This is a genomic window from Achromobacter sp. (assembly GCF_032102605.1).
GTDB lineage: Bacteria > Pseudomonadota > Gammaproteobacteria > Burkholderiales > Burkholderiaceae_B > Achromobacter.
The window spans coordinates 56,381-114,051 of sequence record NZ_DAMDGT010000016.1 but is presented as its reverse complement, the minus strand read 5'-3'; the positions used below and the strand labels follow the sequence as shown (position 1 = coordinate 114,051).

Sequence of the window (57,671 nt, the reverse complement as noted above, 5' to 3'; positions counted from 1 at the left end):
GCGCGGTCGCGGGTTTGGAGGTTGTGGCCATAATGCGGCGCTCCTTCTCTGGCTGTTGGAAAAATTGTCCTGCGGCCGGAGCATAACGTGTCTCTACAGTAAAGACAAAGGCATTTATCCTCTGTAGCAACTAAAATGCACGGACCGTCCCCTCTATCACGTCATTCTGTAACGTCCTATGTACGCACGATCTCCGTTGGAATCGATTCGGCTTTTTCATGACGAATTGACGGCGCTGCGGCGCGATTTGCACGCTCACCCTGAACTCGGTTTCGAAGAGGTCCGCACGTCGGGCATCGTCGCGGGCGCCTTGGAAGCGTTGGGAATTGAGGTCCACCGCGGGGTCGGCAAGACGGGCGTGGTGGGCGTGATCCGCGGCAAGCGGTGCGACAGCGGCCGAATGATCGGGTTGCGCGCCGACATGGACGCGCTGCCCATGACGGAAGACAACACGTTCGGGCACAAGTCGACCAAGCCGGGATTGATGCATGGATGCGGGCATGACGGCCACACGGCCGTGCTGATCGGCGCGGCAAAATACCTGGCGCAGACGCGCAATTTCGACGGCACCGCAGTGCTGATTTTCCAGCCTGCCGAAGAGGGCCGAGGCGGTGCGCGCGCGATGCTCGAGGACGGTCTGTTTGATACCTATCCTTGCGATGCCATCTACGCGCTTCACAATTGGCCTGGGCTGAAACCCGGTACGATCGGCATCAACCCCGGGCCGATGATGGCTGCCGCGGATCGCTTCGAGATCCAGATCACCGGTCGTGGAGGGCATGGCGCGCATCCCTATCAGACCATCGATCCCGTGACGATCGCCGGCCATATCATTACCGCATTGCAGACCATCGTCTCGCGCAATGTGAATCCGCTGGATTCCGCGGTGTTGTCGATCGGTTCGGTCCAGGCCGGACACCCGGGCGCAATGAGCGTGATCCCGCGCGAAGCGCGTATGGTCGGGACGGTGCGCACGTTCCGCAAGTCCGTGCAGGAAATGGTCGAGACCCGCATGCGGGAACTGGTGAGCGCGATTGCGGGCGCGTTCGGCGGCACCGCCGAAGTCATTTACGAGCGCATCTATCCGGCTACCTTAAACACGCCGCATCACGCCAATCTGGTGGCCGACATCGCAACGGAAATGATCGGCAAGGAGAACGTGGTGCGCGACCTGGTGCCATCGATGGGCTCCGAGGATTTTTCTTTCATGCTGCAGGCGAAGCCCGGCGCGTATTTCCGCCTGGGTCAGGGCGGGGCGGATTCCGGCTGCCTGCTGCACAACCCGCGTTTTGATTTCAACGATGCGGTCATCCCCCTGGGTAGCGCCATGTTCTGCGCGCTGGCTGAGCGGGGCATGCCGCTGGCAGATTAAGAGCCTTCCCATGTCTACTCAAAGCACCACTCAACTCACCATTACCCGTCCTGACGACTGGCACCTGCACCTGCGCGATGGCGCAGCATTGGAGGCAGTGGTCGCAGACACCGCGCGTCAGTTCGCCCGCGCGATCATCATGCCCAACCTGAAGCCGCCGGTCACGACCACGGAACAGGCGCTGGCCTATCGCGGTCGCATTCTCGAAGCGTTGGGCAAGGCCGGCGTCAACCCGGCTACGTTCACGCCTTTGATGACGCTTTACCTGACCGACAACACGTCCGCCGAGGAAATCGTGCGCGCGCATGAATCGGGCCAGGTCTATGCGGTGAAGCTGTACCCGGCCGGCGCCACGACCAATTCGGACGCGGGCGTCACCGATCTGCTTGGCAAATGCACGAAGGCGCTGGAAGCCTTGCAGAAATGCGGGATGCCTCTGCTTGTGCACGGCGAAGTGACCGACCCGTCGATCGACGTGTTCGACCGCGAAGCCATCTTCGTGGAGCGCGTCATGAAACCCTTGCGCAAGGCATTCCCGGCGCTGAAGGTCGTGTTCGAGCACATCACGACGAAAGAGGGCGCCGAATATGTGCGCGATGCAGAAGGGCCGATCGCCGCGACCATCACGCCGCAGCACATGCTGTACAACCGCAACGCGATCTTCCAGGGCGGCGTGCGGCCTCATTGGTACTGCCTGCCTATCCTGAAACGCGAAACGCACCGCCTGGCGCTGGTCGAAGCTGCAACCAGTGGCAGTCCGCGCTTTTTCCTGGGTACCGATAGCGCGCCGCACGCGCGCGGACTGAAAGAACATGCCTGCGGCTGTGCGGGCTGCTATACCGCCCTGCACGCCATGGAGCTGTACGCCACGGCCTTTGAGGCGGCGGGCAAGCTGGACAAGCTGGAGGGCTTCGCCAGCTTTTACGGTCCGCACTTCTACGGTCTGCCCCGCAACACGGGCACGTTGACCTTGTCGCGCGAGACTTATCAAGTTCCCGAAGAGGTGGCGTTCGGCAACACGACGCTGGTGCCGCTGGCCGCCGGCGAATCGCTGGGCTGGCGCGCCCACGCGTAGGGCAAAAGACCGGCGGCTCCTGCCGCCGACCAAAAAAAAGGGTGATCGGCCAGGCCGGTCACCCTTTTTTGTCTGGTGTGCGCCTCTATGTATATATAGAGGGGCCTTGTCAGAGTGTGCCGTCGCGCCGGGCTTCCAGCAGCTCCCAGCGCGCGAACTTCTCTTCGAGTTCCGTTTCGAGCTTGGCCAATTCACCGTTGATGCGTTCGACTTCGTCCGGCGCGTCACGGTAGAGGCTGCCGTCGGCGAGCTTGCCTGCCAGGTCTGCCTGCTGCGCTTCGAGCGCGGCAATGGCGTCTGGCAGGCCTTCGAGCTCGCGCAGGTCCCAGGCGTTGATCTTGCCGGCCTTGGCCGGTTTGGGCCGAGCAGCCTTCGCGCGCGCCGCGCTGTCGTCCGCGGGTTTTGCCGCCTTGTCGGCGTCGGGCTGCTGCGCGGCGGGAACGGGGCGCTGGGCGACCCATTCGTCGTAGCCGCCCACGTAGTCGTGCCAATGGCCGTTGCCTTCGTATGCAATGGTCTGGGTCACGACGTTATTCAGGAACGCGCGATCGTGGCTGACCAGCAGCACGGTGCCGGCGTATTCCTGCAGCAGCTCTTCCAGCAGTTCCAGCGTTTCGATGTCCAGGTCGTTGGTGGGTTCATCAAGGACCAGCACGTTTGCGGGCCGGGCGAATAGCCGCGCAAGAAGAAGGCGGGCGCGTTCGCCGCCCGACAGGCTGCGCACAGGAGACCCCGCGCGCGCGGGTGAGAACAGGAAATCGCCGAGATATGTCATCACGTGCTTGCGCACGCCGCCGATTTCAACCCATTCGCTGCCCGGACTGATGATGTCGACGAGCGAGGCATTTTCGTCAAGCTGCGCGCGCATCTGGTCGAAGTATGCGACTGCCACATTGGTGCCCAGGCGAGTCGCTCCGGTGTCCGGCTGCATCTCACCCAGGATGAGCTTGAGCAACGTGGTCTTGCCGGCGCCGTTGGGGCCGATGATGCCGATGCGGTCGCCGCGCAGGATGGTGGTGGAGTAATCATCCACGACGATCTTGTCGCCGAAGCGCTTGCTGACGTGGTCAAGTTCAGCAACCAGCTTGCCCGATCGCTGTCCTTCGGCCAGCGCCAGCGACACGTTCCCGACGCGTTCGCGGCGCTCGGCGCACTGGACGCGCAAGCTTTCCAGGCGCCGCACTCGGCCTTCGTTCCGCGTGCGGCGGGCTTCGACACCCTTGCGGATCCAGACTTCCTCTTGCGCCAGCAGCTTGTCGAAGCGCGCTTGTTCCAGCCGCTCGGACTCGAGCCATTGCGCCTTGCGCTCCTGCCATTGCGAGAAATTGCCGGGAAAGCTCAGGAGCCGGCCGCGGTCGAGTTCGACGATGCGGGTGGTCACGGCGTCCAGGAAGCGGCGGTCGTGGGTAATGATGACCGCGGCGCCCTTCCAGGCGCGCAGCATGTCTTCCAGCCAGGCGATGCCTTCGAAGTCCAGATGGTTGGTGGGTTCGTCCAGCAACAGGAGATCAGGTTCGTCGATCAGGGCGCGTGCGAGGGCGACGCGCTTGCGCGTCCCGCCCGACAGGCCGGCGATCTGGACGTCCGCGGGCAGGCCGAGCTTTTCCAGCACGGCGCGCGCGCGGGATGGCCGCTGCCAGTCTTCATGGTCGCCTTCCGCACCGCACACTACGTCGAACACCGTGGCGTTGTCATCGAGCTCGGGTTCCTGTTCGACCGTGGCAACCCGCAGGCCTGAACTGCGCGCGATCGCGCCGTCGTCGGGTTGGGTCCGGCCGTCGAGCAGCCTGAGGAGCGACGATTTGCCCGCGCCATTGCGACCGATGAGGCCGATGCGCTCGCCGGACTGGATGGCAAAGTCGGCATGGTCGAGCAGCGGGTGATGACCGTACGCAAGCTGGATGTCGGTCAGGGTGATAAGAGTTTCGAGGGCCATGTAGTAAGCGTGTCTGCGGCGTCTAAGCGGAACAACGCGTATTGTCGCAGGAACCCGGCAGGCCGTATCGACGGTCCCTCGCGCTCGCGTGACCGGGGACGGAGTCGGCGCCTGTAATAGAATACGGACTGCAAGACGGATCGGACGATCGCGGTGGGTGCAAGCCCATCGAGGAAGGTCCGGACTCCACAGGGCAGGGTAACGGCTAACGGCCGTCCGGCCGCGCCTTCGGGCGGGGCTGAGGAATAGGACCACAGAGACGAGACTGCGGCGCGGGCGCGCTTGGCGCGCACTGATACGGCCATCTCCGTATTGCGGCCCCCGGCAACGGGCGTCGGCATCGCAGGGTGAAACGCGGCAACCTCTATCCGGAGCAACATCAAATAGGCATGCGTGCGGCCTCACGGCCGTGACGGGCGGCTCCGTCCGAGTATGCGGGTAGATGGCTACAGCGGCTCAGCAATGATCCGCGCAGAGGAATGATCGTCCGCCAGGGCAACCTGGTGTACAGAATCCGGCCTATAGATCCGTCTTGCATTGAATTCCCGCAGCGCGCGCGTGGCTGGCCGAGGCCGCGCGGGCGCTCGGCGCCCACCGCGCCAATTTATTTGCACTTCCAGGGTCGCCTGTCCGGCGGGAAGCCTCGCCATCCGTAGGAATCGACCGAGCGCAAAACAATGCGTAGCCATTGTTAGCCGCTACTTCTGAAGTAGGACTTTTAGAGTATGTCGCAACCTCCTGATTTCATGGGAGGTTTTTCTTTTTGCGAATTTACAACTTGATCTAAGTCCTTGTTGTGATTGAAAAAATTGCAACCCCGCGCTTGACCGCCCCTTTCCCATACCGTAGAGTGGGAAATAGTAGGAAATTGTGCAATTAAGTGGGGTAAAAGTGGTGTTTCAGGGAAGCAGCGCGCTCACGCTGGATGCCAAGGGTCGGATCTCGATTCCGACTCGGCATCGTGACGCGCTCGTGTCGCAGGCCGAAGGCCGCCTGACCCTGACCCGCCACCCCGACGGCTGCCTGCTGGTATATCCGCGGCCAGAGTGGGAAAAGAAGCGCGAGCAGATCGCGGCATTTCCCATGACGGCACGCGCGCTGCAGCGGCTGTTGCTGGGCAACGCTCAGGACGTGGAACTGGACGGCTCCGGCCGGGTCCTGATCGCTCCTGAACTGCGCAACGCTTCCGGTATGACGCGCGATGTGATGCTGCTCGGTCTGGGCTCTCACTTCGAGCTGTGGGACGCCGCTACCCTGGCCAGCCGCGAGGCTGAGGATTTGGCCAAGGGTATGCCGGATGTGTTGAACCAGTTTTCGTTCTGAAAGAGTTATGGAATTCGAACATCGGCCCGTTCTGCTGGCGCCGACGGTGGACGCGCTATTGCTGCCCGGCTTCGGCGGCAAGGGCGCGGCACGGTCGCAGCCGCAGGGCGAGTTGGACATGCCCACGCGGATCGAAAGCGGCGTTTTTGTGGACGGCACTTTCGGGCGCGGCGGCCACAGCCGCGAATTGCTTGGCCGATTGGGCAAGCAGGCACGGCTGGTCGTGTTCGATAAGGACCCCCAGGCAATCGCCGTCGCCAACGCGCTGGCGGCGCAGGACCCTCGGGTCACGGTCGTTCATGGGGGCTTTGCCACCATGGCGGAAGAATTGGAGCAACTCGGCATCGGCAAGGTCGATGGCGTGATGCTGGATCTGGGCGTTTCGTCGCCTCAGATCGACGATGCCGAGCGCGGCTTCTCGTTCATGCGAGATGGCCCGCTCGATATGCGGATGGACACCACTCGTGGTCCCACGGTGGCGGATTGGCTGGCGCAAGCCAGTGTGGATGAGATGCGGGAGGTCATAGCGGATTATGGCGAAGAACGGTTTGCTTTTCAGGTTGCAAAGGCGATTGCTGCTCGCCGCGCAACAAGGCCGCTGCGCACCACGCTCGAGCTTGCCGAGTGCGTCGCCAGCGCCGTCCGCACGCGCGAAAAGGGGCAACATCCGGCCACACGCACCTTTCAAGCTTTACGGATTTACATCAATCGGGAACTCGAAGAGCTCGCGCGCACCCTCGCGGCAGCTCTAGACCTGCTTGCCCCGGGGGGGAGGTTGGCGGTGATCAGCTTTCATTCGCTTGAAGACCGCATGGTCAAGCAATGCATCGCGGCGGCGGCTCGGCCGGCTGCCGCGCATGCACGCCTGCCTCTGCGCGAAAGCGAAATGCCTCAGCCGGTTCTGCGTTCACTTGGCAAGGTCGTGGCCGAAGACGAAGAAGTCTCGGCCAACGCCCGTGCCCGCTCTGCCATCCTGCGTGTCGCCGAGCGCACCGAAACGCCGTTGTCTGCGGAGGGCGGCTTCGCCTTCGTGAAGATCGGTTCGCTGCCGGGCAGCGACCTGGCCCCGCCGCCTCGGCGCGGCGGCAAGGGAGGGCGCCGCTAATGGGTCGCGTCAACCTGATCGTTGCGGCTTTGCTGATGCTGTCGGCCATCTCTTTGGTCACCAGCCGGTATCAGTCGCGCCAGCTCTTCGTGGAGCTGGGCCGCGATCAGGCGCACGCGCGCGACCTGGAAACCAATTGGCGGCGCCTGCAGCTCGAGCGTGCCGAGTTCGCCCGTAATGCTCGGGTGGACGCCATCGCGCGCGATGGCTTGAAGATGATTCCCATCGTGCCCGACCGTACGCTGTATATCAATCAGGCGTCCGTGCCCGCCGCCGGGGGGGCGCAATGAAGCGCGTTCCATTCTTCGACAATCCCGTGCTGCGGGGGCAGTTGCCCACGTGGCGTGCGCGCTTGGTGCTGATCCTGCTGTTCGGCGGATTCACCGTGCTGGCCGGGCGTGCGCTGTTCCTGCAAGGCTTGTCGACGGAATTCCTGCAACAGCAGGGCGAACGCCGCTACGAGCGCACGCTGACGCTGGCCGCTACACGCGGGAAGATCATGGACCGCAACGGCGCGGTGCTCGCGTCGAGCGTGCCGGCCCGCGCGATCTGGGCCATTCCCGAAGACGTGAAGCAGGCATCGCCGGCGCAGATCGATTCATTGGCGAAGTTGCTGGACACGCCGGCGGCCGACCTGCGCCGCCGCCTGGTGGACGAGGACAAGAACTTCGTTTATCTGAAGCGCCAGGTCTCGATGGACGTGGCTGACAAGATCAAGCAGCTGAACCTGCCGGGGGTGCACCAGCAGCCCGAGACGCGTCGCTACTATCCGGACGGCGATGTGATGGCTCACGTGGTGGGTTTCAACAGCGTCGAGGATCAGGGCCAGGAAGGCGTCGAACTGACCTTCAATCAGCAGCTTTCCGGCCGCCCGGGAAGCCGGCGCGTCATCAAGGACCGTCTGGGCCGCGTGATCGAAGACGTGCAGGCCGTCACGCTGCCGGTTGATGGCCGCGACCTGCGCCTGTCCATCGACACCCGCCTTCAGTACCTGGTGTTCAAGGAACTGAAGGACGCCATGGACAAGCACCAGGCCAAGGGCGCCACCGCCGTGGTCGTGGACGTGCATACCGGCGAAATCCTGGCGTTGGCCAATGTGCCGACCTTCGATCCCAATCGGCGCGAGACCTTCCATGGCTCGAAGCTGCGCAACCAGGCCATCACTGATACGTTCGAGCCCGGCTCCATCATGAAGCCGTTCACGGCCGCGCTGGCGTTGGACCTGGGGCGTATCACCACGTCGACGCTGTTCGAAACGGGCAATGGCCGCTTTACCTATCAGGGCAGCACCATCAGCGACGTGAGCCGCAACGGCACGCTGGATGTTGCTGGCGTGCTGCGCAAGTCCAGCAACATCGGCATGACGATGATCTCCGAGAAGCTTGAATCCCGCGAAATGTGGGATCGTTTCACGGAATTGGGGCTGGGGCAGGCCCCGCAAGTGGGATTCCCCGGCGCCGCGCCGGGCCGGCTGCGTCCGTGGGACCGCTGGCGCCTGATCGAAAAGGCCACGATGGCCTATGGCTACGGCCTTTCCGTGTCGCTGCTGCAGGTGGCGCGCGCCTATACCGTTTTCGCCCGCAACGGCGACATGGTGTCGCTGACGCTGGTCAAGCGCGACAGCGACCCGACCAGCGTCAAGATCTATACGCCCAAGACGACCGGAATGGTGCGCGCCATGCTGGAAGCCGCCACCGGCCCGGACGGCACGAAGGCCGCGCAGGTGCAGGGCTACCGCGTTGCCGGCAAGAGCGGCACCGCGCGCAAGATCGTGGACGGCAAGTACAGCACGCAGCGTTACCGCAGTTCGTACGTGGGCTTTGCGCCGGTTTCGGATCCCAAGATCGTGGTGGCGGTGTCTATCGACGAACCGACGATTGGCGGTTATTACGGCGGCGCGATTGCCGCGCCCGTGTTCTCCCATATTGTGGGGGGGAGCCTGCGGCTGATGGGGGTGCGACCCGACGCCCCATTTGAATCCACGATTGTTGCTGGTATCAAGGAGCCAGGCAGATGAGCGCCAACGGCTTCCTCTCTTCCCCTGTCGCCACGGTTGCTGAAATCGTGGCGTGGTTGCATGCGCGCGTCTCGTTGACCGCGCATCTCAAGCTGGACTCGCGCGACATCGAGCCGGGTGACGTGTTCGTCGCGTGCCCGGGCCTGTCGAGCGACGGCCGTCTCTATATAGATAAGGCGTTGGCGCTGGGCGCCAGCGCCGTGCTGTTCGAAGCGCCCGCCACCGATGCGATGCGTGCGGCTGCCGCGGACACGCCTCTGCTGGCCGTGACCGGCCTGCGTTCGCTGCTGGGTGAACTTGGCGACACCTGGTACGGCCGTCCGTCCGCCGCGCTGGCGGTGGTGGCTGTCACCGGCACCAATGGCAAGACCTCGTCGGTTCAATGGATTGCGCATGCGCTGAGCCGCAACGACAAGGCCTGCGGCACCATCGGCACGTTGGGCGCGGTGCTGCCCGACGGACGCCCCCTGGGCGGCGACCTGACCACGCCCGACGTTCTGACCGTGCATCGCACGCTGGCCGCGATGCGCGATGCCGGCGCGAAGGCGGTAGCCATGGAGGCATCCTCCATCGGCATCGAGCAAGGCCGCATGGACGGTGTGCGGGTTGCGCTGGCGGCCTTTACCAACCTTACGCGCGACCATCTCGACTATCACGGCACGATGGAGCGCTATGAAGAAGCCAAGGCGCGCCTGTTCCGCTGGCCGGGCCTGACCTCCGCCGTGATCAACGCCGACGATGAGGCTGGACGACGCCTTATCGCCAGCCTGCCCGACAGCGTATCGTCGATGGGCTACAGCCTGGTCGAAGACCCCGAAATTCCCGCCGCGATGCGCGCGCGCGATTTGCAGGCGACTTCCCAAGGCCAGATCTTCACGTTGGTCTCGCCGCATGGCGAAGCGCAGATCGTGACGCGCCTCCTGGGCGCGCACAACGTGTCCAACCTGCTTCTCGTGGCGGGCGTGCTGTACAAGCTCGGCTTGCCCTTTGCGCAGATCGCTCGCGAACTGGCCGCGACCGATCCCGTCGATGGTCGGCTGCAAACCGTGGTGCCGCTGGCTGTGGACGCGCCGGCCAGCACCGGCCGCGGGCCGCTCGTCGTTGTCGATTACGCGCACACCCCCGACGCGCTGTCCCGCGCGCTGGCGGCTCTGCGTGCCGTCGCCGTGGCGCGATCCGGCCGACTGATCTGCGTTTTTGGCTGCGGCGGCGAGCGCGATCCCGGCAAGCGCCCGGTGATGGGCGCCATCGCCGCCGAACTGGCCGACCACGTGGTGGTGTCCAGCGACAATCCGCGCACCGAATCACCCGAGGCCATCGTTGAACAGATTCTTGTCGGCATTCCCGAAGGGGTGCAGGCCGAGGTCCAGGTCGACCGCGCTCGCGCGATCATGCAGACCGTCTGGGCAGCTTTGCCGGAAGACGTGGTGCTGCTTGCGGGCAAGGGGCACGAGACGTATCAGGACATCGGGGGCGAAAAGCTGCCCTTCGACGATCGCGAATGGGCGCGTCTGGCGCTGCTGCTGCCGCAGGTGAATGGCGTGTCGACCGATACGCGTCGCATTGGCGAAGGTGAACTGTTTGTCGCGCTGGTCGGCGAAAACTTCGACGCGCACGATTACCTGGACCAAGCCGAATCGCGTGGCGCGTGCGCTGCCGTCGTGGCGCATCGCGTGGCGGATGCCGAACTGCCGCAACTGATCCTGGGCGACACCCGCGTGGCGTTGACCCGCATTGGTGCAGCCTGGCGCGCGCGGTTCACGCTGCCCGTCGTGGCGGTGACCGGCAGCAACGGCAAGACGACCACCAAGGAAATGGTTTCCGCCATGCTCGCCGAATGGCGCGGCGTAGCGGGCCGCCTGGCCACGGCCGGCAATCTGAATAACGATATCGGCGTGCCGCTGACGCTGTTGCGGTTGCGCGCGGAGCATCGGGCGGCCGTGTTCGAGCTGGGCATGAATCACCCCGGCGAGATCGCGCAGCTGGCGGCCATCGCGGCGCCGACCGTGACGCTGGTCACCAACGCCCAGCGCGAGCACCAGGAATTCATGCACACCGTCGAGGCGGTTGCGTACGAAAACGGCGCCGCCATTACGGCCTTGCCGCCGGACGGCGTGGCCGTCTATCCGGGCGACGAACCCTATTCGGCGATCTGGGATGCGCTGGCCGCGCCGCGCCGCGTGTTGCGCTTTGGCCTGCAACCCGGCCTGGACGTCTACGCAGAACAAATCATCGCGGATGTGGATGCGACGCGCTGCCGCGTGGTGACGCCGGTCGGCACCGCTGACCTGACCCTGCCCGTGTCGGGCTTGCATAACCTGCGCAATGCGCTGGCGGCGATCGCCAGTGCGATCGCCGCGGGGGCGCCGCTCGACGTCGCGGTGCGAGCGCTGGCGGGCTTCAGCCCGGTAGCGGGGCGCATGCAGCAGAAGCGAATGAGTGACGGAACGCTGCTCATCGACGACACCTACAATGCCAACCCCGATTCGGTTCGCGCGGCCATCGACGTGCTGGCGCGAATTGCCGGCAAGCGCGCCCTGGTGCTGGGCGACATGGGCGAAGTCGGGGACAACGGCCCCGCCATGCATGCCGAGGTGGGCACTTACGCGCGCGAGCAGGGGCTCGACGCATTCATCACGCTAGGCGAAGCCAGCCGGGCGGCAGCCGCCGCATTCGGGCCTGGCGCGCACGCCTGCGCATCGGTAGACGAAGTCGTTGCCGCCTTGCGCGGCTTGCGCCCGTCCTGCGTATTGGTAAAAGGATCGCGCTTTATGCGCATGGAGCGGGTAGTGACGGCTTTTTCCACGAACGAAAACACGGCAGCCTCGGGGCAGGGAGAGCAGCATGCTGCTTGAGATCGCCCGGCTGCTTTCCGATGATGTGCGCGCCCTGGGCGTGTTCGAATACATCACGTTGCGCGCCGTACTGGCTTGCGCAACGGCGCTGCTGATCGGGCTGGTGGCGGGACCGCGCGTGATCCGCAAGCTGACCGAAATGAAGATCGGCCAGGCTGTGCGCACCTATGGTCCCGAGTCGCATCTGGTCAAGACCGGCACGCCCACCATGGGCGGCGTGCTGATCCTGATTTCCATCGCGATCAGCACCTTGCTGTGGGCAGATTGGACCAACCGCTTCGTGTGGGTCGTGCTGCTGGTCACCTTCGGCTTTGGCTGGATCGGCTGGCGCGATGACTACCGCAAGGTCGTCTATCGCGATCCCGAGGGCATGCCGGCCCGACAGAAATTTTTCTGGCAAGCCACCATTGGTATGGTGGCCGCGGTGTATCTGGCGTTCGCCGTGTCCGCACCCGCCAATACGGAACTCTGGCCGCTGTTCAAGGCCTGGGTCGGCAGCGGCTTCACGATGTCCCTTCCGACGCGTGCCGACCTGATCGTGCCGTTCTTCAAGACCGTCAGCTATCCGCTGGGCGTGCTCGGCTTCGTCGCGCTGACCTGGGCGGTGATCGTCGGCACCAGCAACGCCGTGAACCTTACCGACGGCCTGGACGGCCTGGCCATCATGCCCACCGTCATGGTCGGCAGCGCGCTCGGCATCTTCGCTTATGTCGTCGGCCGTGTGGACTATTCGAAGTACCTGCTGTTCCCGTATATCCCGGGCGCATCCGAATTGATGGTGCTTTGTGCGGCGATCGGCGGCGCGGGACTGGCATTTTTATGGTTCAACGCGTATCCGGCGCAGGTCTTCATGGGCGACGTCGGCGCGCTTGCGCTGGGCGGCGCGCTGGGCACGATCGCGGTCATCGTGCGCCAGGAAATCGTGCTGTTCATCATGGGCGGCGTGTTCGTGGTCGAGACCCTCTCGGTGATGATCCAGGTGACCTGGTTCAAGTACACGAAGCGACGTTATGGAACAGGTCGACGCATTTTCCGAATGGCGCCGTTGCATCATCACTTTGAAGTGGGCGGCTGGAAGGAAACCCAGGTGGTCGTGCGTTTCTGGATCATCAGCATGATGCTGGTGCTGATTGGCCTCTCAACCCTGAAGTTGCGATGAATATGATGGAAACCTCCCGCGCTGACGCGCCGCTCGTCTTGATCCTCGGATTGGGCGAGACGGGTGTCGCCGCCGCACGCTGGTGCGCCCGTCAGGGCGCCCGCTTGCGCGTGGCCGACACACGCGCTGAGCCGGGCGGGATCGCCGCGTTGCGCGAAGCGCTGGCGCAAAGCGAAGTGGAATATCGCTTGGGCTGCGGTGACGCTTTTGGCGCCGACCTTCTGGACGGCGTCGATCAGGTCGTGCTCAGCCCCGGGCTGGCGCCCACGCAGGCGCCTGCCGCGGACGTGCTGCGCGAGGCCGAGGCCCGCGGCATCGAGGTCGTCGGCGAGATCGAGCTCTTTGCGCGGGCTCTTGCGGATCTGGCGCAGACGCGCGAGTACCGGCCGCGGCTGCTTGCCGTGACTGGCACGAACGGAAAGACCACCGTCACCGCGCTTACCCGCCAGCTGATCGAAGCCAGCGGCTTGACGGTCATCGCAGCGGGCAACATCAGCCCGGCCGCGCTGTCCGCGCTGATGGATGCGTTGGACACCGACGCGCTGCCGCAGGTGTGGGTGCTGGAACTGTCCAGCTTCCAGCTGGAAACCACGCGCAGCCTGATGGCGGACGCGGCCGTCGTGTTGAACGTGACCCAGGATCATCTGGACTGGCACGGCGGCATGCAGGCCTATGCCCAAGCCAAGGCGCGCCTCCTGAAAATGGCGCGCATCGCCATCGTCAACCGCGACGACCCGCTCACCGTGGACATGGTTTCCGCGCTGAACGCCATTAACGTTCGCAGCTTTGGCCGCGACGTGCCGGAACTGGTCGGCGACATGGGCCTGGAACTTGGGCAGGGCGTGGCTTGGCTGACGGCTTGCGAACCCAACGATTTCGATGAGCCCGCGCCGCCTGTGCGGCGCAAGAAGGACGCTCCCGAGCCGGTGCGCGCCAAGGGCCGCATGAGCCGCCTTATGCCCGTGGACGCGCTGCGCATCCGCGGCATTCACAACGCCTTGAACGCGCTGGCCGCCCTGCAACTGGCCCGCTGCCTGGATCTGGGGTGGGGCGCCATGCTGCGCGCGCTGCGCGAATACGCAGGCGAACCGCATCGCGCCGCGTTCGTGCGCACCATTGGCGGCGTCGACTACATCAACGACAGCAAGGGCACCAACGTGGGCGCCACGGTGGCTGCGCTGGAAGGCCTGGGACAGCCGGTCGTGCTGATCGCAGGCGGCCAGGGCAAGGGCCAGGACTTTTCTCCGCTGATTCCCGTGGTGTCGCGCCATGCGCGCGCAGTCATGCTGATCGGCGTGGACGGTCCCGAGATCGGCCGTGTGCTGGCTGCCACCGACGTCAATTGCGTCGAGGTCGATTCCCTGCGCGCCGCCGTGCGCGGCGCGGCGGATCTGGCGCAACCGGGCGATGCCGTACTGCTTTCGCCGGCCTGCGCCAGCCTGGACATGTTCCGCAATTACCCGCATCGCGGGCAGGTGTTCGTGGAAGAGGTCGAAGATCTGGCCCGCGACCGTGGAGAGGTGGCATGAGCCGCAACGCCACTCCTGACGTGAAATCCACCGCGCGTGGCGCCGAGGCCATGCAATGAGCCTGATCGCCGATCTCACCGCGAGCGTCAATGCCGTACGGCCCGGCCGTACCCGCATGCGCAACTTCGACATGCCGCTGGTCATTGCGGCATCGACGTTGCTGCTGCTTGGCTTGCTGATGGTGTATTCGGCGTCGATCGCGCTGGCCGACGGCCCGCGCTACGCGTCCTATGGCCGCTATTACTTCGTGATCCGCCATGGCCTGTTCGTCAGTGCAGGCCTGGTCGGCGCAGCAATTGTGCTGTCGATTCCCATCCGGGTCTGGCAGCGCCTGGCCGTGCCGTTGTTCGTGGTGGCGATGACCCTGCTGGTCGCGGTGCTGATTCCCGGAATCGGCCGCGAGGTCAACGGCGCCCATCGCTGGATCCCGCTGGGTCCGCTGAATTTCCAGCCGTCCGAACTGATGAAGCTGGCCGCCTTGCTGTACGCGGCCGACTACACGGTGCGCAAGCAGGAACACATGCAGGCGTTCGCCCGCGGCTTCCTGCCGATGGCCTTCGCCCTGGCCGGGGTGGGCATGCTGTTGCTGCTCGAACCCGACCTGGGCGCGTTCATGGTGATCGTGGCCATCGCCATCGGCATCCTGTTCCTGGGCGGCATCAACGGCAAGTACTTCAGCAGCCTGCTGGCCGTGCTGGTGGGCACCTTCCTGATGCTGATCTGGCTGTCGCCGTGGCGCCGCGCGCGCCTGTTCGCCTACCTGGATCCCTGGAACGAAGACAACGCCTACGGCAGCGCCTACCAGTTGTCGCACTCGCTGATCGCGCTGGGTCGTGGTGAGTGGCTGGGTGTGGGCTTGGGCGCAAGCGTGGAAAAGCTGCATTACCTGCCCGAAGCGCATACCGACTTCCTGATGGCGGTGGTGGGCGAAGAACTGGGTTTTGCCGGCGTCATGCTGGTGATCTCGCTGTTCGCCATCATCGTCTACCGCGGTTTCGACATCGGCCGCCAGGCCATCGCCATGGAACGCACTTTCGCCGGGCTGGTCGCGCACGGCGTGGCGATGTGGTTTGGCGTGCAGTCGTTCATCAATATGGGCGTCTGCCTGGGACTGCTGCCCACGAAGGGACTGACCTTGCCTCTGATGAGCTACGGTGGTTCGGGCGTAGTGATGAATCTGTGCGCGTTGGCAATGCTGATCCGGGTGGACGTCGAGAACCGAATCATGATGCGTGGAGGACGGGTATGACCGCCGCTCGCACCATCCTGATCATGGCCGGCGGCACCGGCGGGCACATCATGCCGGGTCTTGCGGTGGCCGACGTGCTGCGCGACCGCGGCTGGCGCGTGCTGTGGCTGGGCAACCCGGAAAAGATGGAAGGACGGCTGGTGCCGCCCCGTGGCATCGAACTCGTGCCGCTGCGTTTCCAGGGCGTGCGCGGCAAGGGCGCGGCGGCGTTGCTGAAGCTGCCTTTCCTGTTGTTGCGCGCTTTCGCGCAAGCCTGGTCGCGTCTGTCGGACGTGCGTCCGGACGTGGTGCTGGGCATGGGCGGTTATGTGGCGTTCCCCGGCGGCGTAATCGCGGCGCTGCGTGGCACGCCGCTGGTCGTGCATGAGCAGAATGCCGTCGCCGGCACGGCCAACAAGTGCCTGGCGAAAATGTCGCGCCGCGTGCTGAGCGGTTTTCCCGGTGTGCTGCCCAAGGGCGAAGCCATGGGCAACCCGGTGCGCGCAGACCTTTGCGCCTTGCCCGATCCGGCCGAGCGCTATGCGGGCCGCGTCGGCCCGTTGCGCGTGCTGGTCGTGGGCGGAAGCCTGGGGGCGCAGGCCTTGAACACCACCTTGCCGCAGGCGCTCGCGCGGCTGCCCCAGGGCAACCGGCCCATCGTCGTCCATCAGGCCGGCGAACAACATTTGCCGGCGCTGCAGCAGGCCTACGCCCAGGCGGGCGTGCAGGCCGATTGCCGCGCCTTCATCGACGACATGGCGGGCGCCATGGCCGACGCCGATCTGCTGATCTGCCGCGCGGGCGCCATGACGGTGTCCGAAGTGGCGGCGGCCGGCGTCGCGGCCCTGTTCGTGCCGTTCCCGCATGCCATCGATGATCATCAAACCGCCAACGCGCGCTTCCTGAGCGACGCAGAGGCCGCCTGGCTGCAGCCGCAGACCGCCCTGACGCCCGAATGGCTGGCGGACTGGCTGGGCCAGCGCACCCGACAAGAACTCCAGGCAGTTGCCGTCAGGGCCCGCGCGCATGCGCAGCCTGATGCGGCCGCCCATATCGCCGACGTCTGTGAACAAGCAGCGGGGCGTTCATCATGAAACACAGAATTCAACACATCCATTTCGTAGGCATTGGCGGCTCGGGCATGAGCGGCATTGCCGAAGTGCTGCTCAACCTGGGCTACGACATCAGCGGCTCCGACCTGAACGAGTCGGCCGTGACGCGTCGTCTGGCCGGGCTGGGCGTGAAGATCGCGATCGGCCATGCGGCCAGCAATGTCACGGGCGCCAGCGCCATCGTCACGTCCACCGCTGTCGCGGGCGACAACCCCGAGGTGATCGCCGCGCGTTCGGCGCGCATTCCGGTGGTGCCGCGCGCCATCATGCTGGCCGAACTGATGCGGCTGAAGCGCGGAATCGCCGTTGCCGGCACGCACGGCAAGACCACCACGACCAGCCTGGTGGCCAGCATCCTTGCGGCCGGAGACCTGGATCCCACCTTCGTGATCGGCGGCCGGCTCAATTCTGCCGGCGCCAATGCTCGGCTTGGGCAGGGCGACTACATCGTGGTCGAGGCCGACGAGTCGGATGCGTCGTTCCTGAACCTGCTGCCGGTGATGGCCATCGTGACCAACATCGACGCCGATCACATGGACACCTACGGGCACGACGTCGCGCGCCTGAAGAGCGCATTCATCGAATTCACGCAGCGCCTGCCGTTCTATGGCAGCGCGGTGCTGTGCTCGGATGATGCCAACGTGCGTGAGATCATGCCGTTCGTGTCGCGTCCCATCACGACCTACGGTTTGAACCCGGAGGCGCAGGTGCGTGCTTATGAAGTGCAGCCAGAGGGCACGCGCATGCGCTTCAATGTGCAGCGCACGCATGGCGACACGCTGCTGCCGCCGCTGCAGGTGGAATTGAACCTGCCCGGCCTGCACAACGTGCGCAACGCGCTGGCCGCTATCGCGGTGGCGACCGAACTGGGCGTTTCCGACGCCGCGATCTGCGAGGCGCTGGGCGCCTTCAAGGGCGTTGGCCGCCGGTTCACGCAGACGGGTGAATTTCCGGTTCCGGCCAGCCATGGCGGCGGCACCTTCACGGTTATCGACGATTACGGCCATCACCCCGTGGAGATGGCCGCGACGCTGGCTGCCGCGCGTGGCGCGTGGCCCGACCGCCGCATTGTGCTGGCCTTCCAGCCGCACCGCTACACGCGGACGCGGGATTGCTTTGAGGACTTCGTGCGTGTGCTGGGCACCGCGGATGCCGTGCTCTTGACCGAGGTCTATGCCGCCGGCGAGCCGCCGCTGGTTGCGGCCGACGGGCGCGCCCTGTCGCGCGCGCTGCGCGTGGCGGGCAAGGTGGAGCCGGTGTTCGTGGAAGACGTGGCCGACCTGCCACAGGCGGTCGTGGATTTCGTGCGCAACGGCGACGTCGTCGTTGTGATGGGAGCGGGTTCGATCAGCAAGGTCCCCGCCCTCGTGGGAGAGCTGGCATGAGCAAGCAATTCGGCAAGGTAGGCGTGTTGTATGGCGGCCAGTCCGCCGAGCGCGAAGTGTCCCTGATGTCGGGAAAGGGCGTGCAGCAGGCGCTGATCAGCGCCGGCGTGGACGCGCACCTTTTCGACACGGGCGAGCGCAGCCTGGCCGAACTGGCGGGCGAAGGCTTTGACCGCGTTTTCATCGCGCTGCATGGCCGCTATGGCGAAGACGGCACGATCCAGGGCGCCCTCGAGCTGCTGGGCATTCCCTACACCGGCAGCGGCCCGATGGCCTCGGCTCTGGCCATGGACAAGACCATGACCAAGCGCATCTGGCTGCAGCACGGCCTGCCTACGCCGGATTTCGAAGTCCTGGACGCGGACACCGAGCTGCGCCTGGTGCCCGACCGCCTGAGCCTGCCGCTGATCATCAAGCCGCCGCACGAAGGTTCGACCGTGGGCATCACCAAGGTCGTGGGTTACTCCGACATGAAGGAAGCCTACGCCGCCGCGGCGCGCTTCGACAGCGAGGTCCTGGCCGAGCAATTCATCACGGGGCGCGAACTGACGGTGGCGGTGCTCGGTTCGGGCAAGGCCGCCCGCGCGCTTCCGGTAATCGAGATCGCCGCGCCCGGCGGCAACTACGACTACGAGCACAAATACTTCTCGGACGACACTCAGTATTTCTGCCCGGCTGCCTTGTCGCCGGACGTTGCTGAAGAAGTCGCCCGAATTGCCGTAAAGGCCTATCAGACACTGGGCTGCGAAGGATGGGGTCGCGCCGACTTCATCCTGGACCGCGACAACCGGCCCTGGCTGCTTGAAATGAACACTTCGCCCGGCATGACCGGCCATTCCCTGGTTCCCATGGCGGCGAAAGCCGTGGGCATCAGCTATGCCGATTTGTGCGTGGCGATCCTCTCCGAGGCTTCGTGCAAGGTGCACAGCCCCGCTCGCAACGCTTGACCTGGATTTTCCGTGTGGAACGACGCTCGTACTACCAACCTGATCGCCAACACGCTAGCCGTGCTGGCGGTTTGCGCCTTGCTCATCGCGGGCGTGGTGTGGGTGGCGCAGCGTCCGTTCTTCACGTTGTCGGCCATCGAACTGGAATCGATGCCGGACACCGAGCTGCACTATGTGTCGACGGGCGCCGTCCGGTCGGCGATCGCGGGCCGGGTGACGGGGAACTTCTTCACCGTGGACCTGGACGACGCGCGGGAGATCTTCGAATCGGTTCCGTGGGTCCGGCATGCCACCGTGCGGCGGATCTGGCCCAATGTGCTGCGAGTTCGCATCGAAGAGCAGCAGCCGCTGGCGCTGTGGAACGAAAACCAGATGATCAACACCTGGGGCGAGGCTTTCACGGCCAACACGGGCGAGGTGGACGACGAAACGGTGCTGCCGCAGTTCTCCGGGCCCGATGGCACGGAGTCGCTGGTGGTGCAGCGCTATGCCGAACTGGCGCGATGGTTCGCGCCGCTGGACATGCATGTGGAGCAGTTGGATCTGAGCCCGCGCTACGCCTGGCGCGTCGTGCTTTCCAACGGCATGTCGCTGGACCTGGGCCGCGATCCTGGCGCCGATGCGCCGGACCCGCATGGCTTGCCCGGCGCATTGCCGTTCGCGGCTCGTATTCAACGCTTTGTGCAGGCGTGGCCCGCCGTGTCGGGGCGCCTGGAAGGGCGCACGGTCACGCAGGCCGACTTGCGCTATCCCAATGGTTTCGCCCTGGCGCTGGCTCCGTTGCCCGCGTCGGAAACCAAATCCAAATCCACACCGAAACCTCCCAAGAAACGCTAACGCCATGACCCGTGACATCAAGGACCTTATCGTCGCCCTCGATATCGGCACCAGCAAGGTGGTGGCTGTGGTGGCTGAAATCCTGCCTGAAGGCCGTTTTGAAGTGCTCGGCCTCGGCCAGCATGAATCGCGCGGCATGCGCAAGGGCGTGGTCGTCAACATCGAGACCACTGTGAATTCCATTCAGCGCGCGCTTGAAGAAGCCGAGCTGATGGCAGATTGCAAGATTCGCGACGTCTACACCGGCATCGCCGGCAGCCATATCCGCAGCTTCAACTCCAGCGGCATGGTCGCCGTGAAAGACAAGGAAGTCACCGCCACCGACGTCGCCCGCGTCATCGAGACCGCCAAGGCGGTGAACATCCCGACCGATCAGCAGGTGCTGCACGTGTTGACCCAGGAGTTCATCGTCGACGGCCAGGAAGACATCCGCGAGCCGATCGGCATGAGCGGCCTGCGCCTGGAAGTGCGCGTCCATATCGTGACGGGCGCGGTCAGCGCCGCCCAGAACATCGTGAAGTGCGTGCGCCGCTGCGGCCTGGAAGTCCAGGACCTGATCCTGCAGCCGCTGGCCTCCAGCCTGGCCGTGCTGACGGCCGACGAGAAAGAGCTGGGCGTCGTGCTGGTCGACATCGGCGGCGGCACCACCGACGTGGCGATTTTCACCGGCGGCGCGATCCGGCACACCGCCGTGCTGCCCATCGCCGGCGACCAGATCACCAACGACATCGCAGCGATGCTGCGCACGCCCACGCCCGACGCAGAGGAAATCAAGCTGCGCTACGGCGTCGCCAAGCAGGTGCTGGCCAGCCCGGACGAGTCCGTGGAAGTGCCCGGCCTGGGCGACCGCGGCCCGCGCCAGGTCAAGCGCCAGGCGCTGGGCGCCGTCATCGAACCGCGCGTCGAGGAACTCTTCACGCTTGTGCAGCAGGTCGTGCGCGATTCCGGCTACGAAGACCTGCTGGCGTCCGGCGTGGTGCTGACCGGTGGGTCGGCGCAGCTGCCCGGCATGATCGAACTGGCCGAGGACGTGTTCCTCAAGCCGGTTCGCGTGGCGGTGCCCGAGTACGAAGGCAGCCTGGCCGACGTGATGCGCAATCCGCGCTTCTCGACGGTGATGGGCTTGCTGCAGGAAGCGCGCATGCAGCGTGTGCGTGGTCGCAAGGTGGCCGCGCAGACGGGCAACTTCAAGAGCCTGCTGGCGCGCATGAAGGAGTGGTTCATGAATTAAAGGTGCAGGTTGGGGCCTGCTCCTTGGTGAAAACCGCGGCGGTACTGGCGGGGATCACCAGAAAGAGGAGGCGTCTCAAACCCGTGGCGGGCCTATGTAGCCGGCGTCGGCTTTGAGGCGATTCACAAAATATAGGTTGTCGGGGAATTTTTGTGATTTGCAAAATCGGACTTGTGAGGGAGTCATCATGATGAACTTTGAGATGCTTGAGAACAACACCAAAGGGACCGTAATCAAGGTCGTTGGTGTGGGCGGTGCGGGCGGCAATGCCGTGGCGCACATGATTCGCAGCGGCGTGCACGGCGTGGATTTCATCTGCGCCAACACCGATGCGCAAGCGCTGGCGGCTACCAATGCGCCGGTGCAGATTCGCCTGGGCCGCACCGGCCTGGGCGCGGGCGCCAAGCCCGAGCAGGGACGCGCGTCGGCTGAAACCGCGCGTGAGGAAATCCGTGCCGCGCTGAACGGCGCGCACATGGTCTTCATCACCGCAGGCATGGGCGGCGGCACCGGCACCGGTGCTGGCCCGGTCGTGGCCGAGGTGGCGAAGGAGCTGGGCATCCTGACCGTCGGCGTGGTCACGAAGCCGTTCTCCTTTGAAGGCAACAAGCGCCTGAAGATGGCCGAGGACGGTATCTCCGAACTCGCCAAGCACGTGCATTCGCTCATCGTGGTGCTCAACGAGAACCTCTATGAACTGATGGACGAGGACGCGACGCAGGAAGACTGCTTCCGTTCGGCCGACGACATCCTGCACAACGCTTGCGCGGGTATCGCCGAAATCATCAACGTCGAAGGCAACGTCAACGTCGACTTCGAAGACGTGAAGACGATCATGGGCGAGCAGGGCCAGGCCATGATGGGCACGGCGTCGGCATCGGGCGCGGACCGCGCACGCGTTGCCGCCGAGCACGCCATTGCTTGCCCGCTGCTGGAAGGCGTGGATCTAAACGGCGCGCGCGGCGTGCTGGTCAACATCACCGCCAGCCGCTCGCTGAAGATGCGCGAAACGCGCGAAATCATGGAAACGATCCGCAGCTACGCTTCGGACGACGCGACCGTGATCTTCGGCACCGCCTACGACGAATCCATGGGTGAAAACCTGCGCGTCACGGTGGTTGCAACCGGCCTGGGCCGCGCGCAAGCCCGTCCGCAACTGGTGCAAACCACCGCCGAAGTGCTGCGCACCGGCACCGACAACATGCCCATGGGCACGATGCCGGCCGGTCAGGGCGGCGACTACCGCAACCTGGACATGCCGTCTGTCATGCGCAATCCGCGCAGCCAGGCGTCCGCCCAGGTCCGCGCGCTGGAAAGCTCGGGCATGGATCACTTCGACATCCCGGCGTTCCTGCGCAAGCAGGCGGATTGAACCTTAGGGCCGGCCAACGGCTCTAATTGCACTCCCTCATCTCCGGCTCGCCTGTCCCCTCGGGCGAGCCGGAGGCAGAGCGGTCCGTGTTTCTCCCGCACGTTAAACCGGGGACGGAGGTATAGGTCGGTCCGGCCGCTTAGATGGCGACATGGATCGGACAGAGTTACAATAGATCGGTTACGCCGGCAAATCGTTAGCTATCTTGCCGGCTTCCTGATTCAAAATTCCCAATTCCCATGTTCCGACAGCGCAGCATTCAGAATCTCGTCCGCACGACAGGCGTCGGCGTCCACTCAGGACGGCGGGTGGAGCTCACCCTGCGCCCGGCACAGCCGAATACCGGTATTGTCTTTCACCGCGTCGACCTGCCGCAGGTTGTGGACCTGCCCGCCCAGGCCACCGGCGTGGGCGACACGCGCATGGCGTCCGTGCTGCAGCAGGGCAATGTCCGCGTGTCCACGGTGGAACACCTCATGTCGGCGCTGGCCGGCCTGGGTATCGACAATCTGCACGTCGACCTTACTGCCGAAGAAGTCCCCATCATGGACGGCAGCGCGGCGACGTTCGTTTACCTTTTGCGTTCGGCGGGTATCGTCGAACAGAACGCGCCCAAGCAGTTCATCCGCGTCTTGAAGCCGGTGGAAGTGCGCGAAGGCGAAGGCCGCAACGAGAAATGGGCCCGGCTGGAACCCCACGAAGGGTACTCGCTGGCATTCTCGATCGACTTCCGTCATCCCGCCATCGACTCGACGGCCAATTTTGCTGAAATCGATTTCGCCACGCATTCGTACGTGCGCGAGATCGCGCGGGCGCGCACCTTCGGTTTTGTGAATGAAGTCGAGGCGCTGCGTTCGATGGGCCTGGCCCGCGGCGGCAGCCTGGACAACGCCATCGTCATGGACGAATTCCGTGTGCTCAACAGCGACGGTCTGCGCTATGACGATGAATTCGTGAAGCACAAGATCCTGGACGCCATCGGCGACCTCTATCTTTTGGGCAAGCCGCTGGTGGCGCGCTACGTGGCGTGCAAGTCGGGCCACGGCCTGAACAATCAGCTGGCTCGCGCGCTGCTCGAGCAACGCGACGCCTGGGAATTGATCACCTATGAATCGCAGGCTGAAGCGCCGCAGGCGTTTCGCCACGAATGGAAGCTGGCCTGAGGGCAGGCTTTCAATTTGAGCCCGCGCAAGGGACGGTCCACGTTCAACGCCCCGGGTTCCTGCTTAAGGATGGCGCTGGCCGCCATCCGATAGCGCAATAGTCGCAAACCGGTAGCAGACCATCCGGCCATCGGCCCGAAAAGTTGGTTTCGCTACGTTTCCGACCCGCCGGCTTGCCGGACAAAAGCAGAGTTGCTCAGCTACTCTTGTGATGCCGCAAGAGCTTGGCGACCGCATCGGCCAAGGGGCCGGGCCGCAGATTTCCATGCAGCGTTTCAAAGGCTCCGAGGGCCTTGTCGCCCAAGGGCAGCGCCTCTGGCGCAGGACGCGGCTGACGGCTGCCGGGCTTCGGTAAACCCGCTTGTACCTTGATGGCAATTTCGTTAAGGTTCCAGCCTTGGTCCGCCAGCGACCGCGCCACGCGCGGAGCCAATTGACGCATCTTGGCCGCGTGGGCGGCAGTGGGCACCACCAGGTGCAGGCACTGGTTTTCCAGCTTGCCCACCTGGCACACGGCGCCCAGCGGGGCGGGCAGCACCGCCGCCACCGCGTACTGAATTTGCAGGTGCTTGCGAGCGGTCGCCAACACGCCGGCGCCGCGCATGTCATGACCCAGCCATCCCAGGGCGGTATTTTCACGCCGGCTGGAACCACTGGAACGTTGACGGTATGAAGCGGGTCTACTCATGCCGGCTTTAAGAGAATTAGGAAGCACACCTTGAAAATCGTGATTATGCACGCCCGCGACGGGCAGGACGGGCATCTCACCCTGGGCGGCAAGCGCCTGGCGGTGCTGCTGGGGGGCGCCCTGATCACCGCGGCCATCTTTGGCGCCGCGCTTCAACGATACATCACTCCCATCCTGCCTGCCGTCCACACCATGGGCTGGCCGCTGTCCGAGCAGCCGGGGCGTGACGCCGATTTCCTGCGCGAGAACATGAACCTGCTGGCCGCGAAGGTGGGATCTCTGCAGGCCAAGCTGGTCAGCATAGACGGCCTGGGTCAGCGGGTGGCCAAGGTGGCCGGCGTGGCGTATACCGACCCCGAACTGGCCAAGCAGTTGGCGACGGCGGCGCCCGAGGCCCCGGCCGCGCCCGAGGCCACGCAGGTCATGGACGACCTCTTCACCGATCATCCGCCGCCTAGCGCAGCCTCGGCCGAAGCCCTGGGTCGCCAACTCGACGAAATCCAGGCCCGGCTGTCGCAGCAGACGGACAACCTGAAGCTGCTCGACGCAGCACTGACCAAGCGTTCGGCGGACCAGGCGCGCATGCCCACCGCCATGCCGATCACCGACTATCCCTATCTCTCCTCTTCGTATGGCTGGCGCCGCAACCCCGTGACGGGCCGCTCCGCCATGCACGAAGGGCTGGATTTCGCCGCGCCCTCGGGCACGCCCATCCTGGCCGCTTCAGGCGGGGTTGTCCTTGAGGCCAAGTGGCAGGCCGGCTTCGGCAACATGGTCGAAATCGACCACGGCGACGGCCTCATCACCCGCTACGCCCATGCTTCGTCGCTGATGGTCAAGCAGGGGCAACTGGTCGAACGTGGCCAGCAGGTGGCCCGCGTGGGCAGCTCGGGAAGATCGACCGGCCCGCACCTGCATTTCGAGGTTCGCCTTGCCGGACAACCGCTGGATCCCCGCCTGTTCCTGGGGCCGCAGCACCAGCATGCGCCGCCCGCGGTGGCCCAGGCAGCCGTCCCGTGAACCCTGGGCGTGATGACCGGTCAAATCGGTCAACAGTGCTACCCTGGTCATAGGTCCAGGCTATTACGCGCCAGGTGCGTTAAACTGGTTCGTTTCCCGGCGGACCCCCGCTCAACCAATAACATCAAGTCACGGGTGAAGCCCCGCGCGCTTTCCGGCGCGGCGTAGCTCGTGCGGCCGACATACGCATGGTTTCTCTGCTCAAAAAACTCATAGGCAGCCGCAACGACCGGCTGCTTAAGCAGTATCGCAAGCTGGTAACCCAGATCAACGGGCTCGAACCCAAGATCTCCGCGCTCTCCGACACGGAGTTGGCGGCCAAAACCGAGGAATTCCGTTCCCGCCACGCCCAGGGCACGTCCCTGGACGACCTGCTTCCCGAAGCCTTCGCCGTCGTGCGCGAAGCGGGCAAGCGGGTGTTCGGCATGCGCCACTTCGATGTGCAGATGCTGGGCGGTATCGCCCTGCACAGCGGCAAGATCGCCGAAATGCGCACCGGCGAAGGCAAGACGCTCATGGCCACGCTGCCCGTCTACCTGAACGCCATCGCCGGCAAGGGCGTGCACGTGGTCACGGTGAACGATTACCTGGCTCGCCGCGACGCCGAATGGATGGGGCGCCTGTACCACTTCCTGGGCCTGAGCACCGGCGTGGTCGTGCCGCAGCAGCCGAACGAAGAGAAGAAGGCCGCGTACGCCGCCGACATCACTTACGGCACCAACAACGAATTCGGTTTCGACTACCTGCGCGACAACATGGAATACCGTGTTGAGGACCGCCGCCAGCGCGCGCTGTTCTACGCCATCGTCGACGAAGTGGACTCGATCCTGATCGACGAAGCCCGCACGCCGCTGATCATCTCCGGCCAGGCCGAAGACCACACCGAGCTCTACGTCCGCATGAACGCGGTGCCGCCGCTGCTCAAGCGCATGGCCAGCGAGCCGAAGCCGCAGGAGCCGGAACCCGAAGGCGACTACTGGGTCGACGAAAAGAGCCAGCAGGTCTACCTGTCGGAAGCCGGTCACGAAAACGCCGAAGGCATCCTGGGCCGTCTGGGCATCCTGCCGGAAGGCGAATCCCTGTACGACCCGCGCCATATCGCGCTGATGCACCACCTGATGGTGGCCCTGCGCGCCAACACCCTGTTCTTCCGCGACCAGCAGTACGTCGTGCAGGAAGGCGAAGTGGTGATCGTGGACGAATTCACGGGCCGCCTCATGGTGGGCCGCCGCTGGTCCGACGGCCTGCACCAGGCCGTCGAAGCCAAGGAAGGCGTGAAGATCCAGCACGAAAACCAGACGCTGGCGTCGATCACGTTCCAGAACTACTTCCGCATGTACGAAAAGCTGTCCGGCATGACCGGCACGGCCGACACGGAAGCATACGAGTTCCAGGAAATCTACGGGCTCGAGACGGTCATCATCCCGACCAACAAGCCGATGGTCCGCAAGGACCAGAACGACCAGGTCTTCAAGACCGATGGCGAGAAGTACAACGCCATCCTGGAAGACATCCGTGATTGCCACGAGCGCGGCCAGCCCGTGCTGGTGGGCACCACCAGCATCGAAAACTCCGAGCTGCTGTCCGGCCTGCTGAAGAAAGCCAAGCTGCCGCACGAAGTGCTGAACGCCAAGCAGCACGCCCGCGAAGCTGAAATCGTGGCCGAAGCCGGCAAGCCGGGCCACATCACCATCGCCACCAACATGGCGGGTCGCGGCACCGACATCGTGCTGGGCGGCAGCGTCGACAAGCAGGTCGACCTGATCCGCGCGGACGAGTCGCTGACCGAAGCGGAGAAGGCCGCTCGCATCGAAAAGGTGCGCGCGGAATGGAAGCCGCTGAACGAACAGGTCAAGGCCGCCGGCGGCCTGCGCATCATCGGCACCGAACGCCACGAATCGCGCCGCATCGACAACCAGCTGCGTGGCCGTGCTGGCCGCCAGGGCGATCCGGGCTCGTCCCGCTTCTACCTGTCGCTGGAAGATTCGCTGATGCGCATCTTCGCGGGCGACCGCGTGCGCGCCATCATGGAACGCCTGAAGCTGCCCGAGGGCGAGCCCATCGAGGCCGGCATGGTGACGCGTTCGATCGAGACCGCGCAGCGCAAGGTGGAAGGCCGCAACTTCGACATCCGCAAGCAACTGCTGGAATACGACGACGTCTCCAACGACCAGCGCAAGGTGCTGTATTCGCAGCGCAATGACGTGCTGGAAGCCGCCAGCGTCGGCGCCACCGTGCAGAACCTGCGCGATGCCGCCGTGACCGAGATGTTCAACACCTACGTGCCGCCGGAATCGGTGGAAGAACAGTGGGACATCCCGGCCCTGCAAAAGGCGCTGGAAGCCGACTGGCACCTGCATCTGCCCCTGACCGAGATGCTGGAAAAGGAACCCAACCTGAACGACGAAGAACTGCGCGAACGCGTGGTGGCCGCGGCGCGCGAGGCGTACCAGGCCAAGGTCGACCAGGTCGGCGTCGAATCGTGGTCGCAATTCGAACGTTCGATCATGTTGCAGGCGATCGATACGCACTGGCGTGAACACCTGTCGGCGCTGGACTATCTGCGCCAGGGCATTCATCTGCGCGGTTATGCGCAGAAGAATCCCAAGCAGGAATACAAGCGCGAGGCCTTCGAACTGTTCTCGGGCATGCTGGATCGCGTCCGCGACGACGTCGTTCGCGTGCTGATGACGGTGCGCGTGCAGTCGTCGGAGCAGGTCGAACAGGCCGAGGCCGAAGCGGCGCAGTCGCATGTGCAGAACGTGCAGTACCACCACTCCGACTACGACGAGGCGCTGGCTTCCAATGCGCAGGAAACGGGCGCGCAGCCGGCGCGCAACGCCCTGCCCAAGGTCGGTCGCAACGATCCGTGCCCGTGCGGCAGCGGCAAGAAGTACAAGCAGTGCCACGGCAAGCTGGTCTGATTGGTCTGATAAAAGAGGTTAGCCATGCTGCATTCCGTCGGCCGCACTGAATTCGACCACGCCGTCGTCATGGTGCGCGACCGCTTGGATGCGCTGGCGCCTCGTTACGAGCGCCAGGGTTTCCACCTGAGCGACAAGGCCGTGCACAACCTGGGGTCGTGCAATCGCCTGATCGTGCTGGAAGGCACGTATGTCGAATTGCTGGGTTGGCCCCCGGGCGCGCCGCCCGCGCGCAAGGAAATCGCCGATTCGCCGTTCGGACTGGAAGCGCTGGTGTTCCGCACCTACGACGCCGAAGCCACCTACACGCGGCTGCGCGACGCGGGCTTTGCCGTGAATCCCGTGCAAGAGCTCACCCGTCCCGCCATGCTGGACGGGCAGGAAGTCCAGGCCCGTTTTCATACCGTGCGCTTTGCCGAGCAACCGCTGCCCGGCATCCGCATGTACTTTTGCCGTCACCTGACGCCCGAGTGCGTCTGGTCTCCGGAACTGATGGCGCACCCCAACGGCGCTCGCAGCCTGCATCGCATCGATGCGCGCGCGGCCGACGCTCGCGGGGTTGCCGAACGTCTGGCGCTGGTGGCGGGCGTCGCCGCCGAAGCCGACAGCGGCGGCTGGGACGTTCCCCTGGCGAACCTGCGCATCCACGTGCAACCGAACGCTGCCGCCCAGACGCCCGTGCTTTCCTCGCTGACGCTGGAAAACCGTGACGGCGCCCACTACACGCTCGACACCGGCCTGTAATCGGCGCTTGGCGCATGCATCCCGGCCGGCCGTCAAAAGGCCGGCTTTTTTTCGCTCGTTTCCTGCGGCGCCGCGCGACGCGCATGGGAGCGCCTGCGGGCAAACCCGAGTTGCCGTTCAAAGTGTATGCACTTTAGTATGCACTTCACTTACAGGTGGAAACGATCCCAGGCGATCCCGCATGACGCTTTTGCAAACTGCAATCCGACCCGTAGCCCGCGCGGCCCGCACGTCGGCAGGGCAGGCCGAGCTTTACGGCGCGGTCAAGGCGATGGCCGTGCGTTTTGAATTCAAGCCGGGCGAACGCATCAACGAGGTCGAACTTGCGCGCCGGCTCAACGTCAGCCGCACGCCGCTGCGCGAAGTTCTCAACCAGCTCATGGTCGAGGGCTTCTTGACTCGCGCCGTCAATCGCGGATTCATCGCTCGCCTGCTGGACGCCAAGCAGATCCACAGTCTTTACGAATACCGCGCCGTGCTGGAAGCCGGCATCGTGCGCGCCGCCTGCGAGCGCGCCACGGACGAAGAACTGGCCAGCCTGCGCGCGTTCGTCGAGCACTCGCGCGACGAGCCGGAAGACAGCGACGCCGCGCGGCTCCTGGAACTGGACGAAGCTTTTCACCTGGCGCTTGCACGCTATTCCCGCAACGACGAATTCGTGCGCGCCTTGGAAAGCGTCAATGCGCGCATCCACTTCGTGCGCTGGATCGACATGCAGCAGGGCCGGCGCGGTCATACGCAAGGCGAACACCTGCGCATCGTGCAGGCGCTGGAGCGCCGCGACATCGACGCCTTGCCCGCCCTGATCAGCGCCCATATCGGCCGTCGGCTGGATCAGATCACCGACGTGATACGCACGGGCTATTCAACGATTTACATGCGGGACCAGGCCGAACCCGTCACCGCAACACCGGCCAACACCACAACAGCAGGGGAAATCAGATGAACCACACGATCAAGCGGGTACTGGCAGCGGTTTGCACGCTGGCTGCGGCAGGCGGCGCCTTCGTCGCCGCGCCGGCCGTCGCCGAGGAACGGCCGCTGGTGCTTGTCGTGCCCTACCCGCCGGGCGGCAGTACCGACATCCTGGCGCGCATTCTGCAGCCGCGCCTGTCGCAGCAGATGGGTGGCCGCCCGGTAGTGGTCGAGAACCGCCCGGGCGCCGCCAGCCAGATCGCCACGGCTTTCGTGGCGCGCGCGGAGCCTGACGGCAATACGCTGCTGGTCAGCTTCGACAACCACGGCATCAATCCCGCGGTGAAGCCGAAGCTGCCCTACGACACCTTCAAGGACTTCGTCGCCATCGGCCAGACGGTGCGGTTCCCGCTGGTGATCGGCGCGAACCCGGGCGTGCCTGGGGACAACCTGAAGGAGTTCCTGGCCGCTGCCGCCAAGCAGCCAGCCAACAAGTTCAACTATGCATCGACCGGCGTAGGTTCGTTGAACCACCTGGCGCCGGAAGAGCTGAAGCGGCTCTCCAAGGTTGAGCTGCTGCACGTGCCGTATGGCGGCGGTGGCCCGGCCATCCAGGCCGTGGTGGGCGGGCAGGCCAACATGACGTGGCTGAGCTTCGCGGCGCTGCGCGGTCAGATCCAGGCAGGCAAGATCAAGCCGCTGGCCGTGGCCGGCGAGAAGCGTCTGCCCGAGCTGCCCAACGTGCCGACGGTGGCCGAGTCCGGCTTCCCGGGCTTCGTCGCTTATTCGTGGAGCGGCATGTTCGCGCCCAAGGGCACGCCCGAGGCCACGGTGAAGAAGCTGACCAACGACTTCCAGACTGTTCTGGCCGATCCCGAGATCAAGAAGAAGATCACGGAAGCAGGCTTCGAGATCGTGGCGTCCGATGGTCCCGCACTGGATGCGTACGTGAAGTCCGAGTACGACCGCTGGAGCGCCTTCATCAAGAGCAGCAACATCAATCTGGATAACTGAGCGGCAGTGAGCCGGGCGGCCATGCACCGCACGGTGCGAACCGTGAAACACGTGGAGAAGACATGGAAAACATGAACGGCGCCGAAGCCATGGTGCGGATGCTGCAGCACAACGGCGTCAAACATATTTTTGGCTTGTGCGGCGACACGACGCTGCCGTTCTACGATGCGCTGTATCGCCTGGACCACGGCATGCAGCACATCCTGACCCGCGATGAGCGCAGCGCCGGCTACATGGCGGACGCCTATGCGCGCGTCACCGGCAAGGTCGGTGTTTGCGAAGGCCCCAGTGGCGGGGGCGCGACCTATCTGCTGCCAGGCCTTGTCGAGGCGAACGAATCGTCGATTCCCGTTCTGGGGATCACCTCCGACGTGGCGGTGGGTTCGCGGGGCAAGTACCCGCTGACCGAGCTGGACCAGGAAGCGCTGTATCGCCCGCTGACCAAATGGAACCGCACGATCGACCGCGCCGACCAGATTCCGGGCATGGTGCGCGCGGCCTTCCGCGCCATGACCACCGGCAAGCCCGGCTCGGCGCACCTGTGTTTTCCGTATGACGTGATGAAGCAGCAGGTGGATGCGTCGGATGTCTGGGCGCAGCCCGAACATGGCTGCTTCCCGGCCATGCGCTTCGCGCCCGATCCCGCCGACGTCGCGCGCGCCGCGCAACGCCTGGTGGCGGCTCGCACGCCGGTGATCATTTGCGGCGGCGGCGTCGTCATCGGCGGGGCCTGCGGCGCGTTGCAGGACCTGGCCGAGTCATTGAAGGCCGCCGTCTGCGTGACGGTAAGCGGCCAGGGCAGCCTGGCCGACACGCATCCGCTGAATGCGGGTGTGGTGGGCTCGAACGGCGGCGTGATGGCCACGCGCGACGTGGTCGCGGCCGCCGACGTGGTGCTCTTCGTGGGCTGCCGCGCGGGGTCGACGTCGACCGAGCACTGGCGCTTCCCGAACCGAGACGTGCCGATCCTGCACATCGATATCGATCCGATGGTGATCGGCGCCAACTACCTGACCGAAGTCGGTCTGGTGGGCGACGCGAAGCTTGCGCTGGAGGCGCTGGGCGCCGAGGTGCGGGACCGTCTGGCGCACCGGCCGTCGGACGCGACGGACGGCGCGGTGCTGGCGGGTCGCGCCAAGGCGGCGCGCCGCGCGCAGCTGGAACCGCTGGCCAACAGCCTGGATGCTCCCATCCGCCCGGAACGCGTGGTGCAGTCGCTGAACCGGCTGCTGCCCGACGACGCGGTGGTTTGCGCGGACCCCGGCACGCCTTGTCCGTATTTTTCGGCGTACTACGATGTCTCGCGCCCCGGCCGCCATTTCATCACCAACCGCGCCCACGGCGCGCTGGGCTTTTCGATGTCCGCGGCGCTGGGTGCGTGGGTGGGCCGGCCGCAGTCCAAGTGCGTGTCCGTGATGGGCGACGGCAGCTTCGGCTTCACCGTCGGCGAACTGGAAACCATCGTGCGTCACAAGGCGCCGCTGTTGATGGTCGTGTTCTCGAATTCGGTCTACGGCTGGATCAAGGCCAGCCAGAAGGCGGGCTACGACAAGCGTTACTACAGCGTGGATTTCGACCGCACCGACCATGCGCGCATCGCCGAGGCCTACGGGGTGAAAGCCTGGCGCGTCGAGGATCCCGCCAAGCTGGACGCCGCGATCAAGGCCGCGATGGAGCACGACGGTCCTGCGCTGATCGATGTGGTGGCTCAGCCGCTGCAGGACGCCGCGGCGCCCGTCAGCCAGTGGATGGGTTGACGCGCCCGTCGCGCCGACGCCAAAAGGGGCCCGATGCGGGCCCCTTTTTTTGATTGCGCAATCAAAGCGGGCCGGCAGCATCGACCAGGTGATTGACGCCGGTGCACAGGTCCGCCTGATCCACGCCATAGATATGCAGCGACACGGCGACGCGTGCGCCGCCGTTGCCCAGGCGATGGATGTGGCGCAGGCCCTGCGAGGCGGTGACGATCTCGCCGGGACGCCGCACGGCCTGGCCGCAGGGCACGGCGACGGCTGCGTCCGGGTTCCAGCGGTAGTGGGTTTCGGTCAGTTCGCCCTGCAGCACCTGGTACGTGCACCAGGTCTTGTGCCCGTGGACCGGGCTGAACTGCCCGGGCCGCCAGATCAGGTACGCGATGGTGAACGCGCCATGCGGGTCGGCATAGGCGATATGGCGGGTGTAGGTATCGGCGCGGCCGGCGCGCAGCTCCGGCGGCAGGCTCTGCAGCATGTCGCCGGCGTTGGCGACGCTGCTGGCCAGATCCCGCAGCAGGGCGCGCGCGGCGTTCATCTGGGCGGCCAGCACCGACTCGCACAGGGATTGCAGGTCGGGCTGGTCAGACGGTTCGTGGGCCATGGCATACCTCCTGGAGGCAAGCTTTCATGCTACGGGTTCGCGCCTGGAATGCCTTTGCCAAATATGGCGGCATCGCGCGGCGGATTAGAAAAAAATTCCATCCCGCCCAGGCGCGCTCCTATACTGGTCCGCTTCTGAGCGGAAGCCGCCGGGGCTTGCCGCCATCAACGCGTCGGCAAAAGGGGCGGGCATGGATCTCGGGATCAGGGGCAAGCAGGCACTGGTGTTTGGCGGCAGCCGCGGCATGGGCCGGGCCTGCGCGCTGCAACTGGCGCGGGAGGGCGTGGCGGTGACGATCGCGGCGCGCAATCCGCAGACGCTGGAGCAGGCTGCGGCCGAGATATCCCAAGAAACCGGCGTCGGCGTGGGCTGGGTATCGGCCGACCTGACCCTGCCGCAGGGACGGGACGCGGCCATCGCGGCCTGCCCGCATCCCGATATCCTCGTCAATAACGCCGACGGCCCGCTGCCGGGCGACTTTCGGGACTGGTCGCGCGAAGACTGGATCGCGGCGCTGGACGCCATGATGCTGGGCCCGATCGACATGATCCGCCGGGTGGTGGACGGGATGGTCGAGCGGCGCTTCGGCCGGATCGTGAACATCGTTTCGCGCAGCGTAAAGGCCCCGCATGCCGAACTGGGCTTGTCCAACGGCGCGCGATCCGGCTTGATCGGCTTCGTCGGCGGCTTGGCGCGCCAGACCGTGCGCCATAACGTCACCATCAACAACCTGCTGCCCGGCGCTTTCGCCACCGACGCGCAGGCCAGGCACATTCAAGGCATGCTGGAGCAGACCGGGAAAACGTTCGAGCAGCTCTGGGACGAGCGCGCGCGCAGCAACCCCGCGGGCCGTTACGGCCAACCCGAGGAATTGGGCGCCCTGTGCGCCTATGTCTGTTCCGCGCATGCCGGCTACATGACGGGCCAGAATCTGCTGATCGACGGCGGCGGCTATCCCGGGACTTATTGATCGCAGTCCGGCCCCGGCCTGCTGGACGAGAGGCCGGCGTTGAAGGCAAGATTGGCTCGTCATCGCGGGAAGGAAACCCATGGACCAGACGGACATCAAAATATTGGCGCTGCTGCAAAAGGACGCCACGTGTTCGGTCGCTGAAGTCGCGGAACAGGTGAACCTGTCCGTGACGCCCTGCTGGCGACGCATCCAGAAACTGAAGGACGATGGCGTCATCGCGCGCAATGCGATTCTGCTGGATCCTCGCGCGCTTGGTCTCAACCTGACGGTGTTCGTGTCCATCCGGACCAGTCAGCACAACGAAAAATGGACGCAGAGCCTGATCAACGCCGTGATGGCGCTGCCCAATGTTGTCGAGTTCCACCGCATGGCGGGCGACGTCGATTACCTGCTGAAGGTCGTGGTCGAGGACATGGCGGCCTATGACCGCTTCTATCGCCGGCTGATCGGCGCGGTGGACTTGCTGGACGTCAGCGCCAGCTTCTCGATGGAAGTCATCAAAAGCACCACGGAATTGCCCTTGGGGGCGGTGTAGGCGCCGACGCGGAATTTTTTTCCCCGGACCGCCTTCGTCGCGGATGCAAATTTCTTTCAGCCCGTTGCGACGGGTCAATCTCGCAATTCTTTTGCGCGGGCGGCGGCGTAGGATATCGATCACTCCAGCCTTGGAATGAACCGGGATATCAGAGGCCCCTATGTCGTTGGCAGTGCCCGCCGGCTGCGCCGGTTTGGACAAATCGCGGCAAGCGGTTTCGGTGGATGATCTTCTGGCCGGCTGGAATGGCGTCGACGACCTGTGGGTGTTCGCCTACGGTTCCCTCATCTGGCACCCCGGCTTTGCCTGGCGCGAAAGGCGCCTGGCCACCGTGCGCGGTTATCACCGATCGCTGTGCCTGTGGTCGCACGACCATCGAGGGTCGCCGGACAATCCCGGACTCGTTTTCGGACTGGACCGTGGCGGCTGCTGCCGCGGCGTCGCTTTCCAGGTCGCGGCTTGCGACGTGCCCGCGGTATTCCAGACGTTGTGGCGCCGGGAAATGGTGACGGGCGCGTACAGCCCGCGCTGGCTGACCTGCCATACCGATGCGGCGCCGGTGCGTGGGCTGGTGTTCCTGCTGAACCGCGCCTGCCGCGAGTATGCGGCCGATATCTGCGATGACCGCCTGCTGGCTTCAGTACGCAATGCCGTCGGACATTCCGGGCCTTGCCTGGACTATGTGGTGGAGACTGCGCGGGCCCTGCGCGCGCACGGCATCGACGACCTTCGCCTGGGCGACCTGGTGCGCAAGCTGGGTCACGCGTTCTGACGTGTGGCGCTGGCTTAGAAGTGCCAGCGGCCGAATACGAACAGCACGTTGCCTGCGCCACTGGAACCCGGGATGTACGTGGCGTACAGCATCGCGTCTTTGTAGCCCGCGCTGACCAACGGCAGGATGCCCGGGAAGGGCACGTAGCTCATGATGTCGTGCCGGGCGGTCAGAAACACCGTATAGCCGGCGCCCAACCGGAAGTTATCGCTGACCTGCCCGATCTTCAGGAAGCCATAGCCGGCGATGGGCTGGACCTTCGAATGCGAGTCCAGGAACGCCATGGCGTACAGCCCCTGCCAGTCGCCGTCTTCGTCGTAGATGCTGCGGCCGTAGCCGCCGCCCCAGGCCAGTTCATTGAAGCTGGCGATTTTTTCGGCGCTGTATTTGGAACGGTTGTGCCAGGCATAGCCGCTGACGTACAGGTCGTTTCCGCCCTCGGTCCAGATCTGGTCGATGCGGTTGCAGGCCGACTTGGCCCACGACGGCATGTCGTCGCAGGGATATGCGGGGATGGCGAAAACGGACAGCAGCAAACACAGCAGCGCGGCGCGAAATCGGGCGGTCATTGCGGGCCGGAAGGGAAGATGACAATTCCGTTACTGTAACGGAGTCGCCCTGATCCTCCCTGTCAGCCGGCTGTCGCGCCGGGAGGCGGCCGCGCATTGCGGCGAATTCCCGTGGCGCCGGCGCTACAGCAGGAAGATCGTGGCCAGGCCCAGGAAGATGAAGAATCCCAGCGAGTCGGTGGCGAAGGTCAGCAGGACCGAAGACCCCATCGCGGGATCCTTGCCGAAGCGCGCACGCACCATGGGAACCAGCACGCCGACGGACGCGCCGACCAGCATGTTGCAGATCATGGCGGCCATCATCACCAGCGCGATGGACACCGAGCGCGAAATGACCCACGCGAAAAGGGCGGCCACCACACTGCCGCACAGCCCGACGAGCAGGGTGACGAAGAGCTCGCGCTTGACGAGTTGCCACAGGTTGCGGCCCGTGATCCGTCCCATGGCGAGCGCCCGGATGATGAGCGTCATGGTCTGGTTGCCGGAGTTGCCGCCGATGCCCGCCACGATCGACATCAGGAAGGCCAGGATGACGATATGGCTGACCGTGCCCTCGAACTGCGATGCCACGAACGAGGCCGTGGCGGCGGTACAGAGGTTGAACAGCAGCCAGGGCGCGCGGTTGCGCAGCGCGGTGGTGACGGGCGCGAAGATGTCTTCTTCCTGCAGACCGGCGCGGGACAGGGCCTGTTCCTGCGAGTCCTCGCGCATCACGTCCACCACGTCCGCGATGGTGACGCGGCCGATGAGGCGGCCCTGGTCGTCCATCACCGGGGCGGACACCAGGTCATAGCGTTCAAAGGCGCCGGCGGCGTCGGCGTCGGAATCCAGCGGGTTCAGCGTCAGGAAGTCCGAATTCATGACTGCGCGGACTTCGGTTTCGGGTTCGCTGACCAACAGGCGCGACAGGGGCAGGATGCCTTGCAGCTTGTCCTGGCGGTCGACAACGAAGATCTGGTCGGTGTGGTCGGGCAGTTCGTGCAGACGGCGCAGGTAGCGCAGCACGACCTCGAGCGTGACGTCTTCGCGCACGCGGACCATCTCGAAGTCCATGATGGCGCCGACGCTGTCTTCCGGATAGCCCATGGCCTCCAGCAGTTGCGCGCGCTCTTCGTCGGTCAGGCCCTTCTGCACTTCCGCCACCACGTCGGGCGGCAGGTCGGGCGCCAGGTCGGCCAGCTCGTCGGCGTCCATGCTTTCGGTGGCGGCGACCAGGTCCTGGCGGTCCATCGCTTCGATCAGCGATTCGCGGACCCAATCTTCCACTTCCAGCAGGACGTCCGCGTCGTGCTCGGGGCTGACCAGCTTCCAGATGGCCTGGCGTTCGTCCTTGGGCAGGGACTCCAGGATGAAGGCGATGTCCGCAGGATGCAGGCCGTCGACCAGCGTCTTGAGCTCGGCTTCGTGCTGGCGATGCACCAGGTCTTCGACCAGCGTGGCCTTGGCGTCGCCTTCTTCCTGGCGGTGCACCAGGTCGGCCACCAGCTGCTGGCGGCGCAAGCGCTCCTGGACTTCCGCCAGGGCGGTCTGGGCGTCCTCCGGGTCGAGGCGGCGGGGCGTCGCGGGCGGTTTCTGCGCGGCGGCGGACTGCGTCATGCGATACGGCTCAAAGGGTGGGGAGGGGGCGGCTGCGCCGCGCTTCGTCGGTGGCGACGTAGGTCAGCGTGGCTTCGGTGACCTTGACGACTTCAGCGTCCAGGCGCTGGCGTTCCGCGTAGACCTCGACGGACACCGTGATCGACGTGGTGCCCGTCTTGACGATGGATGCGTAGAAACTGAGCAGATCCCCCACGAACACGGGCTCTTTGAACTGGAAGGCATTGACCGCCACGGTAGCCACGCGCCCGGCGGCCCGGCGGGCGGCCGGGATGGATCCGGCGATGTCCACCTGCGCCATGATCCAGCCGCCAAAGACGTCCCCATGGATGTTCGCATCGGCCGGCATCGGCATGACGCGCAATACGGCGTCGCGATTGGCTGGCAGAGTCGTGAACGGGGTTTTGTTGCTGGAGGTCATGCGGCCGACTCCGGTGCTAGGGAACCAGCCGATTATGCAGGAAAAACGAGGCGGCGGCGTGTGCGCTGACGGCTCGCCGACGCGTGCTGCGGCGGCGAGCGGGGCGATCAGCTTGCCAGCTTCACGATCCCGTAGCCGCCAGCCAACAGCCAGACGTACAGGATGAAGCCCAGGGCCATCACCCGCGGGCCGGCCTTCTTGATCTGGGCGAAGCGCGTTTCGATGCCCAGCGCGGTCATGGCCATGGTCAGCGCGAAGACGTCCAGGCGGCGGATGGCGGCGATCAGGTCAGCGGGAATGATGTTGAGCGAGTTGACGATGGCCAGCGCCAGGAACCCGACCGCGAACCACGGAATGGGCAGCTTGGCGCCCTTGCCGTCGCCGCCGGCGTGGGACGCGGCGCTGCGTAGGTACATGCCCAGCACCAGCAGGACGGGCACCAGCAGCGCCACGCGGGTCATCTTGACAATGGTGGCGACTTCGGTCGTGGCGGGGTCGATATTGCTGGCCGCGCCCACGACCTGGGCCACTTCATGGATGGTCCCGCCGATATAGATGCCCAGCGCCTGGGTGTCCAGCTGCAGCCACCCCGCGTGATAGAACACGGGGTACAGGAACATCGACAGCGTTCCGAACAGCACCACGGTGGCCACCGCCACGGCGCTCTTGTGGGGGGCGGCGCGCAGTGTCGGTTCAAACGCCAGGACGGCCGCGGCGCCGCAGATCGCGCTGCCCGCGGCAGTCAGCATGGCCGTGTCGCGGTCCAGGCCCAGCAGGCGCTGGCCGACAACGGTGCCGATCAGCAGGGTGCCCAGCACCACCGCCACGGAAACGGCCAGGCCGGGCAGGCCGACCGCCGCAATCTGCTGGATGCTGATGTTCAGGCCATAAAAGGCGACCGCGATGCGCAGCAGGCGGCGCGCGGTGAAATTCACGCCGACGCCCCAGTCGGCCGGCATCGTGCCCCGCAGGAAATTGCCATACAACATGCCGCAGACGATGCCCACGACCAGCGGCGAAAAGCCCAGTTGGCGGATATAGGGCAGATCGGCCAGCTGCATCACCGCGCCCGCCATCAAGCCCACGAACAGCACACCATTGAGCTTGTCCCGCCACGGGGTGGCGGCTGCGGACGCCGCGGCGGGGGCGGGCGCGGACGTGTTGACGGGGAGGGGAACGGCGCTGGTCGAGGTGGTGTTCATCACTAGCCTTTTCGGCATAACTACATAACTAGACGAAATATTAGATCCGGCCGTATTATTTGAAAAATCTTCAATTTGAATAATCAATATCGGAAATCCTGATATCCGCCACCCATGACGCCCGATCAACTGCTTACCTTCGCCGCGGTCGCAGACAGCGGCAACATCAGCCGGGCGGCCCAATCGCTGCACTTGTCCCAACCCGCCGTCTCCGGCCAACTGCGCGCCTTGCAGGAGTGGTTCGGCGAACCGCTGTACCGGCGCAGCGGACATGGCATCGCGCTGACCGAAGCGGGCGAGCGCCTGGCCGAACAGGCCCGGCAGCTACGCCAGGTCTACCGGCAGGCGCAAGCGGTGCGGGAATCCTGGCGCGGCCTGGAAACGGGCGTCTTGCGGCTGGGCGCCAGCACCACACCCGCCAGTTACCTGCTGCCCCGCTTGGTGGCGGACTTTCGCCATGCGTTTCCCGCCGTGAGCCTGCATCTGTCGGACGGCAATACGCGCGAGATCGTCGAACGGCTGCCCGCGCTGGACCTGGCGTTCATTGAAGGGGATGTGCCCACCGGCCTGCCGGCCGACACGGCGGTGCACGCCTGGCAACAGGACGAAGTGGTGGCGATCGTGCGGGCCGATCACGCACTGGCGGGCAAGGGGTCGGCCACGTTGCATGACCTGGCGGAGTCGCCGCTGGTCATGCGGGAACCTGGGTCCGGCGTGCGCCGGCTGGTCGAACGGGCGTTTGGCGACGCCGGGCTGGCGCCGGCGGTCGGGCTGGAGCTGGCCGGAGTGGAAGGAGTGAAGCAGGCGGTGCGGGCCGGATTGGGCGTGGGCTTCGTGTCCGTCATGTCGATGCGGCACGAGGACGGCGCGCTGGCGGCGCTGCGCCTATTGCCCACGCCGTTGACGCGCACCCTGAGCATCCTGGTGCCGCATGCCGACGCCGCCGCCCGCGCCGCCGGGCGCTTCCTGGCCATGTGCCAGGCGGTGGGGGCGCAGGACGCCGTCTAGCGGCGTCAGCGCCGGCTGAAACGGCGTCAGGGTTTGGCCAGACGCTTGAGCGCCAGTTGCACCCAATACGTGCCGCCCAGCGGCAGCAAGTCGTCGTTGAAGTCGTAGCTGCCGTTGTGCAGCATGCAGGGGCCCAGGCCGTGGCCGCTGTCGCGGTGCTCGCCCGTGCCATTGCCGATCCAGACGTAACAGCCCGGCAGCTCTTGCAGCATGAAGGCGAAGTCCTCGGCGCCCATGGTGGGCTGCACGTTGGCATTGACGTTGGCGTCGCCCACGATGTCGCGCAGCACGTCGGCGCAGAACTCGGCCTCGCCGGGGTGGTTGATGGTGGGCGGATAGTTGCGCTGGAAATTGAATTCGACTTCGCAGTCCATGGCCGCGCAGGTGTGCCGCGCGATTTCTTCCATACGGCGTTCGATCAGGTCCAGCACATCCAGCGTGAAGGTGCGCACCGTGCCGCGAAGTTCGGCGTGGTTGGGCACGACGTTGTCGGCGCTGCCGGCGTGGATCTGGGTGATGCTGAGCACGGCCGCATCCAGCGGATTGCGGTTGCGCGTGACGATGGTCTGCAGCGACTGCGCCATCTGCACGGCCGCCATGACCGGATCGATGCCCAGATGGGGCATGCCGGCATGGGTTCCCTTGCCCTTGATGACGATCGAGAATTCGTTGCTGGACGCCATGATGGGGCCGGGCGTCAGGCCGAACTGGCCGGGCTTCATGCCGGGCCAGTTGTGCATGCCGAACACCGCTTCCATCGGGAAGCGTGTGAACAGGCCGTCGTCGATCATGCGCTTGGCGCCGCCGCCGCCTTCTTCCGCGGGTTGGAAGATGACATAGACCGTGCCGGCGAAATCGCGGTGCTGCGACAGGTATTGCGCGGCCGCCAGCAGCATCGCGGTGTGGCCGTCGTGGCCGCAAGCGTGCATCTTGCCTTCGTTCTTGCTGGCGTGCTCGAACGTGTTGGCTTCCTGCATGGGCAGGGCATCCATGTCGGCGCGCAAGCCCACCGCGCGATCGCCCGGCTGGTTGCCGCGGATGATGCCCACGACGCCGGTGCCGCCCAGGCCGCGATGGATTTCGATGCCCCATTCCTCGAGCTTGGCCGCCACGACATCGGCGGTGCGGAATTCTTCGAAGGCCAGTTCGGGATGCGCGTGGATATCGCGTCGGATCTTGGAAATATCCTGGTGCCAGGCGACGATGGGTTCAAGGAGTTTCATGGGGGAACTCGGGCGGAATAGGGGGAACGCACACAGGGTATCATCATTCAAAAATCAATTTAATGGAGACAAATACCATGACACGTCCGTGGCTTGCTCAGTATCCCCAAGGCGTTCCGGCGGAGATCTCCACCGAGGATTATTCCTCGCTCACCGACTTGCTGGACCGGGCCTGCAAGCAATACGCGCCGCGCATCGCATGCACGGCGATGGGCAGCGACATGACGTATGCCCAGTTGGACAAGCACGCCCGCGCGTTCGCCGCGTGGCTGCAGAATCTGGGCCTGCCCAAGGGCGCCCGGGTGGCGCTGATGATGCCCAACGTGCCGGCTTATCTGGTGTGCATGCTTGGGTCGCTGCGCGCCGGCCTGACTGTCGTGAACGTCAATCCGCTCTACACCGCCGAAGAACTGCAGCGGCAGCTGCTGGACAGCGGCGCGTCCGTCATCGTCATCCTGGAAAACTTTGCGCACACCTTGCAGCGGGTGGCTGATCGCGGCGACCTCAAGCACATTGTCGTGACCGGGCCAGGCGACTTGCTGGGCGGACTGAAGGCGCCGCTGGTCAACCTGGCCGCACGCTACATCAAGAAGATCGTTCCTGCGTGGCATATCGATGGCGCCCATTTGCTGCCGAAGGTGCTGCACGAGGGCGCGCATATGCCGTTCAACGCCCCGGCCATCTCGATGGACGACGTGGCGGTGTTGCAGTACACCGGCGGGACCACGGGCGTACCGAAGGGCGCCATGCTGTCGCACCGCAATCTTGTGGCCAATGTGCTGCAGACGGAAGCGGTGGCGCAGCCCGTCATCCATGACCTGGCGGACCAGCAGCTCACCATCATCAGCGCGCTGCCGCTGTACCACGTGTTCGCGATGACCGTGTGCGGCCTGTATGCCATGCATGCGGGCATGCGCAACGTGCTGATCATCAATCCGCGCGACCAGCCCTCATTGATCAATGCTTGGCGCAAGACGCCGGTCAACGTATTCCCGGGCGTCAATACGCTGTTCAACGCGCTGGCGCACAACGAGGACTTCGCGCGCCTGGATTTTTCCGGGCTGCGGCTGACGCTCGGCGGCGGCATGGCCGTGCAGCAACAAGTGGCAGAACGCTGGCTGAAGATCACCGGCCGGCCGCTGATCGAAGGTTATGGGCTGTCCGAGACCTCGCCCGTGGCGACGGTCAATCCCACCAACGCCACGGCGTATTCCGGATCCATCGGGCTGCCGTTGCCATCCACGGACGTTGCGATTCTCGATGACGCTGGCAACGAGGTGCCGCTGGGTGAACGCGGCGAAGTCGGCATCCGCGGCCCGCAGGTGATGCTGGGCTACTGGCAAAAGCCCGAGGAGACCCGGCATTCGATGACCGCCGACGGCTTTTTCCGCACCGGCGACATCGGCATCATGGACGAGCAGGGCTACACGCGTATCGTGGACCGCAAGAAGGACATGATCGCGGTGTCCGGATTCAAGGTCTATCCGAACGAAGTCGAGGCAGCGGTGGCGCAGCATCCCGGGGTTCTGGAATGCGCGGCGATCGGTGTGCCCGACGAACATTCCGGCGAGGCCGTCAAGGTGTTCGTCGTGAAGAAAGACCCGTCGCTCACCGAGGCGCAGGTGCAGGAGTGGTGCAAGGAAAAACTGACGGGCTACAAGCGGCCGCGATTCGTGGAGTTCCGCGACGAGCTGCCCAAGAGCAACGTGGGCAAGATCCTGCGCCGCGAACTGCGTCCCGACGCGAAGGCCGCCGCGTCCTCTCCCGCGGGCACGTCGGCCTAGGGGCGGCAAAGCCGCCCCGGCAGGCGTCAGCCTTGCTTGTGCAGGTGCGGCGCAATCATCTCGTGAAGCGCGCGTTCGATGGCGGGATTGCCCGCCACGACGCGGCCACCGATCGGCCAGGGATCCTGTTTGTGCATGTCGGAGCAGGCGCCGCCCGCTTCGCGCAGGATGAGGGTGCCGGCGGCCACGTCCCACGGAGCCAGTCCCATTTCCCAGTAACCGTCGTAGCGGCCGCAGGCGGTCCAGGCGAGGTCCAGCGCGGCCGCGCCCATCCGGCGCACGCCGCGCGCGCGATTGATGGCGTCGTGCAACATGGGCATGTACTGCGCGGCGAATGAAAAATCGCGGAACGGAAAGCCCGTGGCCAGCACGGCGTCTTCGATGGTCTGCGTGCGCGAGCACGAGATGCGCCGTCCGTTGAGCCAGGCGCCTACACCATAGACTGCGGTGAACAGCTCTTCGCGGCAGGGATCGTAGACCACGCCGATGACCGGCGTGTCTTCCGCCAGGGTCTGGTCGGCCAACATGGACGTGCCCGCGTGCGCGATAAGCGCGATGGACACAGCGTAGTGCGGGATGTCATGCAGGAAATTGGTGGTGCCGTCCAGCGGGTCGATGTACCAGGTGGCGGCGCCTTGCGCCTTGCCCCCGGTTTCCTCGGCGACGATTCCGAACTTGGGCGTGCGAGCCTTGAGCTCCTGGATGATCGCGGCTTCTGCCTCGCGATCCGCCTGGGACACAAGATCATTCCGCGCCTTGCGGTCGATCACGAGATCGGCGCGATGGTGCGCGTAGGATTGAAGGATGGCTGCGCCTGCATGGGCGGCGGTGACGGCCGCGTCGATCGCGGCGCACAGGTCGATGGGCGAAGCCAGCGATTGGGGCTGATCGTAAGTATCCATGAATTCAGTGTAAGCCCATGTATGCGTCAAACCCGTGGCAAAGCGCTGAAATCCGCGGCGCTGCGTGGTGTCCATCCAACGCGAAACCGCGCGCGGCCCGATAATTCGCGCTACGCCGTCTATAACTATTGGACTTGTTGTCTGTGACTTACGTTCCGCTGATTCCTGCAAAGGTTGCTTTCGATTCCACCGGAAGACTGGTTAGTTCCGTTTATGGGGACGTATATCACTCGCCGTCAGGCGCGCTGGGGCAGGCCGAGCACGTATTCCTGCGCGGCAACGGGTTGCCGGAACGGTGGAGGGGGCGTTCCTCCTTCACCGTCTGCGAGACCGGATTCGGCCTCGGTCTGAACTTCCTGGCGTTGTGGAAAGCCTGGCGGGACGACCCGCAGCGGCCCGCGGCGCTGCACGTCGTATCGATGGAAGGGCATCCATTCACTCGCGATGACGTGTCCACCCTGCTGTCGCGCTACGCGCCCGAGCCGCTGGCCGCCCTGACCACCCGCCTGTCCGCGCAGTGGCCTGCGCTGCTGCCGGGACTGCACCGACTGGAATTCGAGAACGGCGCAGTTACGTTGACGCTGGGCTTCGGCGACGCCCAGGTCCTGGCGTCGCGACTGAGCGCGCGCGTGGACGCGTTCTTTCTGGACGGGTTTGCCCCCGAGCGCAATCCCCAGATGTGGGCGCAGCCGCTGCTGCGCTCCTTGGCTGCCCTGGCGGCGCCCGGCGCCACCGTGGCCACCTGGGCATGCACCGGCGAAGTGCGCAGGGACCTCGCGGAGGCCGGATTCGATGTCCGCCGCGCGCCCGGTTACGGAGGCAAATGGCACATGACGATGGGCCAGGTCCGGGAAGCGGGCCGAGCGGCGGCATCGCCGGCCGTGGGGCAGCGTCATGCTGTGATCGTGGGGGCGGGGCTGGCGGGCGCGGGCATCGCACAGGCGCTGGCGGTTCGGGACTGGAGGGTCACGGTGCTGGACGCGGGCCGGATCCAGGGCGTGCCCACGCACGCGGGCCACCTGGCCGCGGCCCTGACTCCGGTCGTGGCGCGTGACGACAACGCGCGCGCCCGGTTGTCGCGGGCGGGCAGCGAGCGGGCGCTTGCTCGGTGGCAGAGCCTGCCGGGCGGCGCGGCGCCTCGGGTATGCGGGACGGTCCAGGTCGAGCGCGACGCGGGGCGATCCGCCGCGCTGGCCGGCACCCTGCAAGCCCTGGCGTTTCCGCCGGATTGGGTGCGCCAGGTTTCGCAACAGGAAGCCAGCGCCTTGGCCGGTCTGCCGGTGGCGCGCGGGGGCGTGTTCTTTTCCCAGGGCATGCTGGTGCAACCGGGCCTGTTGATCGACGCGCTGCTGACTGCCGCCGGTGCGCAGGTCGTGCCGGGACGGGCGGCGAGCGTGTCGCAGGTCGGACAGGGATGGAGCGTGCGCGATGCCGCGGACGCCGAACTGGCCCGCGCCGATACCGTGATCCTGGCCAATGCCATCGGCGCTCGTGACGTGCTGTCTGCCAGCGGCCTGCTGTCGCCCCTGCCGCGGGTGGCGCAGATGCATGCGCTGGCGGGCGAGGTCACGCTCGTGCCCGCGGCGGCCCTGGAGGGCGGACCGCGATGCATCGTGGGCGGGGAAGGGTATCTGCTGCCGGATGTCGGAACTGGCTGCGTGGTCGGCAGCACCTATGTGCACGACGCCGCGCAGGCCCGCGTCAGCGACGTGGGCCAACGCGTCACGCTGGGCAAGGCAGCCGGCCTGCTTGGCGCCTGCTTTCCCGGTTTCGATGCGCTGACGCCGGGCAGCCTGCCCGGCTGGGCGGGATGGCGGGCGGTTCTGCCGGGGCGTTTGCCGGCGGTTGGCGAACTGCCGCACGCGCCCGGCCTGTGGATGGCCGCGGGATATGCTTCGCGCGGGCTGTCCTGGTCGGCGTTGATGGGCGACCTGATCGCCGCGCGCCTGATGGGCGAGCCCCTGCCGCTGGAGACCGATCTGGTCCAGCTTGTTACACCGCGATGAAAAAAATTTGAGGGTGCTCCGGTGTCGCGACCGGCTGGCGTAGAATTGTAAAAATTGCCGGAATTTGGCGCCAGTAGGCCGTAATTGACCTCCGGGTCGGCATTTTGGCGGTTCGGCGGCGTCTGCGCTCCCGGACGCTGGCCAAGGGCTTTATGCCCCTTTTTTGGATGATATGACCGTCCAAAAGAGGGACCGAGTTTATTTCAAAGCTCAAATCCGTCAAAATAGCGTCTTTTGATGGTTTTTGGCTTAAGCCGGGGGATGCTCTGTGCCGCCCAAGTTCGACTTTGCCCATACTACCCAACTCGACAATGTCGAGTTGCTGACGTCCCGCCCCAGTCGCATCGATTTCGACGCGGGCGATGGGTTGCACCTGGTAATCGAGGCGCATGCGCCGGGCGTCTTTCGCCTGCGCTGCGGCGAGGCGAACCACTTTAATGATGACAAGCCAGGAGCGCGTGCGCGCGCCGTGGCTGAAATGCTGCTCGCGCGCCAGGAGGCGGTGGGCGAAGCCGCCATCGCGCCCCGCGACGACGGAAACGGCTGGCGGATCACCCAGGGAGACGTCTCCCTCGAGATCCAGACAAGCCCCGTCCGCGTGGCGTTGTACCGCAACGAAGAGCGGGTCTTCGAATCCGAGGTTTCCGCGCATACGCCCGCATTCGGGCACAACGCGCTGGACCAGGCCGACGACGCCGTCTGGACGGCGGGCTTTTCGCTGGCTGGCGAAGAGCGCGTGTTCGGCCTGGGCGAAACCCCCGGAGACCTGAACCGGCGCGAGGAATCGGTTGTCTCCGACGACCCCGAGCATCGCGCCCTGCCGCTGGCATGGAGTCCGCGCGGCTGGGGCTTGTATGTCAACACGATGCGCCGCGTGGAGCATTCGGTGGGCGTCTCGCCCGCGGATTCCGCCTACGTGCTCACCGTGGACGACGCCGTCCTCGACCTGTTCCTGTTCGCCGGCGAACCCGGCGAAATCCTGAACCAATACACCGCGCTGACCGGCCGAGCCGGGCAGCCGGTGCTGTGGGCCATGGGCGCCTGGCTGCAACAGGCCGCCGGCGAGATGCCCACCCAGACGGTCGCCCTGGTGGCGCGCATGCGCGAAAACCAGATTCCCGTGGACGCCGTGACGCTGGCTCAGCCGGCTGCGTGGGGGTTCCAGGCGGACAAGACGGTCTTTGAATGGGACGCCCAGCGCTTCCCGGACGCCAAGCAGATGCTGGCGCTGTTCCACAAGCACAACGTGCATGTCGCTGCGTCCGGTTTTCCCGGCGTCATCAAGACCAGCCCGCTGTTCGAGGAACTCGAAGACCGCGGCTGGCTGCTGGCCAAGGACGATGGCTCGGCCCAGGTTTTTGACGGCAACGCCGCTACCTCCGGCCAGCCCTATGGCCTGCTGGACCTGACGTATCGCGACATCTACAACCTGTGGGTCGAGCGTCACCGCCAGTTGGTCGAAGACGGCCTGGACGCACCTGCGTGCGACGCCCAGATCGCCATCCCCGACGGCGTGACCGCCCGCAACGGCGAGACCGGCCCGGCCCTGCGTTCGATGTACCCCCTGCTGGTGCGCCGAGCGCTGTTCGACGCCGTGGCGGGACTGAAGGTGCCTCCGGAAGGCGTGGTGCCCAGCGCCGACCTCTTCCCCGCTGCCCAGCGCCTGCCCTGGCAGGTTGGCCCCCAGGTGGACAACACGTGGGAAGGCCTGCGCCATACGCTGCGCACTTCCCTGTCCATCGGCTCCAGTGGCGTCCCGGTGCAGGTGCACAATATCGGTTCTGCTGCGCGCGACCGCGCCGGGATGACGTCCGAGCTCTACCTGCGCTGGCTGACGGCCGGCGTGTTCTCGGCCAACTTCGCTTTCCAGGGTGTGGAAGGCCTGATGCCCTGGGATTTCGGCGACGAAACCCTGGCTCACGCCAAGACCTGGATGCAGTGGCGCTATCGCCTGGTGCCGTACGTTTTGGGCGCCATCGAAGACTCCGCCCGCACCGGCCTGCCGGTGCAGCGGTCGATGGCCCTGTCGTTCCCGAACGATCCGCACGCCCACGAATGGGACCTGCAATACCTGCTGGGCCCGGCCCTGCTGGTGGCGCCGATCACCGAACCGGGCAATCAGGTGCGCGTGTACCTGCCCAAGGGCGAAGCCTGGTGGGACCTGAACACGGGCCATCGTTACGAAGGCGGGACCACCTGGACCATCGACTGCGAACTTGGCCAATTCCCGGTCTTCGGCCGCGAAGGGCACATGCTCTGTCTTGGGCCGGCCGCGCAGCATACGGGCGAGTTCAATTCGGCGCGCATCCTGGACGAAGTCTGGATGTTCGGCATGCCGGTGCACAACCCGGTCGTCATGCGCAACAAGATCCGCGTGATGCAGATGCAGGGTTCGAGCTACATCAAGGGCCTGGAAGGACTGCGCATTTCGCCGTCCGAGGGCCTGGAAGTGAAGCGCCGCGGGGCGGAAGTCCGCATTTCGCGCGCGCGCTGAACCGGGTGCGGCCGCTAGCCGGCCCCCTATAAGAAAAGGGCAGTCAGGAAGGCTTTCCTTCCCGGCTGCCCTTTATGTCTTTGCCGTGGCGACACCCCGGCGGCACGTGCGTGCCGGCCACTCTCCGGGGGCCAGTGCGGCGATTCATATTACTTATAGTTATTAAAAATGGAAAAAACTGTCGTTCTCTTCAGAAGAGAAAAGATACAAAATCGCTTGCCATGATTCACATCGAGAACCTATCCAAGACCTACGCCACGCCGCACGGGGAATTCCAGGCGCTGCGCGGCATCAACCTGCGCATCGAGCAGGGCGAGGTCTTTGGCATCATCGGCCCCAGCGGCGCCGGTAAAAGCACGCTGGTCCAGTGCATCAATTTGCTGGAGCGCCCGAACGAAGGCTCCATCACCATCGGTGGCCAGGCCCTGACCGGCCTCAGCGAAGCGCAACTGCGCGCGCAGCGTCGCCGCATCGGCATGGTGTTCCAGGGCTTCAACCTGCTGTCCCGCCGCACGGTGTACGGCAACGTCGCCCTGCCGCTGGAAATCGCCGGTGTCTCCAAAGCCGAGATCCCGGCCCGCGTGGAACGCCTGCTGGCGCTGGTCGGCCTGGAGCACTTGCGGGATCGCTATCCCAGCCAGATCAGTGGCGGCCAGAAGCAGCGCGTCGGCATCGCCCGCGCCTTGGCCAACAATCCGGACGTCCTGCTCAGCGACGAAGCGACGTCCGCGCTCGACCCGGAAACCACGCACAACATCCTGGCCCTGCTGCGCGACATCAATCGCAAGACCGGCGTGACGGTGGTCATGATTACCCACCAGATGGAAGTCGTGCGCGAAGTCTGCGACCGCGTCGCCGTGCTGTCGCAGGGCGAAGTCGTTGAAATCGGCAGCACGCGCGAAGTCTTCGCGCAGCCGCGCCACGAGGTCACTCGCAACATGGTGTCGGCCGCCACGGCGTCGGACCTGACCGACGCGACGCTGGCCGCCGTGCAGGAACGCATCCAGGCGCTGACCGCCGCCAAGCCGGGTCAGTCCGTGCGGCTGTTGCGCCTGTCGCTGACCGGCACGGACGCGTCGGGCGCCTTCCTGTCCGACCTGTCCCGTCAGTACTCGCTGGACGTCGGCCTGGTGCAGGCGCGCGTCGAAGATATCCAGGGCGTCGCCGTCGGCACGATGTTCGTGCTGGCCCAAGGCGCGCCCGCCGCGGTCAAGGATGCGATTGCCGCCTTGAACGCCCGTGACATTACCGTTGAAGAAATAGCTCATGAGTCCGCAACTGATCGACCTGCTTATTACGTCGCTGCTTGACACCCTGCTGATGGTGGGCGTGGCCAGCGCCATCGCGGTGGTCATCGGCATTCCGCTCGGCGTGACCCTGACCGTCACTGCCCGCGGCAACATGCTTGAAAACCAGCCCGTGAATCACGTTTTGGGCGCGGTGATCAACGCCACCCGCTCGGTGCCGTTCGTGATTCTGATGGTCGCGATCATTCCGTTCACCCGCCTAGTGGCGCAGACCTCGATCGGCACCACCGCGGCCATCGTGCCCCTGTCTGTCGCGGCGATTCCGTTCATGGCGCGCATCGCTGAAAACGCCATGCGCGAAGTGGATCCCGGCTTGATCACCGCGGCGCGCGCGATGGGCGCTTCGCCCATGCAGATCATCCTGAAGGTGCTGCTGCCCGAGGCCTTGCCGGGTCTCATCGCCGCCACGATCGTCACGGTCGTCAGCCTGATTGGTTATTCGGCCATGGCCGGCGCGATCGGCGGCGGCGGTCTGGGCGACCTGGCGATCCGCTACGGCTACCAGCGTTTCCAGTCGGACGTCATGGCGGCAGTCGTGATCGTGCTGATCGTTCTGGTCCAGGCGATCCAGAGCTTCGGCGACCGCTTCGTGCGCCGCCTGTCGCATCGCTGATTTCTTTCGCAGTTCGTTCTCTTTCTACTTCCGTTATTTCGGGATATCGCAACATGAGCATCAAGGTTTTGAAGTCGCTGGCCGCGTTCGCCCTGGGCGCCGCCGTTTTCGCCCAGCCCGCGCTGGCCCAGGACAAGCCGCTGAAGGTTGGCGTCACCGCCGGCCCGCACGCCCAGATCTTTGATGTGGTCAAGGCCGAAGCCGCCAAGCAGGGCCTGAATCTGCAGATCATCGAGTTTTCCGACTACGTGCAGCCCAACGTGGCGCTGGCTTCGGGCGACCTGGACGTCAACAGCTACCAGCACCAGCCGTATCTCGACAACGCCAATGCAGACCGTGGCTACAAGCTGGTCAGCATCGCCAAGACCGTGATTTTCCCGATCGGCATCTACAGCAAGAAGATCAAGTCGCTGTCCGAATTGAAGGAAGGCGCGCGCATCGCCCTGCCGAACGATCCGACCAACGGCGGCCGCGCCCTGTTGCTGCTGCAGGCCAATGGCCTGATCAAGCTGCGTCCGGAAGCCGGTCTGAAGGCCACGCCGATCGACGTGATCGAGAACCCGAAGAAGCTGCGCTTCATCGAACTGGACGCTGCCCAGCTGCCGCGCTCGCTGGACGACACCGACGCCTCGGCCGTAAACACCAACTTCGCGCTGGAAGCCGGCCTGAATCCCACGAAGGACGCCATCGTGCAGGAATCGCCGGATTCGCCGTACGCCAACGTGCTGGTCGTGCGTGAAAAGGACAAGGATCGTCCCGAATTTGCCAAGCTGGTTTCCGTGTATCACAGCCCGGCGGTCAAGCAGTTCATCGAGACCAAGTTCAAGGGCGCCGTGGTGGCGGCCTGGTAAGCCGGTCTTTGCACTGACCTCGAAACGGCCGCCGCGAGCGGCCGTTTCCTTTGGGCGGGGCGCATCAGCAACGCGACCGCCCGCTCATTTTTTGACAAGCCCGACGAAATCCGCCATAATTTCGGGCTTCGGTCGGGTTGTTAGCTCAGTCGGTAGAGCAGCGGACTTTTAATCCGTTGGTCGCGAGTTCGAGTCTCGCACAACCCACCACCCCCCTGCCTTTTTGCGAAGGCAGAAGAGAATCAAGCACTTGCGAGCGATCGCGGTGCTTTTTTTTCGTCCGTAGGGGACGCGGCGTCCGAGCAAAAACTGGCCTTTGCCGGAAAACTGCCGAACTCGGAGAATCCAGATCGAGCGTGTTGTCACACATCGGAGTCTGGAATGGGCATACATAAGTCAAAGGGGCGCGTATTGGCGTGCCGAAATCCGTCGGCGAGGTTTAAGGCCGCCTATCGAACTTTCGATACGCGCCAACCAGCCCAACAGTGGGCCCGTCGCACCGAGTCTGAGATGGACGCTGGCGTCTATGTGGATCGCAGCCAAGCAGAGCGGGCCACACTCAAGGAAGCGCTGGAGCGCTATCGGCTCGACCTGTTGACTGGCAAGAAATCCCCCCAAGCAGGAGTCTGGCCGGATCGATCGATGGTTGCGCACGGATCTGGCACATCGCACCCTCGCGAATCTGCGAGGTGCCGACTTCGCGCGCTACCGTGATGCCCGCCGTGCAGAGGGGCGAGCAGAAAATACAATCCGTTTGGAACTACAACTCGTTAGTCATCTTTACGAGACTGCCCGCAAGGAGTGGGGCATGGAGGGATTGCTCAATCCGCTGCAGAACATTCGGAAGCCGAGTGGCAGCGCTGCACGAGAGCGGCGCCTTCAAGACGGAGAGTATGAGGCTATCCGCAGCTACTTGGCATCGTCAGGAAACATCTATGCAGTGCCGGCGTTCGACCTCGCTATCGAGACCTCTTTGCGTCAGGGCATGCTCTTCGCGATCCAATGGGAGTGGGTAGATCTCAATGCTCGTCTCATCAGAATTCCTGCTGCTTGGCGCCGTGCTGGCAACAAGTGACCTTCCCCCGCAAATTGGACAGTTCAAAACTGTAGAGTGGCTGCCTCTTTTGGTTGCACTGACCACTTTTGAACGCACTCACGCGGGGTCAGATGGCCGAGTGAGCCGCGGGGACGATGATGGTTGTAATCGTCCTGCCAAGCTCGCAGTTTTTGCTGCAGGTCGTGCAGCGTGATGAATTCATGGACGTTAAGAAATTCATCACGCAGTCGACCGTCAAACGATTCGATCGGCCCATTATCCGTCGGCTTGCCTGGGCGTGTGTAATCGAGCTTGATGCCGCGTCGATATGCCCAGTCGTCCAACGCCCGAGACGTAAATTCCGTTCCGTTATCCACGGTGATTGCCTTGGGCCAGCCGCGAAGAACCGCCGAGCGGTCCAATGCCTGACCGACGCACCGGCCAGTCTGCCGGAAGCAGGCCTCTAGGCACACCCTTCATCCTTAATTGCAGCCCTTCCAGGTCATAGAGACGGTAGACGCGCATCTTGCCTACGTCCCAGCCCTCGCGTTGCAACATCACTAGTACGCGATGGTAGCCAAACCTCGGACGACTCATCGCGATGTCGCGGATGCGTTGGCATAGCGCGCTTTGGTCCCGCGCATGGCTCTTGGCGTACCAGGTCGAACGTTGCAGCAACGCCAATCCGCACGAGCGCTGCACGCTGATCTGGAAGCGCTCGTGTATCCAAGCCGCCAGCTCGCTCCGCTTGGCGGACTTCAGACTTTTTTTCGCACCACCTCCTGTAGGATTTGCTTGTCCAGCATCAGGTCAGCGACGATGCGCCGTAGGCGTGCATTGTCGTCCTCGAGCTGCTTGAGCTTACGCAGCTCGCTCACCCCGAAATCGGCGTATTTCTTCTTCACGTGTAGAAAGTCGCCTCCGACACACCCAGCTGCCGACATACGTCGACCCCCGGCGTGCCGCTATCGGCCAATCGCAGCGCATAGGTGATCTGCTCTTCGGTAAATCTCGACCGTTTCATGGTGTTTGCTCGCCCCGCTCGGGGCGCTGAGAAGCAACCTTACCTCCAGTTTTGACGCGGGCACGTCAGCACGGATTCGAATTTTTCTTATCGTCTCTCGCGTGGAAGAAATTTTATCATCCACCCACATAACGTCTCAGCCTTCGCACGCGCGCCCGTAACTGCCACTCAGGTTGATCTGTCTCTGAATCAACGTGGTCCCCGCGACTTAGCGAAACACTTCTTGGCGTTAGACGGGCGCTACGGGGCCCATACGAAGTGAAAGCGCAGTTCCGCGCGCCAAGCTTGGCGTCTCACGAGAACCGAACGCGAACAGCCAATGCCGTGTCTTTCCGAGTGTCTTCAGCTCTCTGGCGTCAGCGTGGAGATCATCTGGGCACGAGCCGGCACGAGCTAAGGACTCTATCCCAGCGCTGACTTTGAATCACTGACAAGTGTGGGATCAGCAGTTCCTCTCAAACCACCTAACCTCTCTTTAACGGCGACATGCGCCATGCTCCCTCATTTGATTATCCGAACTTATTGCCCTCAGAGTATCAACGACGTGCTCAAACGACACCACATCGGCGCTCTCATCCTAGCTAGCGCCGGCTGCATCCTGGGTCGCCCCGCTGACGCCCAACAAATAAAGGTGAACGGAACCTCGTTTGACATACCAAGTGGCACGGTGATCAACACAGGGGTCTTGGCCGGCGCGTCAGGTGGGTATGGCATATTGGGGACAAACAACGGGTCGCTGACGAATGGGGGGCCTTTCTCGCTTATCACGGGAGGGGCGAGCGCGCACGCCGTGTTCATGGAAACCGGGTCAACTGCTGTACTTCAGGACGCGGCCATCCACACCTTGGGTGGTGGGTCGCACGCCTTGGATGCATTCAATCCGGGAAGCGCGATCACGCTCAGAAGCTCCACTGTTTTTACGGAAGGCAACTCGGCCTTTGGGGCGCGGGCCGTGGGCGGAGGCGTCATAAACCTAGCGGATAGTTCAATTACGACAACCGGGAATGGTTCGTATGGGTTAAACGCTTCGGGCGCGGGCTCCGCCCTCCACGCTGCCGGAGTGTCGGTTCTTACCACTGGCGCCCCACAGAGCACCACCAAAGCCGTTGGCGGCGTGGTCGAAGCAGGTGGTCTACTTTCAATTGCCAACAATGCAGCGCGCCAAACTTCTGTCAGCACTACGGGCTTCAATGCATTCGGATTGCTTGCTCAGAGCGCGGGTACGTTGATTGCAACGGGCGACAGCCTTCCGGTCGTGGTACGCACGTCGGGGAGCTACGCGCCCGGCGCGTGGGTGCAAAACGCCGGATCGCTTATGAACCTGACCAATGTTGACGTCGAAACCGCGGGACCTAACGCCTCCGGCGCAGTAGGCGTCGACGCGGGCGCGCGATTGGTCATTCAGGGCGGACGCATCGCCACGAAAGGGGACGCCTCAAGCGGGGTTGTCAGCAACGGCAGTGTAGTTGCTATCCGACCCAATTCGGGGGGCGAAGGAACAACGATTCTGACCGCCGGGTCTTTCTCCCACGGGTTGGAGGCCTACGGAGGAGGCACCATTGATGCGGATAGCGTGAATGTACTCACAGAGGGTGAATCTTCGCGCGCCGCGCGTGCAGCCTTTGGCGGAACTCTGACGTTGACGGATTCATCGTTCGTGACCCAGGGTGCGTACGCGTATGGCCTCGCGGCAATTGACCAAAACTCGTTCATCAAGGCCACGAATGTAAACGTGGAAACCATGGGGCCGCCTGCCGGAGTGCAATCGGCCAACGGCATTGTGGCGGAATTCGGTGGCGCCGTAAGCATCAATGGCGTGAGCAAAGTGAGGACGACCGGCCTTAACGGAATCGGTCTGCTTGCCCAAGCAGGAGAAGATACCACTTTGAACGCCACGGTCCTCACATTTGACGGCGAGGGAGGGGCGAGTATTGAAACTCTTGGTGGGTTTGCGCCTGCCGTTGAGGCCTGCTCGCGTGCGCCGGGATCGCGAGACTGCACCGACCCGTTTGGTAATGATGTTGCTGGCGTGGGCGCTTTAACGGCGATAAACGTTAACAATGCAAGACTTGCAACGAAGGGTGAAGGCTCATTTGGCCTCTACGCTTTCGGGCAGAATGCAAGCGTGGATGGTCGCAACTTAGACATCAGCACGGTGGGTGTGGATGCACATGCAGTCGTGACTCGGAATGGCGGTGCCGTGACGGTGTCGGACAGCACCATGTCAACCACCGGAACAGGTGCTGCGGGTCTTTTCATGACCGGGCCTGCAGGGATTGTGGGCACAGCAACTCTTACGAACGTGATCGTCTCCGCGGCGCGGTCAGCCTCGGTCATAGTTGACGGAGGTATTGCTGATATAAGAATGCAGGGTTCAAAAGCGGAGACGAACAGCGGTTCGTGGCTCATCGTAGGCGCGACGGACGCGGCAAATCCAGCGGTGGCGGACGTCCGCCTTGATTCGTTTCAGGTCAAAGGAGCCGTCGCAACAGCGAGCGGGGCTACTTCCAACGTCACATTGACGAACGCGACCGTTTGGCAAATGACAGGGAATTCCAACCTTACTAAGCTGAGCAATGATGCCAGTTCGATAGTGTTCTCCGCCCCGGGCGGGCCGATCGCAGACGCGTCTAGTTACAAGCAGTTAACTGTCCGGCAATACAGCGGAAATCGGGGCGTAATCGGATTGAACACTTTTCTCGGAGGGGACGAGTCTCCGACAGATCGCCTGGTCCTCGACTCGGGTGGCGCAAGCGGTAACACGTCGCTACTTATATCTAACGCCGGCGGAGGGGGCGAGCTAACGACGGGGGATGGCATCCTGATAGTGGATGCTCAAAATGGCGCGACCACAACTACGGGCTCATTCTACCTGGGCAATCGTGTTGCCGCAGGGGCGTACGAGTATTCTCTACATCGTAGTGATTCTTCCAACGCAGATAAATTTTATTTGCGCAGCACGATCATAGATCCTGAGGAGCCGTCTCGCCCGATCACGCCCGAGTGGCCCGATACGGGAGTTCCGGCGTCCGAGATACCAAACTATCGGGAAGAGGTGCCCTTGAATATGGCCATCCCCACGTTGTCTGGTCGTTACGGCTTGATAATGCTGGGAACATATCATGACAGGAACGGGGAAGATTACGCCAATGCGGGTGCGGTCGGCTCGGGAAGATCATCGTCATGGGGGCGCGTACTTGGAGAGACCGGGAGCGTCGGCAAAACAGGCTTCAAGGAGTTTAAGAAGCAAGGCGCATCTTATAACTACGATATAGCAGGCTTCCAGATTGGCCACGATTTATACCGCGCGCAAGACAAGCTCGGCAAAAGGGATATCGCGGGCGTGTATTTGGGCGTGGGCGCAGTGTCTAGTCAAGTGGACGCGGTTTTAGGAGGGCGTGCTGGCAAGGCAACTTTAAACGGCACGACGCTGGGTGGATACTGGACGCGCAAAGGGCCTTCTGGAGGGTATTTGGACGGAGTCGTGCAAGGCACCCTTTATCAGGACGTAAAAACCCGGTCAGTGATGGGTCAACGGCTTTCCACAGATGGTTTTGGCATCGCAGCCTCCATCGAGGGCGGATATCCTTTGGCGCTTGGAAATGACTGGGCAATCGAGCCTCAGGCGCAGTTGATTTATCAGCATATATCCATTTCGAAGGCGAAGGACGATTACGCGAGCATCAAATTTAAAGACATGAACGCAGGGATCGGGCGCGTCGGCGCGAGGGTTACGAAGCAATTTAGTACCACCAGCGGCGAAGAGGCTACCGGATGGATACGGGCAAACATCTGGCAGCACATGGGTGCAGATGCTCGCACTTCCTTCGCGGGCTCGGAAGACGGAAGCCCTGTGACTTTGGGAACTAGTCTTGGAGGGACTTGGGCGCAAATTGGCCTAGGCGTGTCTGGCCAGCTATCCAAGCGCGTAAGCGTCTATGCAGGGGCCGACTACAACCAGTCCCTGGGCGCCAGCGACGGTAATAGTGTAAGTGGTCGCGCTGGGATGCGAGTTCGTTGGTGAGGTCAGTATGCTGACGCAGCGACTC

General features: G+C 64.6%; 46 protein-coding genes, 1 tRNA gene, 1 other RNA gene and 1 pseudogene (1 of these 49 cut by a window edge). 37 read left to right on the top strand and 12 right to left on the bottom strand.

Going from position 1 to position 57,671, the window contains the following annotated elements; all coding sequences use genetic code 11:
- Positions 1–31, bottom strand: the 5' portion of a protein-coding gene (locus RT614_RS25310) for an SWIB/MDM2 domain-containing protein (protein WP_006217453.1). It extends 248 nt beyond the left edge of the window; 31 of the gene's 279 nt are visible here — the first part of the coding sequence; it begins with the start codon at positions 29–31; its stop codon lies off the left edge, out of view.
- Positions 32–178: 147 nt separating this feature from the next.
- On the opposite strand from RT614_RS25310, the gene RT614_RS25305 reads away from it, so the two are divergent.
- A complete protein-coding gene (locus RT614_RS25305; protein ID WP_313624958.1) occupies positions 179–1,372 on the top strand; it encodes a M20 aminoacylase family protein in 1,194 nt (397 codons plus the stop codon).
- A gap of 10 nt (positions 1,373–1,382) precedes the next feature.
- Positions 1,383–2,447: a dihydroorotase gene (gene pyrC / locus RT614_RS25300; protein ID WP_313624957.1), complete on the top strand. Its 1,065-nt coding sequence runs from the start codon at positions 1,383–1,385 to the stop codon at positions 2,445–2,447.
- Positions 2,448–2,556: 109 nt separating this feature from the next.
- Here pyrC and RT614_RS25295 read toward each other — a convergent pair whose 3' ends face one another.
- Positions 2,557–4,383, bottom strand: a complete 1,827-nt coding sequence (locus RT614_RS25295; protein WP_313624956.1) for an ATP-binding cassette domain-containing protein — start codon at positions 4,381–4,383, stop codon at positions 2,557–2,559.
- Between the two features lie 132 nt (positions 4,384–4,515).
- On the opposite strand from RT614_RS25295, the gene rnpB reads away from it, so the two are divergent.
- From rnpB to lpxC, 16 genes are all read left to right on the top strand, one after another.
- An RNA gene (gene rnpB / locus RT614_RS25290) (RNase P RNA component class A) lies at positions 4,516–4,921 on the top strand.
- A 356-nt stretch (positions 4,922–5,277) separates the two neighbouring features.
- Entirely contained in the window at positions 5,278–5,706 is a 429-nt protein-coding gene (mraZ, locus tag RT614_RS25285; protein ID WP_063954559.1) for a division/cell wall cluster transcriptional repressor MraZ, read from the top strand.
- 7 nt (positions 5,707–5,713) lie between these two features.
- Positions 5,714–6,811: a 16S rRNA (cytosine(1402)-N(4))-methyltransferase RsmH gene (rsmH, locus tag RT614_RS25280; RefSeq protein WP_313624954.1), complete on the top strand. Its 1,098-nt coding sequence runs from the start codon at positions 5,714–5,716 to the stop codon at positions 6,809–6,811.
- Positions 6,811–7,101 carry a cell division protein FtsL gene (gene ftsL / locus RT614_RS25275; protein WP_313624952.1) on the top strand — a complete coding sequence of 97 codons (291 nt, stop codon included), beginning with the start codon at positions 6,811–6,813 and terminating at the stop codon, positions 7,099–7,101. Before rsmH ends, ftsL begins: the two co-directional genes overlap by 1 nt.
- The gene (locus RT614_RS25270; protein ID WP_313624950.1) at positions 7,098–8,828 is read left to right on the top strand and encodes a penicillin-binding protein 2; all 1,731 of its coding nucleotides are present in this window, start codon (positions 7,098–7,100) and stop codon (positions 8,826–8,828) included. Before ftsL ends, RT614_RS25270 begins: the two co-directional genes overlap by 4 nt.
- Positions 8,825–11,683 (top strand): bifunctional UDP-N-acetylmuramoyl-L-alanyl-D-glutamate--2,6-diaminopimelate ligase MurE/UDP-N-acetylmuramoyl-tripeptide--D-alanyl-D-alanine ligase MurF, encoded by a 2,859-nt coding sequence (murF, locus tag RT614_RS25265; protein WP_313624948.1) that lies wholly within the window; start codon positions 8,825–8,827, stop codon positions 11,681–11,683. Before RT614_RS25270 ends, murF begins: the two co-directional genes overlap by 4 nt.
- Positions 11,673–12,842 (top strand): phospho-N-acetylmuramoyl-pentapeptide-transferase, encoded by a 1,170-nt coding sequence (gene mraY / locus RT614_RS25260; protein WP_313624947.1) that lies wholly within the window; start codon positions 11,673–11,675, stop codon positions 12,840–12,842. Before murF ends, mraY begins: the two co-directional genes overlap by 11 nt.
- The gene (murD, locus tag RT614_RS25255) at positions 12,839–14,371 is read left to right on the top strand and encodes a UDP-N-acetylmuramoyl-L-alanine--D-glutamate ligase (protein ID WP_313624945.1); all 1,533 of its coding nucleotides are present in this window, start codon (positions 12,839–12,841) and stop codon (positions 14,369–14,371) included. The genes mraY and murD overlap by 4 nt, the downstream gene beginning before the upstream one ends.
- 55 nt (positions 14,372–14,426) lie before the next feature.
- Positions 14,427–15,620: a putative lipid II flippase FtsW gene (gene ftsW / locus RT614_RS25250; RefSeq protein WP_313624944.1), complete on the top strand. Its 1,194-nt coding sequence runs from the start codon at positions 14,427–14,429 to the stop codon at positions 15,618–15,620.
- Positions 15,617–16,693, top strand: a complete 1,077-nt coding sequence (murG, locus tag RT614_RS25245; protein ID WP_313624942.1) for an undecaprenyldiphospho-muramoylpentapeptide beta-N-acetylglucosaminyltransferase — start codon at positions 15,617–15,619, stop codon at positions 16,691–16,693. The genes ftsW and murG overlap by 4 nt, the downstream gene beginning before the upstream one ends.
- Positions 16,690–18,096, top strand: coding sequence for a UDP-N-acetylmuramate--L-alanine ligase (gene murC / locus RT614_RS25240; protein ID WP_313624940.1), 1,407 nt, complete (start codon positions 16,690–16,692; stop codon positions 18,094–18,096). The genes murG and murC overlap by 4 nt, the downstream gene beginning before the upstream one ends.
- Positions 18,093–19,043 carry a D-alanine--D-alanine ligase gene (locus tag RT614_RS25235; RefSeq protein WP_313624938.1) on the top strand — a complete coding sequence of 317 codons (951 nt, stop codon included), beginning with the start codon at positions 18,093–18,095 and terminating at the stop codon, positions 19,041–19,043. Before murC ends, RT614_RS25235 begins: the two co-directional genes overlap by 4 nt.
- A gap of 12 nt (positions 19,044–19,055) precedes the next feature.
- Entirely contained in the window at positions 19,056–19,880 is an 825-nt protein-coding gene (locus tag RT614_RS25230) for a cell division protein FtsQ/DivIB (RefSeq protein WP_313624936.1), read from the top strand.
- 4 nt (positions 19,881–19,884) lie between these two features.
- On the top strand, positions 19,885–21,111 hold the full coding sequence (ftsA, locus tag RT614_RS25225) for a cell division protein FtsA (protein WP_006217473.1): 1,227 nt from the start codon (positions 19,885–19,887) through the stop codon (positions 21,109–21,111).
- A gap of 187 nt (positions 21,112–21,298) precedes the next feature.
- Entirely contained in the window at positions 21,299–22,483 is a 1,185-nt protein-coding gene (ftsZ, locus tag RT614_RS25220; RefSeq protein WP_313624934.1) for a cell division protein FtsZ, read from the top strand.
- 239 nt (positions 22,484–22,722) lie between these two features.
- The gene (gene lpxC / locus RT614_RS25215; RefSeq protein ID WP_313624932.1) at positions 22,723–23,646 is read left to right on the top strand and encodes a UDP-3-O-acyl-N-acetylglucosamine deacetylase; all 924 of its coding nucleotides are present in this window, start codon (positions 22,723–22,725) and stop codon (positions 23,644–23,646) included.
- A gap of 196 nt (positions 23,647–23,842) precedes the next feature.
- Here the strand turns inward: lpxC and RT614_RS25210 are convergent, their stop codons facing one another.
- A complete protein-coding gene (locus tag RT614_RS25210; RefSeq protein ID WP_313624968.1) occupies positions 23,843–24,250 on the bottom strand; it encodes a DciA family protein in 408 nt (135 codons plus the stop codon).
- 129 nt (positions 24,251–24,379) lie between these two features.
- On the opposite strand from RT614_RS25210, the gene RT614_RS25205 reads away from it, so the two are divergent.
- The 6 genes from RT614_RS25205 (at position 24,380) to RT614_RS25180 (ending at position 32,708) form a co-directional block, all read left to right on the top strand.
- The gene (locus tag RT614_RS25205) at positions 24,380–25,354 is read left to right on the top strand and encodes a M23 family metallopeptidase (protein WP_313624966.1); all 975 of its coding nucleotides are present in this window, start codon (positions 24,380–24,382) and stop codon (positions 25,352–25,354) included.
- Positions 25,355–25,542: 188 nt separating this feature from the next.
- Complete coding sequence (gene secA / locus RT614_RS25200) at positions 25,543–28,278, top strand: preprotein translocase subunit SecA (RefSeq protein WP_313624930.1); 2,736 nt, start codon at positions 25,543–25,545, stop codon at positions 28,276–28,278.
- A gap of 24 nt (positions 28,279–28,302) precedes the next feature.
- A complete protein-coding gene (locus RT614_RS25195) occupies positions 28,303–29,022 on the top strand; it encodes a VOC family protein (RefSeq protein ID WP_313624928.1) in 720 nt (239 codons plus the stop codon).
- 181 nt (positions 29,023–29,203) lie between these two features.
- Positions 29,204–29,968, top strand: coding sequence for a GntR family transcriptional regulator (locus tag RT614_RS25190; RefSeq protein ID WP_313624926.1), 765 nt, complete (start codon positions 29,204–29,206; stop codon positions 29,966–29,968).
- Positions 29,965–30,951: a tripartite tricarboxylate transporter substrate binding protein gene (locus RT614_RS25185; RefSeq protein ID WP_313624924.1), complete on the top strand. Its 987-nt coding sequence runs from the start codon at positions 29,965–29,967 to the stop codon at positions 30,949–30,951. The genes RT614_RS25190 and RT614_RS25185 overlap by 4 nt, the downstream gene beginning before the upstream one ends.
- A gap of 62 nt (positions 30,952–31,013) precedes the next feature.
- Positions 31,014–32,708, top strand: coding sequence for a thiamine pyrophosphate-binding protein (locus RT614_RS25180; protein WP_313624922.1), 1,695 nt, complete (start codon positions 31,014–31,016; stop codon positions 32,706–32,708).
- A gap of 61 nt (positions 32,709–32,769) precedes the next feature.
- On the opposite strand, the gene RT614_RS25175 is transcribed toward RT614_RS25180, so the two are convergent.
- Positions 32,770–33,306: a cysteine dioxygenase family protein gene (locus RT614_RS25175; RefSeq protein ID WP_313624920.1), complete on the bottom strand. Its 537-nt coding sequence runs from the start codon at positions 33,304–33,306 to the stop codon at positions 32,770–32,772.
- Positions 33,307–33,496: 190 nt separating this feature from the next.
- On the opposite strand from RT614_RS25175, the gene RT614_RS25170 reads away from it, so the two are divergent.
- The 3 genes from RT614_RS25170 (at position 33,497) to RT614_RS25160 (ending at position 35,586) form a co-directional block, all read left to right on the top strand.
- A complete protein-coding gene (locus RT614_RS25170; RefSeq protein WP_313624918.1) occupies positions 33,497–34,276 on the top strand; it encodes an SDR family oxidoreductase in 780 nt (259 codons plus the stop codon).
- Between the two features lie 79 nt (positions 34,277–34,355).
- Positions 34,356–34,814, top strand: coding sequence for an Lrp/AsnC family transcriptional regulator (locus RT614_RS25165; protein ID WP_313624916.1), 459 nt, complete (start codon positions 34,356–34,358; stop codon positions 34,812–34,814).
- Positions 34,815–34,974: 160 nt separating this feature from the next.
- A complete protein-coding gene (locus RT614_RS25160) occupies positions 34,975–35,586 on the top strand; it encodes a gamma-glutamylcyclotransferase (RefSeq protein ID WP_313624914.1) in 612 nt (203 codons plus the stop codon).
- A gap of 14 nt (positions 35,587–35,600) precedes the next feature.
- Here the strand turns inward: RT614_RS25160 and pagP are convergent, their stop codons facing one another.
- The 4 genes from pagP to RT614_RS25140 form a co-directional block, all read right to left on the bottom strand.
- Positions 35,601–36,155 (bottom strand): lipid IV(A) palmitoyltransferase PagP, encoded by a 555-nt coding sequence (gene pagP / locus RT614_RS25155; protein WP_313624912.1) that lies wholly within the window; start codon positions 36,153–36,155, stop codon positions 35,601–35,603.
- A gap of 123 nt (positions 36,156–36,278) precedes the next feature.
- On the bottom strand, positions 36,279–37,751 hold the full coding sequence (gene mgtE / locus RT614_RS25150) for a magnesium transporter (RefSeq protein WP_313624910.1): 1,473 nt from the start codon (positions 37,749–37,751) through the stop codon (positions 36,279–36,281).
- A gap of 10 nt (positions 37,752–37,761) precedes the next feature.
- Positions 37,762–38,172, bottom strand: coding sequence for an acyl-CoA thioesterase (locus RT614_RS25145; protein WP_313624908.1), 411 nt, complete (start codon positions 38,170–38,172; stop codon positions 37,762–37,764).
- Between the two features lie 107 nt (positions 38,173–38,279).
- Positions 38,280–39,374: a YeiH family protein gene (locus tag RT614_RS25140; RefSeq protein ID WP_313624906.1), complete on the bottom strand. Its 1,095-nt coding sequence runs from the start codon at positions 39,372–39,374 to the stop codon at positions 38,280–38,282.
- A gap of 114 nt (positions 39,375–39,488) precedes the next feature.
- On the opposite strand from RT614_RS25140, the gene RT614_RS25135 reads away from it, so the two are divergent.
- A complete protein-coding gene (locus RT614_RS25135) occupies positions 39,489–40,382 on the top strand; it encodes a LysR family transcriptional regulator (RefSeq protein WP_313624904.1) in 894 nt (297 codons plus the stop codon).
- Between the two features lie 26 nt (positions 40,383–40,408).
- Here the strand turns inward: RT614_RS25135 and RT614_RS25130 are convergent, their stop codons facing one another.
- Positions 40,409–41,605 (bottom strand): M20 aminoacylase family protein, encoded by a 1,197-nt coding sequence (locus tag RT614_RS25130; protein WP_313624902.1) that lies wholly within the window; start codon positions 41,603–41,605, stop codon positions 40,409–40,411.
- 77 nt (positions 41,606–41,682) lie between these two features.
- Between RT614_RS25130 and RT614_RS25125 the strand changes: the two genes are divergently transcribed.
- Entirely contained in the window at positions 41,683–43,389 is a 1,707-nt protein-coding gene (locus RT614_RS25125) for an AMP-binding protein (protein ID WP_313624900.1), read from the top strand.
- A 26-nt stretch (positions 43,390–43,415) separates the two neighbouring features.
- Here RT614_RS25125 and RT614_RS25120 read toward each other — a convergent pair whose 3' ends face one another.
- Positions 43,416–44,291 carry an inositol monophosphatase family protein gene (locus RT614_RS25120; protein ID WP_313624898.1) on the bottom strand — a complete coding sequence of 292 codons (876 nt, stop codon included), beginning with the start codon at positions 44,289–44,291 and terminating at the stop codon, positions 43,416–43,418.
- A gap of 137 nt (positions 44,292–44,428) precedes the next feature.
- Here RT614_RS25120 and mnmD point away from each other — a divergent pair, with 137 nt between their 5' ends.
- Positions 44,429–46,297, top strand: coding sequence for a tRNA (5-methylaminomethyl-2-thiouridine)(34)-methyltransferase MnmD (mnmD, locus tag RT614_RS25115; RefSeq protein WP_313624896.1), 1,869 nt, complete (start codon positions 44,429–44,431; stop codon positions 46,295–46,297).
- Here mnmD and RT614_RS25110 read toward each other — a convergent pair.
- The gene (locus RT614_RS25110) at positions 46,284–46,688 is read right to left on the bottom strand and encodes a hypothetical protein (protein WP_313624970.1); all 405 of its coding nucleotides are present in this window, start codon (positions 46,686–46,688) and stop codon (positions 46,284–46,286) included. The two genes, mnmD and RT614_RS25110, sit on opposite strands and share 14 nt — an antisense overlap.
- Between RT614_RS25110 and RT614_RS25105 the strand changes: the two genes are divergently transcribed.
- The 6 genes from RT614_RS25105 (at position 46,617) to RT614_RS25080 (ending at position 52,637) form a co-directional block, all read left to right on the top strand.
- A complete protein-coding gene (locus RT614_RS25105) occupies positions 46,617–48,791 on the top strand; it encodes a TIM-barrel domain-containing protein (RefSeq protein ID WP_313624965.1) in 2,175 nt (724 codons plus the stop codon). The genes RT614_RS25110 and RT614_RS25105 overlap by 72 nt on opposite strands.
- A 221-nt stretch (positions 48,792–49,012) precedes the next feature.
- Positions 49,013–50,101, top strand: a complete 1,089-nt coding sequence (locus RT614_RS25100) for a methionine ABC transporter ATP-binding protein (protein ID WP_313624894.1) — start codon at positions 49,013–49,015, stop codon at positions 50,099–50,101.
- Positions 50,058–50,711 carry a methionine ABC transporter permease gene (locus RT614_RS25095; protein WP_313624892.1) on the top strand — a complete coding sequence of 218 codons (654 nt, stop codon included), beginning with the start codon at positions 50,058–50,060 and terminating at the stop codon, positions 50,709–50,711. Before RT614_RS25100 ends, RT614_RS25095 begins: the two co-directional genes overlap by 44 nt.
- A gap of 53 nt (positions 50,712–50,764) precedes the next feature.
- Entirely contained in the window at positions 50,765–51,562 is a 798-nt protein-coding gene (locus RT614_RS25090) for a MetQ/NlpA family ABC transporter substrate-binding protein (protein ID WP_313624890.1), read from the top strand.
- A gap of 134 nt (positions 51,563–51,696) precedes the next feature.
- Positions 51,697–51,772, top strand: a tRNA-Lys gene (locus tag RT614_RS25085).
- Between the two features lie 598 nt (positions 51,773–52,370).
- Positions 52,371–52,637: a hypothetical protein gene (locus RT614_RS25080; protein WP_313624888.1), complete on the top strand. Its 267-nt coding sequence runs from the start codon at positions 52,371–52,373 to the stop codon at positions 52,635–52,637.
- A gap of 23 nt (positions 52,638–52,660) precedes the next feature.
- On the opposite strand, the pseudogene RT614_RS25075 reads toward RT614_RS25080, so the two are convergent.
- Positions 52,661–53,622 (bottom strand): annotated as a pseudogene (locus tag RT614_RS25075) (integrase core domain-containing protein).
- A 1,060-nt stretch (positions 53,623–54,682) separates the two neighbouring features.
- Here RT614_RS25075 and RT614_RS25070 point away from each other — a divergent pair.
- A complete protein-coding gene (locus tag RT614_RS25070; protein WP_313624886.1) occupies positions 54,683–57,646 on the top strand; it encodes an autotransporter outer membrane beta-barrel domain-containing protein in 2,964 nt (987 codons plus the stop codon).
- The last annotated feature ends 25 nt before the right edge of the window (positions 57,647–57,671 follow it).

Excerpts from the sequence above, each read along its gene's own strand:
- RT614_RS25305 (WP_313624958.1), top strand. The coding sequence starts at position 179 with ATGTACGCACGATCTCCGTTGGAATCGATTCGGCTTTTTCATGACGAA.
- pyrC (WP_313624957.1), top strand. The coding sequence starts at position 1,383 with ATGTCTACTCAAAGCACCACTCAACTCACCATTACCCGTCCTGACGAC.
- RT614_RS25295 (WP_313624956.1), bottom strand. The coding sequence starts at position 4,383 with ATGGCCCTCGAAACTCTTATCACCCTGACCGACATCCAGCTTGCGTAC.
- rsmH (WP_313624954.1), top strand. The coding sequence starts at position 5,714 with ATGGAATTCGAACATCGGCCCGTTCTGCTGGCGCCGACGGTGGACGCG.
- ftsL (WP_313624952.1), top strand. The coding sequence starts at position 6,811 with ATGGGTCGCGTCAACCTGATCGTTGCGGCTTTGCTGATGCTGTCGGCC.
- RT614_RS25270 (WP_313624950.1), top strand. The coding sequence starts at position 7,098 with ATGAAGCGCGTTCCATTCTTCGACAATCCCGTGCTGCGGGGGCAGTTG.
- murF (WP_313624948.1), top strand. The coding sequence starts at position 8,825 with ATGAGCGCCAACGGCTTCCTCTCTTCCCCTGTCGCCACGGTTGCTGAA.
- mraY (WP_313624947.1), top strand. The coding sequence starts at position 11,673 with ATGCTGCTTGAGATCGCCCGGCTGCTTTCCGATGATGTGCGCGCCCTG.
- murD (WP_313624945.1), top strand. The coding sequence starts at position 12,839 with ATGAATATGATGGAAACCTCCCGCGCTGACGCGCCGCTCGTCTTGATC.
- ftsW (WP_313624944.1), top strand. The coding sequence starts at position 14,427 with ATGAGCCTGATCGCCGATCTCACCGCGAGCGTCAATGCCGTACGGCCC.
- murG (WP_313624942.1), top strand. The coding sequence starts at position 15,617 with ATGACCGCCGCTCGCACCATCCTGATCATGGCCGGCGGCACCGGCGGG.
- murC (WP_313624940.1), top strand. The coding sequence starts at position 16,690 with ATGAAACACAGAATTCAACACATCCATTTCGTAGGCATTGGCGGCTCG.
- RT614_RS25235 (WP_313624938.1), top strand. The coding sequence starts at position 18,093 with ATGAGCAAGCAATTCGGCAAGGTAGGCGTGTTGTATGGCGGCCAGTCC.
- ftsA (WP_006217473.1), top strand. The coding sequence starts at position 19,885 with ATGACCCGTGACATCAAGGACCTTATCGTCGCCCTCGATATCGGCACC.
- ftsZ (WP_313624934.1), top strand. The coding sequence starts at position 21,299 with ATGATGAACTTTGAGATGCTTGAGAACAACACCAAAGGGACCGTAATC.
- lpxC (WP_313624932.1), top strand. The coding sequence starts at position 22,723 with ATGTTCCGACAGCGCAGCATTCAGAATCTCGTCCGCACGACAGGCGTC.
- RT614_RS25210 (WP_313624968.1), bottom strand. The coding sequence starts at position 24,250 with ATGCGCGGCGCCGGCGTGTTGGCGACCGCTCGCAAGCACCTGCAAATT.
- RT614_RS25205 (WP_313624966.1), top strand. The coding sequence starts at position 24,380 with ATGCACGCCCGCGACGGGCAGGACGGGCATCTCACCCTGGGCGGCAAG.
- secA (WP_313624930.1), top strand. The coding sequence starts at position 25,543 with ATGGTTTCTCTGCTCAAAAAACTCATAGGCAGCCGCAACGACCGGCTG.
- RT614_RS25195 (WP_313624928.1), top strand. The coding sequence starts at position 28,303 with ATGCTGCATTCCGTCGGCCGCACTGAATTCGACCACGCCGTCGTCATG.
- RT614_RS25190 (WP_313624926.1), top strand. The coding sequence starts at position 29,204 with ATGACGCTTTTGCAAACTGCAATCCGACCCGTAGCCCGCGCGGCCCGC.
- RT614_RS25185 (WP_313624924.1), top strand. The coding sequence starts at position 29,965 with ATGAACCACACGATCAAGCGGGTACTGGCAGCGGTTTGCACGCTGGCT.
- RT614_RS25180 (WP_313624922.1), top strand. The coding sequence starts at position 31,014 with ATGGAAAACATGAACGGCGCCGAAGCCATGGTGCGGATGCTGCAGCAC.
- RT614_RS25175 (WP_313624920.1), bottom strand. The coding sequence starts at position 33,306 with ATGGCCCACGAACCGTCTGACCAGCCCGACCTGCAATCCCTGTGCGAG.
- RT614_RS25170 (WP_313624918.1), top strand. The coding sequence starts at position 33,497 with ATGGATCTCGGGATCAGGGGCAAGCAGGCACTGGTGTTTGGCGGCAGC.
- RT614_RS25165 (WP_313624916.1), top strand. The coding sequence starts at position 34,356 with ATGGACCAGACGGACATCAAAATATTGGCGCTGCTGCAAAAGGACGCC.
- RT614_RS25160 (WP_313624914.1), top strand. The coding sequence starts at position 34,975 with ATGTCGTTGGCAGTGCCCGCCGGCTGCGCCGGTTTGGACAAATCGCGG.
- pagP (WP_313624912.1), bottom strand. The coding sequence starts at position 36,155 with ATGACCGCCCGATTTCGCGCCGCGCTGCTGTGTTTGCTGCTGTCCGTT.
- mgtE (WP_313624910.1), bottom strand. The coding sequence starts at position 37,751 with ATGACGCAGTCCGCCGCCGCGCAGAAACCGCCCGCGACGCCCCGCCGC.
- RT614_RS25145 (WP_313624908.1), bottom strand. The coding sequence starts at position 38,172 with ATGACCTCCAGCAACAAAACCCCGTTCACGACTCTGCCAGCCAATCGC.
- RT614_RS25140 (WP_313624906.1), bottom strand. The coding sequence starts at position 39,374 with ATGAACACCACCTCGACCAGCGCCGTTCCCCTCCCCGTCAACACGTCC.
- RT614_RS25135 (WP_313624904.1), top strand. The coding sequence starts at position 39,489 with ATGACGCCCGATCAACTGCTTACCTTCGCCGCGGTCGCAGACAGCGGC.
- RT614_RS25130 (WP_313624902.1), bottom strand. The coding sequence starts at position 41,605 with ATGAAACTCCTTGAACCCATCGTCGCCTGGCACCAGGATATTTCCAAG.
- RT614_RS25125 (WP_313624900.1), top strand. The coding sequence starts at position 41,683 with ATGACACGTCCGTGGCTTGCTCAGTATCCCCAAGGCGTTCCGGCGGAG.
- RT614_RS25120 (WP_313624898.1), bottom strand. The coding sequence starts at position 44,291 with ATGGATACTTACGATCAGCCCCAATCGCTGGCTTCGCCCATCGACCTG.
- RT614_RS25110 (WP_313624970.1), bottom strand. The coding sequence starts at position 46,688 with ATGCGCCTCGATTACCAGGTGCAACCCATCGCCCGCGTCGAAATCGAT.
- RT614_RS25100 (WP_313624894.1), top strand. The coding sequence starts at position 49,013 with ATGATTCACATCGAGAACCTATCCAAGACCTACGCCACGCCGCACGGG.
- RT614_RS25095 (WP_313624892.1), top strand. The coding sequence starts at position 50,058 with ATGAGTCCGCAACTGATCGACCTGCTTATTACGTCGCTGCTTGACACC.
- RT614_RS25090 (WP_313624890.1), top strand. The coding sequence starts at position 50,765 with ATGAGCATCAAGGTTTTGAAGTCGCTGGCCGCGTTCGCCCTGGGCGCC.
- RT614_RS25080 (WP_313624888.1), top strand. The coding sequence starts at position 52,371 with ATGGAGGGATTGCTCAATCCGCTGCAGAACATTCGGAAGCCGAGTGGC.